The sequence below is a fragment of the Paeniglutamicibacter psychrophenolicus genome, from assembly GCF_017876575.1.
In the GTDB taxonomy this organism is placed as follows: Bacteria; Actinomycetota; Actinomycetes; order Actinomycetales; family Micrococcaceae; genus Paeniglutamicibacter; species Paeniglutamicibacter psychrophenolicus.
Genome location: NZ_JAGIOE010000001.1, coordinates 2338049 through 2395719 on the forward strand (window position 1 = coordinate 2338049; position 57671 = coordinate 2395719).

46 protein-coding genes and 3 tRNA genes (1 of these 49 cut by a window edge) are annotated in these 57671 nt (G+C 68.4%); 32 read left to right on the top strand and 17 right to left on the bottom strand.

Annotated elements, in window-relative coordinates:
- The first annotated feature begins 90 nt into the window (after positions 1-90).
- Positions 91-807 carry a M48 metallopeptidase family protein gene (locus JOF46_RS10600; protein ID WP_209907257.1) on the top strand — a complete coding sequence of 239 codons (717 nt, stop codon included), beginning with the start codon at positions 91-93 and terminating at the stop codon, positions 805-807.
- Positions 808-907: 100 nt separating this feature from the next.
- On the opposite strand, the gene JOF46_RS10605 is transcribed toward JOF46_RS10600, so the two are convergent.
- The gene (locus tag JOF46_RS10605) at positions 908-2392 is read right to left on the bottom strand and encodes a zinc-dependent metalloprotease (protein WP_209907258.1); all 1485 of its coding nucleotides are present in this window, start codon (positions 2390-2392) and stop codon (positions 908-910) included.
- 210 nt (positions 2393-2602) lie between these two features.
- Here JOF46_RS10605 and JOF46_RS22715 point away from each other — a divergent pair, with 210 nt between their 5' ends.
- The 5 genes from JOF46_RS22715 to JOF46_RS10630 all read left to right on the top strand — a co-directional run bounded on the left by JOF46_RS22715 (position 2603) and on the right by JOF46_RS10630 (position 9325).
- Positions 2603-3775, top strand: a complete 1173-nt coding sequence (locus JOF46_RS22715) for a YlbL family protein (RefSeq protein ID WP_209907259.1) — start codon at positions 2603-2605, stop codon at positions 3773-3775.
- Between the two features lie 283 nt (positions 3776-4058).
- Positions 4059-6980 carry a UPF0182 family membrane protein gene (locus JOF46_RS10615; protein WP_209907260.1) on the top strand — a complete coding sequence of 974 codons (2922 nt, stop codon included), beginning with the start codon at positions 4059-4061 and terminating at the stop codon, positions 6978-6980.
- Positions 6981-7088: 108 nt separating this feature from the next.
- Positions 7089-7162: transfer RNA gene (locus tag JOF46_RS10620), tRNA-Met, on the top strand.
- 271 nt (positions 7163-7433) lie between these two features.
- Positions 7434-7507: transfer RNA gene (locus tag JOF46_RS10625), tRNA-Met, on the top strand.
- 300 nt (positions 7508-7807) lie between these two features.
- Positions 7808-9325 (top strand): YrdB family protein, encoded by a 1518-nt coding sequence (locus tag JOF46_RS10630; RefSeq protein WP_209907261.1) that lies wholly within the window; start codon positions 7808-7810, stop codon positions 9323-9325.
- A gap of 81 nt (positions 9326-9406) precedes the next feature.
- On the opposite strand, the gene JOF46_RS10635 is transcribed toward JOF46_RS10630, so the two are convergent.
- The 6 genes from JOF46_RS10635 to aroA form a co-directional block, all read right to left on the bottom strand.
- Positions 9407-9850, bottom strand: a complete 444-nt coding sequence (locus JOF46_RS10635) for a CrcB family protein (protein WP_209907262.1) — start codon at positions 9848-9850, stop codon at positions 9407-9409.
- Complete coding sequence (locus JOF46_RS10640) at positions 9847-10407, bottom strand: fluoride efflux transporter FluC (RefSeq protein ID WP_245348087.1); 561 nt, start codon at positions 10405-10407, stop codon at positions 9847-9849. Before JOF46_RS10640 ends, JOF46_RS10635 begins: the two co-directional genes overlap by 4 nt.
- A gap of 22 nt (positions 10408-10429) precedes the next feature.
- Positions 10430-11071, bottom strand: coding sequence for a metal-dependent transcriptional regulator (locus tag JOF46_RS10645; RefSeq protein ID WP_209907263.1), 642 nt, complete (start codon positions 11069-11071; stop codon positions 10430-10432).
- Positions 11071-11871: a histidinol-phosphatase gene (hisN, locus tag JOF46_RS10650; RefSeq protein ID WP_209907264.1), complete on the bottom strand. Its 801-nt coding sequence runs from the start codon at positions 11869-11871 to the stop codon at positions 11071-11073. Before hisN ends, JOF46_RS10645 begins: the two co-directional genes overlap by 1 nt.
- Before the next feature lie 114 nt (positions 11872-11985).
- Positions 11986-13089, bottom strand: coding sequence for a ribosome small subunit-dependent GTPase A (gene rsgA, locus JOF46_RS10655; protein ID WP_209907265.1), 1104 nt, complete (start codon positions 13087-13089; stop codon positions 11986-11988).
- A 4-nt stretch (positions 13090-13093) separates the two neighbouring features.
- Positions 13094-14419, bottom strand: a complete 1326-nt coding sequence (gene aroA, locus JOF46_RS10660) for a 3-phosphoshikimate 1-carboxyvinyltransferase (protein WP_209907266.1) — start codon at positions 14417-14419, stop codon at positions 13094-13096.
- Positions 14420-14854: 435 nt separating this feature from the next.
- Between aroA and JOF46_RS10665 the strand changes: the two genes are divergently transcribed.
- Together JOF46_RS10665 and rsrA are read left to right on the top strand one after the other, a co-directional pair.
- Positions 14855-15508, top strand: coding sequence for a sigma-70 family RNA polymerase sigma factor (locus JOF46_RS10665; RefSeq protein WP_181578273.1), 654 nt, complete (start codon positions 14855-14857; stop codon positions 15506-15508).
- Entirely contained in the window at positions 15508-15774 is a 267-nt protein-coding gene (gene rsrA, locus JOF46_RS10670) for a mycothiol system anti-sigma-R factor (RefSeq protein ID WP_071213122.1), read from the top strand. The genes JOF46_RS10665 and rsrA overlap by 1 nt, the downstream gene beginning before the upstream one ends.
- 164 nt (positions 15775-15938) lie before the next feature.
- Here rsrA and JOF46_RS22865 read toward each other — a convergent pair whose 3' ends face one another.
- From JOF46_RS22865 to JOF46_RS10680, 3 genes are all read right to left on the bottom strand, one after another.
- Positions 15939-16013: a 50S ribosomal protein bL37 gene (locus JOF46_RS22865; RefSeq protein WP_370664980.1), complete on the bottom strand. Its 75-nt coding sequence runs from the start codon at positions 16011-16013 to the stop codon at positions 15939-15941.
- Between the two features lie 104 nt (positions 16014-16117).
- Positions 16118-16723: a GDSL-type esterase/lipase family protein gene (locus JOF46_RS10675; protein ID WP_071213123.1), complete on the bottom strand. Its 606-nt coding sequence runs from the start codon at positions 16721-16723 to the stop codon at positions 16118-16120.
- Positions 16724-16866: 143 nt separating this feature from the next.
- The gene (locus JOF46_RS10680; RefSeq protein WP_209907267.1) at positions 16867-20652 is read right to left on the bottom strand and encodes a multifunctional oxoglutarate decarboxylase/oxoglutarate dehydrogenase thiamine pyrophosphate-binding subunit/dihydrolipoyllysine-residue succinyltransferase subunit; all 3786 of its coding nucleotides are present in this window, start codon (positions 20650-20652) and stop codon (positions 16867-16869) included.
- 481 nt (positions 20653-21133) lie between these two features.
- On the opposite strand from JOF46_RS10680, the gene JOF46_RS10685 reads away from it, so the two are divergent.
- The 6 genes from JOF46_RS10685 to JOF46_RS10710 all read left to right on the top strand — a co-directional run bounded on the left by JOF46_RS10685 (position 21134) and on the right by JOF46_RS10710 (position 27051).
- The gene (locus tag JOF46_RS10685) at positions 21134-22486 is read left to right on the top strand and encodes a hemolysin family protein (protein WP_245348088.1); all 1353 of its coding nucleotides are present in this window, start codon (positions 21134-21136) and stop codon (positions 22484-22486) included.
- Positions 22483-23550 (top strand): hemolysin family protein, encoded by a 1068-nt coding sequence (locus JOF46_RS10690; RefSeq protein WP_209907268.1) that lies wholly within the window; start codon positions 22483-22485, stop codon positions 23548-23550. Before JOF46_RS10685 ends, JOF46_RS10690 begins: the two co-directional genes overlap by 4 nt.
- Positions 23551-23621: 71 nt before the next feature.
- Positions 23622-24590, top strand: a complete 969-nt coding sequence (locus JOF46_RS10695) for a metal ABC transporter solute-binding protein, Zn/Mn family (protein WP_209907269.1) — start codon at positions 23622-23624, stop codon at positions 24588-24590.
- On the top strand, positions 24580-25425 hold the full coding sequence (locus JOF46_RS10700; RefSeq protein ID WP_245348089.1) for a metal ABC transporter ATP-binding protein: 846 nt from the start codon (positions 24580-24582) through the stop codon (positions 25423-25425). The genes JOF46_RS10695 and JOF46_RS10700 overlap by 11 nt, the downstream gene beginning before the upstream one ends.
- A gap of 2 nt (positions 25426-25427) precedes the next feature.
- On the top strand, positions 25428-26306 hold the full coding sequence (locus tag JOF46_RS10705) for a metal ABC transporter permease (protein ID WP_209907270.1): 879 nt from the start codon (positions 25428-25430) through the stop codon (positions 26304-26306).
- 241 nt (positions 26307-26547) lie between these two features.
- Positions 26548-27051 (top strand): cupin domain-containing protein, encoded by a 504-nt coding sequence (locus JOF46_RS10710; protein WP_209907271.1) that lies wholly within the window; start codon positions 26548-26550, stop codon positions 27049-27051.
- 81 nt (positions 27052-27132) lie between these two features.
- Here JOF46_RS10710 and JOF46_RS10715 read toward each other — a convergent pair whose 3' ends face one another.
- Complete coding sequence (locus JOF46_RS10715) at positions 27133-27570, bottom strand: Fur family transcriptional regulator (protein ID WP_209907272.1); 438 nt, start codon at positions 27568-27570, stop codon at positions 27133-27135.
- 226 nt (positions 27571-27796) lie between these two features.
- Between JOF46_RS10715 and JOF46_RS10720 the strand changes: the two genes are divergently transcribed.
- Positions 27797-28477 (top strand): MBL fold metallo-hydrolase, encoded by a 681-nt coding sequence (locus tag JOF46_RS10720; protein WP_209907273.1) that lies wholly within the window; start codon positions 27797-27799, stop codon positions 28475-28477.
- A 28-nt stretch (positions 28478-28505) separates the two neighbouring features.
- Here the strand turns inward: JOF46_RS10720 and JOF46_RS10725 are convergent, their stop codons facing one another.
- The gene (locus JOF46_RS10725) at positions 28506-29528 is read right to left on the bottom strand and encodes a PLP-dependent cysteine synthase family protein (protein WP_245348466.1); all 1023 of its coding nucleotides are present in this window, start codon (positions 29526-29528) and stop codon (positions 28506-28508) included.
- Between the two features lie 238 nt (positions 29529-29766).
- On the opposite strand from JOF46_RS10725, the gene JOF46_RS10730 reads away from it, so the two are divergent.
- From JOF46_RS10730 to JOF46_RS10740, 3 genes are all read left to right on the top strand, one after another.
- On the top strand, positions 29767-30624 hold the full coding sequence (locus JOF46_RS10730; RefSeq protein ID WP_209907274.1) for a sulfurtransferase: 858 nt from the start codon (positions 29767-29769) through the stop codon (positions 30622-30624).
- A gap of 66 nt (positions 30625-30690) precedes the next feature.
- The gene (locus JOF46_RS10735) at positions 30691-31851 is read left to right on the top strand and encodes an NAD(P)-dependent alcohol dehydrogenase (RefSeq protein WP_209907275.1); all 1161 of its coding nucleotides are present in this window, start codon (positions 30691-30693) and stop codon (positions 31849-31851) included.
- Complete coding sequence (locus tag JOF46_RS10740) at positions 31848-32276, top strand: HIT family protein (RefSeq protein WP_209907276.1); 429 nt, start codon at positions 31848-31850, stop codon at positions 32274-32276. The genes JOF46_RS10735 and JOF46_RS10740 overlap by 4 nt, the downstream gene beginning before the upstream one ends.
- Before the next feature lie 144 nt (positions 32277-32420).
- On the opposite strand, the gene hrpA is transcribed toward JOF46_RS10740, so the two are convergent.
- On the bottom strand, positions 32421-36431 hold the full coding sequence (hrpA, locus tag JOF46_RS10745) for an ATP-dependent RNA helicase HrpA (RefSeq protein WP_209907277.1): 4011 nt from the start codon (positions 36429-36431) through the stop codon (positions 32421-32423).
- Positions 36432-36846: 415 nt separating this feature from the next.
- On the opposite strand from hrpA, the gene JOF46_RS10750 reads away from it, so the two are divergent.
- From JOF46_RS10750 to JOF46_RS10760, 3 genes are all read left to right on the top strand, one after another.
- Positions 36847-37854: an ABC transporter substrate-binding protein gene (locus JOF46_RS10750; RefSeq protein ID WP_209907278.1), complete on the top strand. Its 1008-nt coding sequence runs from the start codon at positions 36847-36849 to the stop codon at positions 37852-37854.
- Positions 37855-37950: 96 nt separating this feature from the next.
- A complete protein-coding gene (locus JOF46_RS10755) occupies positions 37951-38877 on the top strand; it encodes an ABC transporter permease (protein ID WP_209907279.1) in 927 nt (308 codons plus the stop codon).
- Positions 38870-39661: an ABC transporter ATP-binding protein gene (locus tag JOF46_RS10760; protein WP_209907280.1), complete on the top strand. Its 792-nt coding sequence runs from the start codon at positions 38870-38872 to the stop codon at positions 39659-39661. Before JOF46_RS10755 ends, JOF46_RS10760 begins: the two co-directional genes overlap by 8 nt.
- 203 nt (positions 39662-39864) lie before the next feature.
- Here the strand turns inward: JOF46_RS10760 and cls are convergent, their stop codons facing one another.
- Positions 39865-41373 (bottom strand): cardiolipin synthase, encoded by a 1509-nt coding sequence (gene cls / locus JOF46_RS10765; RefSeq protein ID WP_209907281.1) that lies wholly within the window; start codon positions 41371-41373, stop codon positions 39865-39867.
- A gap of 201 nt (positions 41374-41574) precedes the next feature.
- Positions 41575-43041, bottom strand: a complete 1467-nt coding sequence (locus tag JOF46_RS10770) for a carboxylesterase/lipase family protein (protein WP_209907282.1) — start codon at positions 43039-43041, stop codon at positions 41575-41577.
- 219 nt (positions 43042-43260) lie between these two features.
- On the opposite strand from JOF46_RS10770, the gene JOF46_RS10775 reads away from it, so the two are divergent.
- Positions 43261-43635 (top strand): iron chaperone, encoded by a 375-nt coding sequence (locus tag JOF46_RS10775; protein WP_209907283.1) that lies wholly within the window; start codon positions 43261-43263, stop codon positions 43633-43635.
- On the opposite strand, the gene JOF46_RS10780 is transcribed toward JOF46_RS10775, so the two are convergent.
- Positions 43632-44219 carry a D-alanyl-D-alanine carboxypeptidase family protein gene (locus JOF46_RS10780; RefSeq protein ID WP_209907284.1) on the bottom strand — a complete coding sequence of 196 codons (588 nt, stop codon included), beginning with the start codon at positions 44217-44219 and terminating at the stop codon, positions 43632-43634. The two genes, JOF46_RS10775 and JOF46_RS10780, sit on opposite strands and share 4 nt — an antisense overlap.
- 220 nt (positions 44220-44439) lie before the next feature.
- Here JOF46_RS10780 and JOF46_RS22720 point away from each other — a divergent pair, with 220 nt between their 5' ends.
- The gene (locus JOF46_RS22720; RefSeq protein WP_209907285.1) at positions 44440-45816 is read left to right on the top strand and encodes a sensor histidine kinase; all 1377 of its coding nucleotides are present in this window, start codon (positions 44440-44442) and stop codon (positions 45814-45816) included.
- Entirely contained in the window at positions 45801-46478 is a 678-nt protein-coding gene (locus JOF46_RS10790; protein ID WP_209907286.1) for a response regulator, read from the top strand. The genes JOF46_RS22720 and JOF46_RS10790 overlap by 16 nt, the downstream gene beginning before the upstream one ends.
- Positions 46479-46787: 309 nt before the next feature.
- Here JOF46_RS10790 and JOF46_RS10795 read toward each other — a convergent pair.
- A tRNA-Arg gene (locus JOF46_RS10795) sits at positions 46788-46860 on the bottom strand.
- Between the two features lie 195 nt (positions 46861-47055).
- On the opposite strand from JOF46_RS10795, the gene argS reads away from it, so the two are divergent.
- The 8 genes from argS to prmC all read left to right on the top strand — a co-directional run.
- Entirely contained in the window at positions 47056-48696 is a 1641-nt protein-coding gene (gene argS, locus JOF46_RS10800; RefSeq protein WP_209907287.1) for an arginine--tRNA ligase, read from the top strand.
- 10 nt (positions 48697-48706) lie between these two features.
- Positions 48707-50131 (top strand): diaminopimelate decarboxylase, encoded by a 1425-nt coding sequence (gene lysA / locus JOF46_RS10805; protein WP_209907288.1) that lies wholly within the window; start codon positions 48707-48709, stop codon positions 50129-50131.
- 4 nt (positions 50132-50135) lie between these two features.
- Entirely contained in the window at positions 50136-51422 is a 1287-nt protein-coding gene (locus JOF46_RS10810) for a homoserine dehydrogenase (RefSeq protein WP_209907289.1), read from the top strand.
- Positions 51423-52523 (top strand): threonine synthase, encoded by a 1101-nt coding sequence (thrC, locus tag JOF46_RS10815; RefSeq protein ID WP_209907290.1) that lies wholly within the window; start codon positions 51423-51425, stop codon positions 52521-52523. It begins immediately after the preceding gene.
- 35 nt (positions 52524-52558) lie between these two features.
- Positions 52559-53494, top strand: a complete 936-nt coding sequence (thrB, locus tag JOF46_RS10820) for a homoserine kinase (RefSeq protein ID WP_209907291.1) — start codon at positions 52559-52561, stop codon at positions 53492-53494.
- Between the two features lie 345 nt (positions 53495-53839).
- Positions 53840-56110, top strand: coding sequence for a transcription termination factor Rho (gene rho / locus JOF46_RS10825; protein ID WP_209907292.1), 2271 nt, complete (start codon positions 53840-53842; stop codon positions 56108-56110).
- A gap of 149 nt (positions 56111-56259) precedes the next feature.
- Positions 56260-57342, top strand: coding sequence for a peptide chain release factor 1 (prfA, locus tag JOF46_RS10830; protein WP_209907293.1), 1083 nt, complete (start codon positions 56260-56262; stop codon positions 57340-57342).
- 9 nt (positions 57343-57351) lie between these two features.
- A protein-coding gene (prmC, locus tag JOF46_RS10835) for a peptide chain release factor N(5)-glutamine methyltransferase (RefSeq protein ID WP_209907294.1) crosses the window boundary here: on the top strand, positions 57352-57671 show its beginning. 550 nt of this gene lie beyond the right edge of the window; the window shows 320 of its 870 coding nt (coding positions 1-320); it begins with the start codon at positions 57352-57354; its stop codon lies beyond the right edge, outside the window.

The following is a 57671-nucleotide window of genomic DNA, read 5'->3' on the forward strand; positions in this document are numbered from 1 at the left end:
CAGCGGCGCAGGCGCGGGTGCAGCGGCACCGGGCAAGGGCCGCGGGCGGCAGGAACACGGCAGCAAATGCGCGGCGGAAAGGACACCAACATGCGCACCCAACCATCCACCATCGAATACGTGGACGAGACGGGCACCCCCATTCGCGTGGTGCGTTCGGCCAGGCGCAAGAAGACGATCTCCGGGGCGTGGAAGCAGGACACCATGGTGGTGTCCGTGCCCGCGGGGCTCACCGAGCACGCCGAGCGCATGCTGGTGGCGGACATGGTCAAGAAGGTCATGCGCAAGGTCGCCCGCGGCACCGGGACGGACCCCGATGCCCTGCTGCTGGCCCGGGCGCACGCCATGGATGCGGCGCTTTTCGGACGCCTGGCCGCACCGGCCTCGGTGCGCTGGGTCTCGAACCAGAACTCGCGCTGGGGTTCGGCCAGCCTCCAGACCCGGCGGATCCGGCTCTCGGACCGGCTCAGGTCGATGCCGCAGTGGGTGCAGGACTACGTGCTGGCCCACGAACTGGCCCACCTGGTGGAGCCGCGCGACGGCCACGGCCCGCGGTTCAAGGCCGCCTTGTCGCGCTACCCGCGGGTGCACGATGCCAACATCTTCCTGTCCGGGGCCAGCCACGGCTTCCACGCGGCCAAGAATGCCGCGGCGCAGCCGGCACAGCTGTTGGACACGGACGACGATTTCGACGACTTCGGGGACCTCGACGAGCTCGGCGGCTTTGGTGGCCCCGGAGCCCCGGAGGGTATCGGCGCCGGTGTCCACGGCGGGGAAACGGAAGATCCATACCGGTTGTTCGGCTGAGCCGGCCAGGAGGCCGGTTCCACCGGGAAACGCGAAAGGGTGCCGGCGAGCAATGCGCCGGCACCCTTTGACCAAGACCGGTGGAGCGACCGCCGGTGGACTACTTGTCCGTGGAGCCGTCCGTGGGGTTGTCCGCTTCCGGACCCTTGTCGGTTTCGCCGGTTCCGTCGGTTTCGCCGGTTCCGTCGGCATCGCCGGTCTCGTCGCCCGCAGGCTCGTCGAACCCGCCGTCGAGCAGCTTGCTCAGCGCGGCGTCGATGTCATCCATGTCGGCCGCGGCCAACTCGCGGCGCGAGGTGAACCCCGTGGGGTCCAACAAGTCCTCTTCGGTCGGCAGCAGGTCGGGGTGCGCCCACACGGCGTCGCGACCCTCCTGGCCGCGCTCGGTCAAAAGGTGCGCCCAAAGGGCCGCCGCCTCGCGCAGGCGCCGCGGGCGCAGCTCGAGTCCCACCAGCGAGGCGAACGCGTTCTCCGCCGGTCCGCCGGTGGCCCGGCGGCGCCGGATGGTTTCGCGCAGCCGGGTTGCCTGGGGCAGGTTCACCGCGGCGGCCGCCACGACCTCGTCGACCCAGCCCTCGATCAGTGCAAGCACCAGCTCGAGCTTGGCCAGCGCGGTTTCCTGCGCGTCGGTGCGCTTGGGCATGAACAGCCCCTCGCCCATCAGCGACTGGAAGGACTCGGGATTGCTCGGGTCGATGTCCCGCACTGCTTCCTCGATGCGCGACATGTCGATGTGGATGCCGCGGGCGTAGGCCTCCACGGCGGAAATCACCGTGGAGCGCAGCCACGGCACGCGGTTGAACAAGCGGGCGTGGGCGCATTCGCGCAGCGCGGCGAAAAGCAGGATCTCCTGTTCGGGAACCTCCAGGCCCTCGCCGAACGCGGCGAGGTTGGTCGGCACCAGCGCGGGGGTGGAGCCGGCCAGCGGAAGCCCGATGTCGGTGGCGCCCAGCACGTCCTTGGCCAGGCCGCCGACGGCCGTGCCCAGCTGCATGCCGAACATGGTGCCGCCCAGGGACTGGAGCATGCCCTGCGCCCCGCCCATCATGGGGCGCATCTGCTCGGGGATCTGCTCGGACAGCGCGGAGGTGATGGCCTTGCCGACGGACTCGGCGACCGGCGTGGTCAGCGACTTCCACACCGGCATGGTCTTTTCGACCCACTCGGCGCGGGAGAAGGCGCGGCATTCGCTGCCGTCGGCCTCGAACACGGTGGCGGCATCGAGCCACATCTCGGCCAGCCGTGCGGCGGATGCCACCGCGGCGGCGCGGGAAGCGGAAATCGAGGGGTCGTCCTTGGCGATGGCCTGGCGCGCCGCGTCGGTGGCCATCTTCCAGTTCACCGGGCCGGAGCCGCCCTGGGACATGGCGGCCATCATGGCCTGGGCCTGCGCCATCATCTGCGCCATGGCCTCGGGGTTGTTGGACAGGCCCATGGCCTCGCCCAGGCCCTCGGGAAGGTTCTTCGGGTCGAATCCGCCGGCACCGCCAAAGAGCGAGCCGAACATCTCGGAGAACGGATCCTTCGGGTTCTCGTCGTCGTTGCCGGAGTCGTCGGGTCGGTTTGATGGGGGATTCTCAGCCATGGTTCAACGGTACCCCCGGGCCCGGGCATCGGCCCAAGATCCGGGTTGGCAGTTCGCTGTGGGCACATCGGAACCTGCTGTGAAGCCGCGCCCCGCACCCGTGCCGCTGGCGGCCGCCGCGGCACGGGCTTGTAGGCTTGAGGCTGCTCGTGGCGCGCGGCGCACGCCTCGCTCCGCGGGGCGCAGAGACCAGCAATGAAAGAGGGAATCGTGCCAGCAGCGCATGAAGGAGCCGGGGACCGGGCCGGCCGGAACACCGGGGGGACCGAAGGAACGCACCCGGGCCCGGACGGCGCCGACCACGCCCCGCTGCTGCACCGGTGGCCGGAACCGGAACCCGGGACGGCACGGATGCGGCGCAACCGCGCGGTCGCCGGCTGGATCACGATGGTGCTGATCGCGGCCGCGACGCTGCTGCCGACCCACTTCGTGGTCGAATCCGCAGGCCCGGCGCTGAACACCATCGGGTCCGTCGAGGGGACCAAGCTCCTGAGCATCACCGGCAAGAAGACCTACCCCACCTCCGGCGAGCTGGACATGACCACCATCTACAGCCCCGGGGGCGGGCAGCACCGACTGCCGTTCTTCACCGTGCTCTGGGGGTGGGCCAACCCGGACGAGGACGTTCTTCCGGAGGAGTTGGTGGTACCGCGGGGCATCACCAGCACCGAAAAAAGCGAACAGAACACCCTGTCGATGGACGACTCGCAGCAGCTCTCCACCGCCGCGGCACTCACCGAGCTGGACATCGAGTTCACCAGCCACCTGGGCGTCGTGGGCTTCGCGACCCAGCAGAATTCCGGCGTCCTGAAGATTTCCGACCGACTCGAAACCATCAACGGGCGGCAGGTCACCGACCTGGACACGCTCAAGAAGCAGCTCAACGCCGCCGGCGCGAAGCCAAGCGTCCTGGGGATCGTGCGCGACGGGAAGCAGCAGGAGGTCACGGTGTCCACCACCGAGGGGCCCGGGGGCCAACGCCAGCTGGGCATCCTGCTCTCGGGCAGCTTCGACTTCCCGCTTGAGGTGAAGTTCGGGCTGGAAAACGTCGGCGGGCCCAGCGCCGGAATGATGTTTGCCCTGGCCATCGTCGACCAGCTCACCGCCGGGGAGATGACCGGGGGCAAGCACTTCGCCGGAACCGGGACAATCACCGCCGACGGGGCCGTCGGGCCCATTGGCGGCATCGCGCAGAAGCTCGTCGGCGCCCGGGACCAGGGCGCGAGATACTTCCTGGCCCCGGCGGAGAACTGCCCCGATGTGGTGGGCAGGATCCCCGCGGGGCTCGATGTCATCAAGGTGGCCACGCTCTCCGAGGCGCGCGCTGCGGTCGAGGGGATCGGCGCGGGCAAGGACCCGGCGTCCTTCCCCGGCTGCGGCTAGCGCCGGCGGTTCCCCGGTGCGGGGAACGGGAGGCGCACACGGGGGCCGGATCACAATCGGCCCACATTTGTGCGACATCATCCTTTGGGGTGCCCCGCCGGGCGCCGATGCAAGGCAGAATAGAGAACAAAGACACACTTCCGGTGCGCTTTGTGCGCGCCAATCGTTCCAACGGTAGAGGTATAAATTGAGTTTTGGCACCGGCAGTCCCTTCGGAGGGCCCCCGCGGGGTCCCGAAGGACGTCCCGACCCGCAGCCGCACCAGCGACGCCCATCCCCGCTGATGCCCACGATCATCGTGATCGGCATCCTGGTCGCCGTTTTCGTGTTCGTCTCCAGCGTCTACGCGGACGTGCTCTGGTACAACCAGCTCGGCTTCGAACGCGTGTTCTGGACCGAGTACCTGTCCAAGGCGGCGATCTTCGTGGTCGCCTTCCTGCTCATGGGCTTCGCAACCTGGATCTCCCTGCGCCTGGCCTACCGTTCGCGGCCGGTCTACGCCCCGGACGGGCAGCGCCAGGACAACATGTCCAAGTACCAGTCGCAGCTCGAGCCGATGCGCCGCCTGCTGATGATCGGCGTGCCGGTGGTCATCGGCATCTTCGCCGCCACCGCGGTCACCTCGCAGTGGAAGGAAGTGCTGCTCTTCTTCAACCAGGTCGACTTCGGTGAGACCGACCCGCAGTTCGGCATGGACCTGGCCTTCTACATGTTCTCGCTGCCGTTCATCGGCCTGCTGACCGGGTACCTGATCTCCGTGGTGCTCATCGCCGGGATCGCCGGCCTGCTGACCCACTACCTCTACGGAGGCATCCGCATCGAGGAGCGCGGCGGCGTTGTCATCGGCAAGCCCGCCCGCATCCACATCGCCGTCTTCGCCGTGGGCTTCCTGCTGCTGCAGGCCGTGAACTTCTGGGTCGACCGCTACTCGACGCTGCTCTCGCAAAACGGCCGCGTGGCCGGCGCCCTGTACACCGACGTGCACGCGGTCATCCCGACCAAGACGATCCTGGCGATCGCCGCCGTGCTGGTCGCGGTGACCTTCATCGTCGGGGCCATCATGGGCCGCTGGCGCCTGCCGATCATCGGCACCGCAATGCTGCTGGTGACGGTCATCGTCGCCGGGGGCATCTACCCGTTCATCGTGCAGCAGTACCAGGTCGTCCCGTCCGAAAAGACGCTGGAACGCGATTTCATCCAGAAGAACATCGAGATGACGCGCAAGGCCTACGGCCTGGACGTGGTCGAGGAAACCGCCTACGACGTCCAGCTGAACCCGCAGAAGAATGCGCTGGCCAAGGACTCCGCGACCACCACCAACATCCGCCTGCTGGACCCGAACCTGGTCTCGGCCGCGTTCGACCAGCTGCAGCAGTTCCGCACGTACTACAAGTTCACCAAGACGCTGAACGTGGACCGCTACGAGATCGACGGCAAGACCGAAGACACCGTCATCGGCGTGCGCGAGCTGAACGTCGACCCGGGTGACACCTGGGTCAACCAGCACATCACCTACACCCACGGCTACGGCGTGGTCGCCGCCTACGGCAACCGCGTGGCGGCGGGCGGGCGGCCGGACTTCATGCTGTCGGGCATTCCGACCAACGGCGTGCTGGCCAACGACGACACCTATGAACCGCGGATCTACTTCGGCGAAACCTCGCCCGACTACTCGATCGTCGGCGGCCCCGCCGACTGGGAACCGCGCGAGCTTGACCGTCCGGCCTCCGGCTCGGGCAGCCAGGACACCCGCAACACCTTCGAGGGCGACGGTGGGCCCTCGGTGGGCAACTTCTTCAACCGCCTGGTGTACTCGCTGAAGTTCGCCTCCACGGACCTGCTGCTCTCGGATGCGATCAACGCCGAGTCGCAGATCCTCTACGACCGCAACCCCAAGGATCGCGTCGAGAAGGTCGCCCCGTACCTGACCGTGGACTCCAACGCCTACCCGGCGATCGTCGACGGCCGCGTGAAGTGGATCGTTGATGCCTACACGACCTCGAAGAACTACCCGTACTCCAAGCAGCAGGCACTGGACTCGGCGGTCACCGACTCGCTGACCGGCGGCACCCGCGCGGTGGCAGCAACGGGGCAGATCAACTACATCCGCAACTCGGTCAAGGCAACCGTGGACGCGTACGACGGTTCTGTCACGCTCTACGCGTGGGAGCCGGAGGAACCGCTGCTGCAGGCCTGGCAGAAGGTCTTCCCGACGAACATCAAGTCCTACAAGGACATGTCCGCCGAGCTGATGAGCCACGTGCGCTACCCCGAGGACCTGTTCAAGGTCCAGCGCGAACTGCTGGCCACCTACCACGTGACCGATCCCGGCGGATTCTATGACGCCAACGATGCCTGGTCGGTCCCCTCGGACCCGACGCAGTCCAACGCGAGCATCAAGCAGCCCCCGTACTACCTGTCGCTGAAGATGCCGAAGCAGGAGAAGGAAGCCTTCTCGCTGACCTCGACGTTCATCCCGCAGACCGCTCCCGGCGGCCAGCAGCGCAACGTGCTGTTCGGCTTCCTGGCGGCCGAGGCCGATGCCGGCAACAAGGCCGGCGTGAAGGGCGAGGGCTACGGCAAGCTCCGCCTGCTGGCCATCCCGCGTGAGCTCTCCGTGCCCGGCCCCGGCCAGGCACAGCAGAACTTCGACTCCAATGCCACGGTCTCGCAGGCGTTGAACCTGCTGCGCCAGGGCGCCTCGGAAGTGAAGAACGGCAACCTGCTCTCGCTGCCCGTGGGCGGCGGCATCCTCTATGTCCAGCCGGTCTACGTGCAATCCTCCGGCCAGACCTCGTACCCGACCCTGCGCAAGGTGCTCGTTGCCTTCGGCGACAAGGTCGGATTCGCGGACACCCTCGCCGAGGCCCTGGATCAGGTGTTCCAGGGAACCAGCGGCGCGGTCACCAGCGAAACCGGGACCGGAACCGGCAACGGCACCGAGGAACCTGGAACGCCTCCGGCCACGCAGACCGCCGAGCAGCAGCTCACCGATGCCCTGGGCGACGCGAACGCCGCAATCAAGGCCGGACAGGCCGCACTGGCCGAGGGCGACTTCGCCAAGTACGGCGCGGAGCAGGCCAAGCTGCAAGATGCACTGGAACGCGCCACCGAAGCGCAGGACGAATTGACGGGCGCCCCGGCACCCACCGAGACACCTGCACCGTCGGAAACCCCGGCACCGTCCGAGTCCCCGGCGCCGTAAGGCACCGGCCACGGAGCAATCCGGTGTCGCCCCGCTCGGCATGTGAGCAGGGCGACACCGCCAGGATTTGCTTCGGACCAGCCCCATCCGCGATGATTGATATATCGCCGCGGGGTGGAGCAGTTCGGTAGCTCGCCGGGCTCATAACCCGGAGGTCACAGGTTCAAATCCTGTCCCCGCCACGAAAGAAAGACCCCGACCGGGGAAACCGGGTCGGGGTCTTTCCTTGTCTATGCCCAGGGGCCTGCGGGCCCAGCCGCGCCGCGGGAATCCCGCCCGGGTTGGTGGGCGGCGTCACCTTGGTAAATTTCGCTGGAGCCTCCTTTCGTTGCAGCAATCCATTGAAGTTGACGTGTATCTCGGTGGCATTCGCCGGGGAACCGTGGAAAAGCCGACGAAACCACGGGCCGATTAGGTGTTGGGCAGGGGCGCTGGTACTGTTGTATTTACCGACGCGGGGTGGAGCAGTTCGGTAGCTCGCCGGGCTCATAACCCGGAGGTCACAGGTTCAAATCCTGTCCCCGCCACAAAGAAATGATCCGTGGTCCTGTCACAGGGCCGCGGATCATTTGTCTTAACCGCATGCAACCGATCCGGGCGCGGCCTGCGGGACACAACCGGGTGCACTCAGGACATGTCGCCCGGGCACTGGCGGATGAGGGCGTGCTCGGTCATCCGTCGCCCTCCGCCGGTCCTTTGAAAAGCGGGGAAATGCCCGCCGACCTGATGTTTTGCCGTACACGCGGGCTGGCGTCATAGACTTGATCGGTAAGTTGTCGGCTTGGCATATGTCGAGCATTGTCGAGTCCATACGAGGTAAAGCCACCATGCCGAAGCAGCCAGCATCGAAAAACGGTGTTCCGGCGAAGACCGCCGTTCCATCCGACGTCGTGCGCCCAACGCCTGCCAAGGCCGCCGCTGCGGCAGACGGCCCCGTGGCCGGGAAGCCCTCGCCGCCTGCTGGAACCACCAAGCCCGCTTCCCCCGTGAACACCGCACCCACGTCCGCGACCTCGACGAACGCAACGGCCCAGGTAGCTGCGGTGGAGACGAAAACGAAGCCAAGCCCGGCAACCATCGGCAAACCTGCCGGCTTTGTGGCGAAGCCCCCGATGCCGGGGACCCCCGTTGCGGCCAAGCCCAAGCCGGAAAAGGAAACCCCGGCGACGAAGCCGAACAACCAGAACCCTGCCCCCGCACAGCAGGCCGCAAGGACGCCCTCTCCGAAGACCGGCTCCGCGCCCAAGCCCGGACCGATTTCTCCCGCCCAGACGGCGAAGGGCGGCAAGACTCCGGCAAACGCGCCGGCGGCAAACGTACCCGCGACAAAGAACACCCCGGGCCCCAAGCCCGCTGCCCCGAAGCAGGGTGCCAAGGCCCCCGCCGCACCCGGTTCGGCTACTTCCCCCGCGCAGGGCAAGCCCGGCGCCCCGGCAACCAAGCAGGCTCCGGCCCCGGCAGCCCGGCCCGCCGCAGGCAAGAAGCAGGATGAAAGGGCACAGCCAGGGACCACCGACAGACCGGCGAAGAGTCCGGGAGCTCGCGAGGAACCCGCAAAGAGCCAGCCCCAGGCCACCGCATCGTCCCCGACGGAAGCGGCATCGCGCCCGGCTGCGGCCACGCTGCCGGCCAAGGCCTCAAATGCCAAGCCGGCCCCCGTTAAATCCGAGGCCGCCGCGCCGGAACCGGAAGCCACTGCCGGCTCGGACAAGGCCGCAACGCCGGCACCCGGCACGGCCCAGGCACCGGATGCACCCGCGGGGGAACCCGAGGTCGCTGCCACAACCATGACAGCACCCGATGCCACGTCCCTTTCCCGGAACCGGGAAACCACGGCAACGGACAGGGAAAACCCGCAAACTGAATCCACGGTTGCCGAGGAACCCACGGGGGAGCAGCCCACGGCTGTTGCCCGGGACGCCGCAGTGCCCTCCCCGGCTGCCGAAGCGCCCCAGGGCGGCGCCTCCCGTGGCATCGTGGTTGCACTGATGGTCGTGTCGTTCGTCCTTGAGGTTGCGCTGCTCGGTGCGCTGGGAATTTGGGGCCTGGTGATGCTGCCCCTGAGCCCCGCGATGTCGCTGATCGTCACCGTCGTTCCGTTGCTGGTCTTCTGGGGCGTTTTCATGTCGCCCAAGGCGAGCCTGCGATTGCCCCAGCCCTACCACGCGGTCTTGGCGCACTTGCTGTTTGCCACCGGTGCCGGGTTGCTGGCCATCGCCGGACAACCGGTCCTGGCGGTGTGCATGGGCGTGCTGACCGCCATCAGCCTGGCACTTACCGTAGCCGTCCGTGGCCGGAACGTGGCCGGCGGCAAGAAAGCCACCGGGCGCCGCGCCGCACGCTAGGACTCCGCGCGACGACTCCGCCCGGTGGTGCCCCCGTTCGACGGGAACCATTGGCGGGGAACACAACGGCACCCCGCGCGGTCACCAGGGCAGCAGGGACGCCAGCAGGCCGCCGAGAAGCCCGGCCGCCAGTCCGGCGCCAATGGTCAGCCCGGTGTAGGACACCGCCATCGCCCGGGCCCCGGAGCGCCACAGGGACACGGCCGCCACGATGAAGGTGCTCATGGTGCTCAGCCCCCCGCCCACGCCCAGGACAAGGGCCAGGACCAGCAGTCCCGGCCAGGAATCCAGGTCGCCCGGGTGCCAGGCGATTCCGTGGCGCGCGGCCCACGCTGCGCCCGCGCCGACCAACAGGCAGGCCAGGGAGTTTGCCAGAAGGATGCCCAGCGGAAAGATCCGCGTGCCCGGGGTGGCGCGTCGGTGTTGCGCGGCGGAGAGCAGGACATCGAGCAGGTAGCGCAGCAACGCCCCGAATGCCCCGGCCAGGGCAATGAGCAGGAAGCCGGCGGGGCCAAGTGCGTTCATCCGGTCCCGCCCGCGTCCGGGGTGCCGGGGTGCTGCGTGCCGGCCACTGGTGCCGGCTCCACCGCTGCCCCGCGGTCCAACACCCGCTCCACCACGGCCATGGCCGCCCAGGCCGCCGCCACGCACAGCACCAGCGAGATCGCCAGATCCAGCACGGCGGCACCCGGGGCCGCGCCCAGGGCGAAGAGGACCAGGGCGGAGAACGTCGTGAAGGCGCCCAGGAAGCCGGTGCCGATGCCGGCGCGCAGCCATCCCGGTCCGCGATGGGTCACCTGCCAGTAGCTGGTCAGTGCGCCCAGGGCGGCGGTGCCTGCGACGTTGATGGCCAAGGTGGCGGCGGGGAAACCGGGGCCGTCGGGGAACCACAGGCCCAGGCCGACGCGCAGGCCGGCACCGCACAGGCCGCCCACGGCGACCGCGGCAAGATTCCTGCCGGTGATCCGCGGTGCCTGCCTTGGTGGGGAGATGGTGGGTGGCGTGGCGTTGGAGAGCATCCCGCGGGTCGGCCTTGCGCTGCCCGGGGCCGCCCGCCCGCCCGGTTTCTTCGGCTGGTCCATTCCCTGCACCAGGTTCCGGCGGCTAGGAGTTGGTGGGCACGGGAAGCACCCACAGCATCGTCGCGTCGATGTCGGTGATCCTCGGATGCGGCAGTTCGATGGTGGCCCCGGGGGCAATGCCAAGCTCCGTGCACAGGCGCAGGAACGCGGGGTCCTCGTCGCTGATCCGGGACACCACGGCGGCGGTGGCCGCGCCGTCCAGCTGGAAGCGGTCGAGGCGGATTGCCGGGGGCATCGCCAGGGCGCCGTCGGGCCCGGGGATCGGGTCCCCGTGCGGGTCGGCGGCCGGGTGGCCCAGGCGTGCGGCCAGCGCCTCGATGAAGCGGGTGGAGACGGTGTGCTCGAGCTGCTCGGCCTCCTCGTGCACCTCGTCCCAGGCGTAGCCGAGCTCCTTGAGCAGGAAGGTCTCGATGAGCCGGTGGCGGCGCACCACGGACAGCGCGGCCAGCCGTCCGGCCTCGGTGAACGTGATGGCACCGTAGGGCGGGTGGACCAACAGGTCCTTGCCGGCCAGCTTGGAGACCATCGAGGTCGCGGAGGCCGGGGCCACGCCCAGCTGCGAGGCGATGTTCCCGGTGGTCACCGGGTCGTTCTCCCACTCGGTCAGTGCGTAGAGCGCCTTGAGGTAGTTTTCCTCGCTGGAGGTCAGCGGTGCCGGATGCATTAGCGGCCGGCGTTCAGGATTTCCAGTGCGGCGTCGTGCACCAGGGAATTGCTGGCCACGGCGTTGCCGCCGTTGCAGCCATCGACGCCCTCCACCGAGGTGAAGCGGCCCCCGGCCTCGCGCACGATCGGCACCAGGGCGGCCATGTCGTAGAGGTTCAGCTCCGGCTCGGCGGCCAGGTCCACGGCACCCTCGGCGACCATGCAGTAGGACCAGAAGTCCCCGTAGGCGCGGGTGCGCCACAGCGAGTCGGTCAGCTCGATGAAGTTCTCGCGCTGCCCGCGTTCCTTCCAACCGGTCAGCGAGGAGTAGGACATCGAGGCGTCCTCGAGCTTGGCCACCGAGGAGACCTTCAGCTTGTGGGCGCTGGCCATGGAGCGGCCGGTGTAGGCGCCCATGTCCTTCGCGGCCCACCAGCGGCGGTTCAGCGCCGGGGCGGAGACCAGCCCGACGACCGGCTCCCCGTCGTCGATCAGCGCAATCAGCGTGGCCCAGACAGGCACTCCGCGCACGAAGTTCTTGGTCCCGTCGATCGGGTCGATCACCCAGTGCCGGCTGGACTTGCCGGTGGTGCCGAATTCCTCGCCGGTGATCGCATCGCGGGGCCGGGCACGGGAGATGTGTGAGCGGATGGCTTCCTCGGCCGCCTTGTCCGCGTCCGAGACCGGGGTCAAATCCGGCTTGGTCTCCACGACCAGGTCGACGGCGTTGAAGCGCGAGAGGGTCAGGGCATCGACAGAGTCGGCGATGACGTGGGCCAGGCGCAGGTCATCGTTATAGGTCATCACATCGGTGTTCATGGGCTTAAACCTATCCCACCGCGCCCCGCCGGCCTTGCAGGATGCCACCGGGGGCCCGGCAAATGCGGCGAATCGCCGGTGCCCGGGCCCGGAGGCACACCCGGGGCCCCGTGGCTAGGCGGTGCCCAGTTCCTTGGCCTCGGCGGTTTCGTCCTGCCCCAGCAGCCGGCGGTAGGACTCCAGCCGGGCAATGCCCACCGGACCGGCCTCGCCGGAGGCCACCCACGCATCCAGCGCGCACTTGGGCTCGGTGGCCTTGTGCGTGCAGCCGCGGGCGCACTGGTTGGCGACCGGAACCAGGTCGTCGAAGGCGTTGAGGATGTTCTCCGGGTCCACCAGCGCCAGCCCGAAGGAGCGGATGCCGGGGGTGTCGATGATCCACGAGCCGGCCGGGGCGTCGTCGATGCGCAGCGCCAGGGCCGAGGAGGAGGTGTGGCGCCCGCGCCCGGTGACGGCGTTGACGTTGCCGGTGGCCCGCTGGGCGCCGGTGAGCGCGTTGACCAGCGTGGACTTGCCCACGCCGGAGTGCCCGATGACCACCGAGACCTTGGAGGCGAGCATCTCGCGCAGCTCCTCCACCGGGGTGCCGGCCAGCCGGGCCGAGAGCCCGTCTGCGGAGCGCGCGTCGATGCCGGTGGCCGACTCGTCGGTGGTGCGCGAGACCACGATGTCGATGTCCAGGTGCCGGTAGTTCTCCAGGAACGGTTCCGGGTCGCGCACATCGGCCTTGGTGATGCACAGCAGCGGGTGGATGCCCGCGTCGAAGGCCGCGACGATGGCCCGGTCGATGAAGCCGGTGCGCGGCTCCGGGTTGGCCGCGGCCACGACGATCACCAGCTGGTCGACGTTGGCCACCACGACGCGTTCGACCGGGTCGGTGTCGTCGGCGCTGCGGCGCAGGAGGGTGGATCGGTCCTGGATGCGCACCAGGCGGGCCAGGGTGTCCGGTTCCCCGGAGGTGTCGCCCACCAGGGCCACGAAGTCCCCGGGCACCACCGGGTTGCGGCGCAGCTCGCGGGCGCGGGCGGCGATCACGATCCGCTCCTGCTCGGTGTCCTCGTCGAGGATTGCGCGGTAACGGCCGCGGTCCACCGTGATGATGCGCCCGATCAGCGCGTCCTCGTAGGCGGGGCGGTCCTTGGTGCGGGGTCGTGAGCCTTTTTTGTTGGGGCGGATGCGGACATCCGATTCGTCCCAGTCCCGTGTGCTGCGTGTCATGTGCTTAGTGTGCGGCCTTTCCGCTGGCGGCCAGCGTGGTCCAAAGTTCGGGGAAGTCGGGCATGGTCTTGGCGGTGGTTCCGATGTCCAGGACCTTCACCCCGGGCACGGCCAGGCCGATGATGGCCCCGGCGGTTGCCATGCGGTGGTCGGCGTAGGTCGCGAACTCCCCGCCGTGCAGCGGGGCCGGTTCGATCAGCAGCCCGTCCGCCAGTTCGGTGGCACTGCCGCCGAGGTTGTTGATCTCGGTCACCAGCGCGGCGAGCCGGTCGGTCTCGTGCCCGCGCAGGTGCGCGATGCCGGTGAGCCGGGAGGGGCCGGTGGCCAGGGCGCAGATGGCAGCGAGCGTGGGGGCGAGCTCGGAGGCGTCCGCGTAGTCGATGCCGGAGATCTCCGCCGGGCCGGTGAGCTCCAGGGTGCCGTCCGCGTGGTGCGTGATGCTCGCGCCCATGCGGGTGAGGATGGTGCGCCACTGGTCGCCGACCTGGGTGGTGGAGGTGGGCCAGTGCGGGACGCGGACCGTTCCTCCGGTGACCATGGCTGCGGCCAGGAAGGGACCGGCGTTGGACAAATCCGGTTCCATGGTGCGCTCGAAGGCGCTGATGTTTCCGGGTTCGACCTTCCAGCTGCGCTCGTCGGGGCGGGTGATCACCACGCCGAGCTCGCGCAGCGTCGCAACGGTCATCTCGATGTGGTCGGGGCTGGCGATGCGGCCGGCGGCGGCGGTGATTTCCAGCCCGTGCTCGGTGCGCGCGGCAACCAGCAGCAGGGCGGAAATGAACTGCGAGGAACCCGAAGCGTCGACCGTGATCCGGCCCCCGGCCAGGGACCCGGTGCCGGTGACGGTGGCAGGCAGCAGGCCCGGTTCGCCGTGCTCGGCCAGCGGGACGCCGAGGTCGGACAGCGCGTTGAGCACCGGGGCCATGGGGCGCAGCCGGGCGTGCGGGTCGCCGTCGAAGGTGAAGGAGCCTCGGGCCAGGGCGGCCAGCGGGGGAACGAAGCGCATGACGGTCCCGGCCAGCCCGCAGTCGATGTCGACCCGGCCCATGTCGGCGCCCAGGTCCATGGGGGTGATGAGCAGCTCCAGGGTTCCGTCCGCCACCTGGCGGGTTTCGATGCCGGTGCCCAGGGCGCGCAGGGCGCCGATCATCAGGTCGGAGTCGCGCGAGGCCAGCGCGTTGGAGATGCGCGAGGGGCCCTCGGCCAGGGCGGCGAGCAGAAGATACCGGTTGGTCAACGACTTGGACGCCGGAACGATGACGGTTCCGTCAACGGGGAGTTCGGGGTGCGGGGCGTCCCACGCGGTGTCCAGGGTCTCTTGGGTGCTCAACGGCTGCCTCCGGGTCTCGGGTGTGCCGCGGGAATTGGCCCGCGGCGGGGGAATGGGGGTCGGGAATGGGGGTCATGGGCGGTGGCGGCGCCGTTGCCGCCGGCGGTGGATTCGCGCCGGATGCGCAAAACCACCTGCGAAGGGGGAACACCTGGAGCCGGTGCCGCTGGGGGCCGGGCCCGTGGGCCGGCGATCGGTGTCCCCTCGTGGCCCCAATTCTAGCCGCAGGCGGGGCCCGGGCGTGGAATAGAGTCGCGGGCTTGCGTGTTACCCCCTGTATGGCGTGAACCGCGCAACGCGCAACAACCGCTGGCGCGGGAAGCCGCGCCAGCGTCAAACAACGATTCCAAGGCAAGAGGCGGAGGACATATGGGAGTATTGCAGCTCGAAGCCCCGGCCCCGAGTGCGTCGCGGCTACGCGTAGACTGGGCCGTGATGACCGAGAATATACAGGGCACCGACACTGTACCGGTAGCCGATGAGACCGAAGCACAACGCCGCGAGCGCTTCGAGCGCGACGCACTGCAATATGTCGACCAGCTCTATTCCGCGGCCATGCGCATGGCGCGCAACCCCGCGGATGCCGAGGACCTGGTCCAGGAGGCCTACACCAAGGCGTATTCGGCCTTCCACCAGTACAAGCCCGGGACCAACCTGAAGGCCTGGCTGTACCGGATCCTGACCAACACCTACATCAACCTCTACCGCAAGCGCCAGCGCGAGCCGCTGCGCACCGGGACGGACACCGTCGAGGATTGGCAGATGGCCAAGGCCGCGGAGCACACGCCCGCCGGGCTGCGCTCGGCCGAGGTCGAGGCCCTGGACCACCTGCCGGACTCGGACGTGAAGAACGCGCTGCAGTCCATTGCCGAGGAGTTCCGGTTGGCGGTGTACTTCGTGGACGTCGAGGGTTTCCCCTACAAGGATGCCGCGGAGATCCTCGGTGTGCCGATCGGCACGGTGATGTCGCGGTTGCACCGGGGACGAAAACAATTGCGAGAACTGCTCGCCGACTATGCGCATGAGCGCGGGATCGGTGTGGCACAAAGGACCCAAGGGGCACCCACGCCCGGAGCGGAGAAGAAATAATGGGGGACTGCCAGTCATTGGGAGACTGCGACGACAAACGCATCGTGCGTCTGTACGAGTACCTTGACGGAGCGTTGTCGCTGCAGGACCTCTCGGAGGTCAAGGCCCACCTGGAGCACTGTGCCGAGTGCACCGAGGAATACGACCTGGAGTGCATCATCCGCTCCGTCGTGCGACGCAGCTGCCAGGAGATCGCGCCGGACACGCTGAAGTCGAAGATCATCACCCGGATTTCCGAGATCCGGGTCGAATCGGGCCACGCCTAGAAACGTCGGCGAGACCAATCCACGCCCGCCACCAGGCGCCGGGCACGCAAGAGGGCCGGAGTTCGTTTCATCGTCAGCTGACGATCAACGGGCTCCGGCCCTCTGGTCTTCCGGGTGCGGTGTTCCTGCGGTCTGTGCCCGCGGGGAACACCGCCGCGTCCGGCTTAGGTGTTGGGGCGCTTGCCGTGGTTGGCTCCGCCGCGCTTGCGATCCTTACGCTTACGTGCACGTTTGCTCATGTGAGGACTCCTTTGCAATTCCTGGTCCCAAGTTGGACTTTCCCCAGTCTGTCATATACACGCGGCCGGACCCAAGAATATAAGTACGCCGCGAGAAAAATGTGTCAGCCGGCCCCGGGCTCGGGCAACCCCAGCCAGGAGTACCAGCCGCGGTGCAGCACGAGCCAGGCCATCAGCCCGTATCCGGCCTGCCCGGGCAGCCCGCCGTTGACCGACAGGTCGTTGCGCCACTGGGCGTGGTTCTGCAGCGGGGTGAAGGTGTCCACGTAGTGGTGCTTGCGGCGCGTGGCCACATCCGCGTAGACGTGGGAGAGCTCGGCCAGGCGCGCGTTGCGTTCCGGGTCAAGTCCGGGGGCGGGGCCCACGACCAGGGCCTTGATGCTCATCTGCGAGGCGGAGTCCAGGATGTTGGCCAGGTTCAGCCGGGAGCGGGCGGTGGACAGGCCCAGGTCCAGGTCGCGGTCCGAAAGCGCGATGACCAGGCGGTTGTCGACGTTCTCGCCGAAACGGCGGGAGGCCTCGTCGAACCAGCGGGTGCTCAGGGCCTCGGTGCCTTCCCCGGGTGCGGCCAGCGTGTAGCTCTCGATGCGGACCTCGGTGTTGGAGGTGCGTGCCAACACCCGTCCGTACCAGCCCAGTGCCCGCGGATCCCCGTGACCGGCCAGGAGCTCGTCGCCGATGGCGGTAAGTCGAATAGTGCGGTATTCCACGAAAGACCTTTCTCAGGGCGCGTACGCACCAACATTAGCAGTCGGTTAAGCGACCTCGGGGCGGGACACCGTCGATGTCCCGCCCCGAGGGCAATTTCCGCGGTCACATCACCCTTTGGGTGCGGACCGCCCGGCGTCGAACCCTAGCGGGTGAACGCCTCGGTGATCAGGCGCGCCTGCTGGACCTCGTGGCGCTTGTGCGTGCCGGTGGAGGTCGCCGCCGATGCCTTGCGCGAGACCAGGCGCACGACCTTGCCCAGCTCGGCCGGCAGGTTCAGGCCGACGAACGGCCACGGACCCTGGTTTGCGGGCTCGTCCTGTGCCCAGACAACCTCGGCGTTCGGGTACTTGGCAGCCTCGGCCGCGATCGCCTCGGCGGGCAGCGGGTAGAGCTGCTCGACGCGCACGATTGCGGTCTTGGTGTCGTTGGCCTTGGTGCGGGCCGCTTCCAGGTCGTAGTACAGGCGACCGGAAACCAGCAGCACGCGATCGACGTCGGCCGGGTTCAGGTTGGCCGTGTCGGGGATGACCTCCTGGAAGGTGCCGGTGGTGAAGTCCTCCACCGACGAGGCCGCTGCCTTCAGGCGCAGCAGCTGCTTCGGGGTGAAGATCACCAGCGGCTTGCGCGGACGGGCGTAGGCCTGGCGGCGCAACAGGTGGAAGTGGTTGGCGCCGGTTGACGGCTGGGCCACGACCATGTTGTTCTCCGCGCACATCTGCAGGAAGCGTTCGATGCGGGCCGAGGAGTGGTCCGGGCCCTGTCCCTCGTAGCCGTGCGGAAGCATCATGACCAGCGAGGAGCGCTGGCCCCACTTCTGCTCGGCGGAGGAGATGAACTCGTCGATGACGGTCTGGGCGCCGTTGACGAAGTCGCCGAACTGCGCCTCCCAGAGCACCAGGGCGTCCGGGCGCTCGACCGAGTAGCCGTACTCGAAGCCCAGGGCCGCGTATTCGCTCAGCAGCGAGTCGTAGATCCACAGCTTGGCCTGGTCTTCGGCCAGGTTCAGCAGCGGGTACCACTCGTCTCCGTTGAGGCGGTCGTGGAAGACCGCGTGGCGCTGCACGAAGGTGCCGCGTCGCGAGTCCTGGCCCGCCAGTCGGACCGGCACGCCTTCCATGGACAGGGTGCCGAAGGCTGCGATTTCCGCCATGCCCCAGTCGATCCCGCCCTCGCGGCTCATCTTTTCGCGGCGCTCCAGGAGCACCTTGAGCTTCGGGTGGACGGTGAAGTCCTCCGGGATGGCCAGGTGTGCGGCACCGATGTGCGCCAGGGTCTCGGCGGTGATGGCCGTGTCCTTGGCGTCGATCGAGGCTGCCTCGTCCTCGCGCTGGGCCGTGGGCAGCTCCAGGTCGTGGATGGCCGAGGTGCCCGGGGTGATCACCGGGATCGGGGAGGTCTGCGCCGCGTGGGTCTCGGCGAAGACGCGCTCCAGTCGCTGCTGGTAGTCGCGCAACGCCTGGTCGGCCTCGTCCTGCGTGATGTCGCCGCGGCCGACGAGGGCCTCGGTGTACAGCTTGCGGGTCGAGCGCTTGGCCTCGATGAGGTTGTACATCATCGGCTGCGTCATCGACGGGTCGTCGCCCTCGTTGTGGCCACGGCGGCGGTAGCACACCATGTCGATGACGACGTCCTTGTTGAAGCGCTGGCGGTAGGCGAAGGCCATCTGCGCCACGTGGACCACTGACTCCGGCTCGTCGCCGTTGACGTGGAACACCGGTGCCTGGACCTGCTTGGCCACGTCGGTGGCGTACACGGAAGAGCGCGAGTTGGTCGGGGCGGTGGTGAAGCCGACCTGGTTGTTCACGATCACGTGGATCGTGCCGCCGGTCTTGTAGCCCTCGAGCTGGGAGAGCGTGAGGGTCTCGCCGACCACGCCCTGGCCCGCGAATGCGGCGTCGCCGTGCACCAGGAGCGGCAGGACGTTGAAGTCCTTGGATCCGGCGCGGTCCTGCTTGGCGCGCACGATGCCCTCGAGCACCGGGTCAACGGCCTCCAGGTGCGAGGGGTTGGCGGCCAGGTAGACCTTGGTCTGGTTGCCCTGGTCCGAGGTGTAGGAACCCTCGGTGCCCAGGTGGTACTTCACGTCGCCCGAGCCCTGGACCGAGCCCGGGGTCGCGGTGCCCTCGAACTCGCGGAAGACCTGTGCGTAGGTCTTGCCGGCGATGTTGGTCAGCACGTTCAGGCGGCCGCGGTGCGCCATGCCGATGGCGACCTCTTCCATGCCGGCGTCGGCTGCGTCGGACAGGATGCCGTCAAGCAGCGGAATCAGGGATTCGCCACCCTCCAGGGAGAAGCGCTTCTGGCCGACGAACTTGGTCTGCAGGAAGGTCTCGAAGGCCTCCGCGGAGTTCAGCTTGGCCAGGATGCGCAGCTGCTCTTCGCGGGTCGGCTTGGTGTACGGGTGCTCCAGCTCGTCCTGGAACCACTTGCGTTCCACCGGATCCTGGATGTGCATGTACTCGATGCCTATGGTGCGGCAGTAGGCGTCGCGCAGCACCCCGAGGATGTCGCGCAGCAGCAGGCGGTCCTTGCCGCCGAAGCCGCCGGTGACCCATTCGCGGTCCAGGTCCCACAGCGTCAGGCCGTAGGTCTGGATGTCCAGGTCCGGGTGGCGGCGCTGGACGTACTCGAGCGGGTTGGTGTCGGCCATCAGGTGGCCGCGCACGCGGTAGGAGTGGATCAGCTGCTGGATGCGGGCGATCTTGTTGACCTGGAGCTCGACGTCGACCTGGTTGTCGACGGCCCAGCGGACCGGCTCGTAGGGGATGCGCAGCGCTTCGAAGATCTCGTCGTAGAAGCCCTGCTCGCCCAGCAGCAGCGACTCGACGAGCTTGAGGAACTCGCCGGAGCCGGCACCCTGGATGACACGGTGGTCGTAGGTCGAGGTCAGCGTGATGACCTTGCCCACGCCCTGCAGGGCAACGGTCGACTCGGCGGCGCCGCGGAAGGCAGCCGGGTACTCGAGGGCGCCGACGCCCACGATGGTGGCCTGGCCCTTGGACAGGCGCGGCACCGAGTGCACGGTGCCGATGCCGCCGGGGTTGGTCAGCGAGACAGTGGTGCCGGCGTAGTCGTCGGCGGTGAGCTTGTTGGCGCGGGCGCGCTTGATCAGGCCCTCGTAGGTCTCCCAGAATTCGGAGAAGGACAGGGTTTCTGCTGCCTTGATGTTGGGAACCGCAAGCATGCGCGAGCCATCGGGCTTGGGCATGTCGATGGCGATGCCGAAGTTCACGTGGGCCGGCTGGATCGCCATCGGCTTGCCGTCGATCTCGGCGTAGGTGACGTTCTGCGAGGGGAAGAGCTTCAGTGCACGGATCACGGCGAAGCCGATGATGTGCGTGAAGGAGATCTTTCCGCCACGGGCGCGCTTGAGGTGGTTGTTGATGACCACGCGGTTGTCGATCAGGGCCTTGGCCGGGACCGCACGCACCGTGGTGGCCGTCGGAACGGTCAGCGACTGCTCCATGTTGGTGGCGATGGCCTTGGCCGGGCCGCGCAGCTGGGTACGCTTTTCCTCGCCCGATGCCGAGCTGCCGGTGCCCTTGGGCAGCTGCGCCGGGATCGGCTGGGACTTGGTGGCCGGGGCCGGGTCGGCCGGGACGCGCGGTGCGGCTGCAGCGGCGGAACCTGCGGTGGAGGATTCCGCGGAGGCGCTGGGGGTGGTGCCGGTGACGTCAACGACGCGGGCCTGCGTTGCGGCGCGCGGTGCGGCAGGAGGGGCAGCCGGTGCCGGGGCCGGGGTTGCCGCGACCGGAACCTCCGCTGCCGGGGGTGCGGCAGCCTGGTCCGAATTGAGGGACGCGAAGATGTCCCACCATTTCTTGTCTACCGAGTTCTTGTCCTTGAGGAACTGTTGGTACAGCTCATCGACTAGCCATTCGTTCCCGCCGAACTCTTCGGTGAGTCGGTGGTGCGATTGATCTGGCACGGTATTACGCCTCTTCTCCCTGTATTTCCGTTTGTCTAAGCGCCTTCGAGCGGAAACCCGTCACGAGGGCATAGTTCTAGACCTGCTAAGTAGTCTAGTGACTAATCTCCGCCGGATGGGAACCAATGAGCCGGGTATCACATGCGTGGCGCGTCGAACGGCGATTCAAGCGACCGGCCTCACACCCTGCGCCCCCGGTGCACCATTCGGGGCGCCGGGGGACCTCTTGCGTCGGTGCCCGGCCCGGGGAGCGGCGCATGTGCTCAAGTCGCGGTTCAGATACACTGACATTGTTATGGACAGCCACTCTCTGTGCCGGCCAGTCGTGAAATCACGCGGTGCCGGCCACACATGTCATTGCTCACCCAGTTCGATCTCCCCATCGGAGCCTTCTTGTTGCCGGCGCACACACCCTAGATTTCCGGGTCTCGGCGTTTCCGCCCCCCGAATCCGCTCCGCCGCCGGGGCGGTGAGACACTAGATGGAATGGTTGCTGCTGGCCGTTGGCCTGCTGTTGATCCTGGGCACCGGCTTCTTCGTCGCCGTCGAATTTTCCCTCGTCGCTCTCGACCAGGCCAATGTGCAGGAAGCCGTCGACGCGGGGGACACCAAGGCCATTGCCCTGCTGCACTGCCTCAAGTCCCTCTCCACCCAACTCTCCTCCTGCCAGCTGGGCATCACCCTGACGACGCTGCTGACCGGCTACGTCATCGAACCCTCGGTGGGCAAGCTGCTCCAGGGCCCGCTGCTGGCTCTCGGGCTCGGGGACTCCGCGGTTCCGGTGTCCCTGGTCGTGGCGATGCTGCTGGCCACGCTGCTGTCGATGGTCATCGGCGAACTGGTCCCGAAGAACCTGGCCATCGCCAAGGCCTTCGACATCGGCCGCGCGCTCGCCCGGCCGCAATTGATCTTCACCGCCATCTTCAAGCCGGCCATCGTCTTGCTCAACGGCTTCTCCAACAAGGTCCTGCACCTGTTCGGCCTGGAGGTCAAGGAGGAGATCTCCGGGGCGCGCTCCCCGGCCGAGCTGGTCTCGCTGGTGCGCCGCAGTGCGGCAATGGGCACCCTGGACAAGGAGGCGGCGCTCTTCGTTGACCGCACCGTGCGCTTCTCCGAGCGCTCGGCCGCCGACGTGATGACCCCGCGCACCAGGATGCAGACCATCGAGCACGACGCCCACGTCCAGGAGGTCATCGAGCTGGCGAAGAAGACCGGGTACTCCCGCTTCCCCGTCACCGACGGGTCCACCGACGAGATCAAGGGCGTCTGCCACGTCAAGACCATCATTGCCATCCCGCGCGACAAGCGCGCCGGCAAGGAGGTCGGGGAGAACAAGACCCCGGTGATCTTCGTCCCGGAAACCGTGCACCTGGACACGCTGCTGGTGCAGCTTCGCGGCGCAAACCTGCAAATGGCGATCGTGCTTGACGAATATGGCGGAACCGCCGGAATGGTCACCTTGGAAGACCTGATTGAGGAAATCGTCGGCGAAGTCGCCGACGAGCACGACTCCGCGGGGCCCGAGGTGCGCCAACTGCCCGACGGCTCCTGGATGATCCCGGGCATGTTCCGCCCGGACCAGCTCAACGAGCTCATCGGCGAGGTCGAGATCCCCGACGATGCCGCCTACGAAACCGTGGGCGGGTTCGTGATGGCCGAACTGGGCCGGATCCCGTTCCTCGGCGACGAGGTCGACACCGAGGGTGGTGCGTTCACCGTCACCGCGCTGGACAAGCGCCGCGTCGCGGAGCTGCACTTCGTGCCGCGCCCGCCGACAACTTCGAGCGCGTCCTCGGCATCAAGCCCGGACGAAGCCACGGAGGGACGGGCATGAACGACTTTTCCGGCCTGCTCTGGCTGATTGTCTTGTTGCTGGGCAACGCGTTCTTCGTCGCGGCGGAATTCGCCGTGATGTCCGCCCGCCGCTCCCAGATCGAACCGCTGGCCGACGCGGGGGACAAGCGTGCGATCCGCGCGCTGAAGGCCATGGAATCGGTCTCCATCATGCTCGCGGTGTGCCAGCTGGGCATCACCGTGTGCTCGCTGCTGATCCTGAACGTCGCCGAACCGGCGATCCACCACCTCTTCGTGGTGCCGCTGCAGTTCCTGGGCCTGACCGAGGCGCTGGCCGGATCCGTCGCGTTCCTGCTGGCGCTGCTGATCGTCACCTTCCTGCACGTGACCTTCGGCGAGATGGTGCCGAAGAACATCTCGGTGTCGATGGCCGACAAGGCGGTGCTGCTGCTGGCCGGGCCGCTGTTGTGGCTCTCGGTGGGCGTGCACCCGATCGTGGTTTCGCTGAACTGGATCGCCAACCGCTTCCTGCACCTGATGGGGATCGAGCCCAAGAACGAGGTGAACTCCGCGTTCACCGCCGCCGAGGTGCAGTCGATCATTGCTTCCTCGGCGCGCTATGGCACGCTGGAGGCCGACGATGCGATCATGCTGCGCAAGGCGCTGGAGTTCTCCGACCTCACCGCCTCCGCCACCATGGTAGACCGCGACCAGGTTGTCACCCTGGAGCAGGGCACCACGGTGCAGGAATTCGAGCGCACCGTGGGCCGGACCGGCTTCTCGCGCATCGTCATCGCCCGGGACGGGGAATTCGTGGGCTACTGGCACATGAAGGACGTCATGGCGCTGCCCGACGACAGGTACCGCGAACCGGTCACCGACATCGAGCTGCGCCCCATGGGCGTGGTGGCCGGTGATGCGGAGATCGAAGATGCGATGGAGCAGATGCGTGCCGACGGCAAGCACCTGGCCCGCGTGGTCGACGGGACCGGCGCCACCCTGGGGATCCTGTTCCTGGAGGACGTGCTGGAGCAGCTGGTCGGGGAAATCGACGACCAGAACCAGAAACGCGGCATCCGCCGGGAAAACCGCAGCGCCCAATAATGCGAATGACTCGCAATTGAGATAGTCTGGGGTCTGTTGGTTTTCCCCCCGAAAGGTCCCGTACGCACCGCATGAACAAACCACTTCGCGCCCTCGCCGCCGCTGCCTGCCTCCTGTTGCTCTCCGCCTGCGCCACCGCGCCGGCGGGCCAAGGCGCACAACCCGGCGCTGCCGGGCCGGTGCTCGAGGTGGTGGCATCGACCTCGGTGTACGCCGACGTGGCCCGGGCGGTTGGCGGGTCGGCGGTGAGCGTGCGCGCCATCGTGGACAAGACCTCCCAGGACCCGCACTCCTACGAGGCCACCGCGCGCGACAAGCTCGCGGTCTCCAAGGCCGATGTCGTCATCGCCAACGGCGGGGGATACGACCCGTTCATGGACGCGCTGGCCCAGGGCCTCTCGCTTCCCGACGGCGCGATGATCCACGCGGTGGACTTCCAGGCCGGGCACGGCGACCCCTCCGGTGCGAGCGAACCCGAGGGCACCGTGCAGGACCATGCCGGGCACGACCACGCGGAGGGCAACGAACACGTCTGGTACGACGTGCACACCGTCGGCGCGCTGGCCCGCGGCCTGGCCGCCGAGTACTCCAAGCTCATGCCCGCCAAGTCCGCGGAGTTCACGGCCGCGGCCGACGCCTTCGACAAGCGCATCGATGCGCTGGCCGGGCGCATCGACTCGTTGCGGGCCACCGCGGAAGGCAAGAAGTTCGCGATGACCGAACCGCTGGCCTACTACCTGCTCAGCGATGCCGGGATGGTCGATGGAACCCCCGCCGGCGTCAGCGCCGCGATGGAAGCCGGCGAGGACGTGCCCCCGCTGCTGCTCAAGAAGCTTGCCGAAGGGCTCGAATCGCACGAGTTCGCGGTGCTGGCGCTGAACACCCAGACCTCCGGGCCGCAGACCGAGAAGGTCGGCGCGCTGTCGAAGTCCGCCGGGGTCCCGGTGCTGGATTTGACCGAAACCCTGCCCGAGGGGCTCAACTACATCTCCTGGATGGAATCGAACGTGCAGCAACTTGAGGTGGCCCTTGGCCGCTAGCCCCAGCACCGTGCCGGGCGCCCCGGCCAAGCCCGCACCCGAACCGGTGGTGCGCCTGCGCGGCGCCTCGCTGCGCTTCGGCGACCGACTGCTCTGGGATGGGCTGGATTTGGACATCGCCCCGGGCGAATTCCTGGCCGTGCTGGGCCCCAACGGGTCGGGCAAGACCACCATGCTGCGCACCCTGATGGGCCTGCAGGAACTGTCCTCCGGCACCGTCGAGGTTGCCGGGCGGCCCGCGACCCGCGGCTCCCGCCAGGTCGGCACCATCCCGCAGCAGCGCTCCTTCGACGACAACACCCCGCTGCGCGCCCGCGACCTGGTGGCCCTGGGCATCGACGGTCACAAGTGGGGGATCCGACTGGGCCGGGCGAAGATGCGGGCGCGCGTGGACGAGCTGCTGGAACTGGTCGGGGCCACCGCCTACGCCGACCGCCCCGTCGGGGTGCTCTCCGGCGGCGAGCAGCAGCGGCTGCGCGCGGCCCAGGCGCTGGCGGACGACCCGCGGCTGCTGCTGTGCGACGAGCCGCTGCTCTCCCTGGATTTGCACCACCAGCAGGCCGTCTCCTCGCTGATCCACCGCCAGGCCTGCGACCACGGGGCGGCGGTGGTCTTCGTGACCCACGAGATCAACCCGATCCTGCAATACGTCGACCGGGTGCTGTACCTGGCCGGCGGGCGATTCCACGTCGGGACCCCCGAGGAGGTCATGCGCTCCGAGGTGCTCTCCGAGCTCTACGGCAGCCCCATCGAGGTCTTCGAGTCCAACGGCCGCATCGTGGTGGTCGGGATGCCCGAGACCGTGAACCACGCCCACCCGCACCAAGGAGCCTGAGCATGGACCTGACAGAGATCTGGAGCACCGTCTTCAGCTTCCAGGACTACGCGGAGATCCTGCCGCTGGTGTCCAATTCGCTGATAGCCGGGGCCCTGCTGGGGCTGGTCGGCGGGATGATCGGCATCTTCGTGATGCTCCGCGACATGGCCTTCGCCGTGCACGGCATCGCCGAGCTCTCCTTTGCCGGGGCCGCGTTCGCGCTGCTCATCGGCGCCAACGTGGTCGTCGGCTCCCTGGTCGGATCGGTGCTGGCCTCGCTGGTGCTGGGCCTGATGGGCGCCGCGGCCAAGGACCGCAACTCCATCATCGGGGTGCTGATGCCCTTCGGGCTGGGCCTGGGGATCTTGTTCCTGGCGCTCTACCAGGGCCGCAGCGCCAACAAGTTCGGCCTGCTCACCGGGCAGATCGTCGCGGTGGACACGGTCCAGCTGGGACTGCTGGCGGTGTGCTCCCTCATCGTGATGGTCGCGCTGTTGGCCATGTGGCGCCCGCTGACCTTCATTTCCGTGGACCCGGCCGTTGCGGCTGCCCGCGGCGTGCCCGCCGGCCGGCTCTCGGTGGCGTTCATGGTGGTGCTCGGGCTGGCCGTGGCGCTGTCCATCCAGGTGGTTGGCGCGCTGCTGGTCCTGGCCCTGCTGATCACCCCGGCCGCGGCGGCCATCCGGGTGACCTCCAACCCCGTGCTCACCGTCAGCCTCTCGGTGGCCTTCGCCATGACGTCGGTGGTGGGCGGCATCCTGCTGGCGCTGGCCGGGTCGCTGCCGATCAGTCCCTATGTCACCACGATCTCGTTCCTCATCTATGTGGTGTGCCGGCTCATCGCCTGGCGCCGGGACCGGGTGCGGCACTCCGAGAAGATGGCGGCCGTGGCCGCCTGAGGTTCACGCCGGTCCGCCGGGCCGCCGGGCCGCCGACCCGTCGAACCCCCAAGCGAAGGCGTGTGCCCGGTTCCCCGTTGCGGGGGCCAGGGCACACGCCTTCGCCGCATCCGGTGCCAGGGGCAACATGACCGCGGCCCGGGGGCGGGAAAGGTGTTGACTCCGCGGCCGCGGCACCCCAGTCTTGTCGTGGGATTCGGGCCCCGAATCCGGTGCCACATCAGTGAACGAGGCGAGTCCCGTGGACACGAACAAGGAACTTCAAGCCATCATCCGTCAGCCCGGGGAGGGGGAGCGGCGTTGGTTCTTCGGCGGCGGGGTGCACATCTGGAAGGCCACCGAGGCACAGACCGCCGGTGCCTTCCTGCTCTTTGAGGACCGGCTGGAGAAGGGCAAGGACACGCCCCTGCACACGCATCCGGAGTCGGACGAAACGATGATCGTGCTCAGCGGCGAGATCGTGATGCACCTGGCCGGCCGGGAATCGAGGATCGGTGCCGGCGGCCTGGTGATGGCGCCGCGGGGGATGCCCCATGCGTTCAAGGTGACAGAGGATGCAACGCGCGTGCTGTGCCTGCACACCCCTGGGGTCTGCCAGGCGTTCTACCTGGAGGCCAGCGTTCCGCTTCAGGACGGCGATCCGGGCACCGGAGAGGTCGATTTCGGCCGGGTGATGGAATCGGCACGGCGCAACGGGGGCATCGAGATCCTCGGTCCCTCGCCGTTTGCCGCCCCGGGGACCTGAGCGGGATCCGGGGTTCCGGGCTTGCGGGAACCTGCGCCAAGTCGGGAAGTCCCGGTGGCGCCGGGACAGCTGATTGCCGGGCTAGCTGGTCCCGGCGCCCTGGCTTGCCGAGCAGGCCGGGCAGAGCCCGTAGATCTCCACGGTGTGGGTGGGTTCGGTGAAGCCGTTTTCCTCGGCCACCCGGGCCGCCCACTTCTCCACCGCGGGTGCCTCGACCTCGACTGCCTTGCCGCAGGTCCGGCACACCAGGTGGTGGTGGTGGTGCTCGATGACGCATTGGCGGTACATCGCCTCGCCCTCGTTGTTGCGCAGCACATCCACCAACCCGTCCTCGGCCATGGAGAGCAGCAGCCGGTAGACAGTGGCCAGAGAGACCTTGTCGCCCTCGTCGAGCAGCCAGCGGTGCAGTTCCTGTGCCGTCACGAAGTCATCGACCTGGCCCAGGGCGGCATTCACTGCCAGACGCTGCTTGGTCACCCGCTGTTCGGTTCCTCGCCGCGTGGTCGCAGGATTCGTCATGTGTTTGAGCACTCCTTGAAAGTTCGGCACTGCGTCCGCACGGTGCGCACCTGGGGGCCGGCTGAAACACGGCGCCCGGGGAACGCCTCGATCGGACACCTTGAGTTTACCAGCGGACCCCCGCACAGGGCGGTTCCGCGCCCGGCACCGCGAGGCGGACGGGCGGGGGCCGGGCACGGGCCCGACCCCCTATGCAGCACCCGCGCCACCTGCCTAGGCTGGGGCCATGGAGATCACCAAGTTCAACCATTCATGCATCCGCGTGGGCTCCGGGGGCCGGTCGCTGGTCATCGACCCGGGAACGTTCTCGCCGGTGGAGCGGGCGCTCGAGGGGGCCGAGGCCATCCTGGCCACCCACGTGCACGCCGACCACCTGGACCTGGACGCCGTGGTGGCGGCCCTGGGGCGCGAGAAGAAGCTTGTCTTCCACGGACCGACGGCCCTTGCCGCGTCAGTGCTGGCCGCCGCCACCGAGGCTGGGGTCGCCGATGCCGCGGCGCGGATCCACGGCGTCGGTCCGGGCGAGGTCTTCGAGGCCGCGGGAATGGAAATCTCCACGCACGGCGGGATGCACGCGGTGATCCACCATTCGCTGCCGGTCGTGGCCAACATCGGCTACTTCGTGGACCGGACGCTGTACCACCCGGGCGACAGCTACCAGGTGCCCGAGGGGATCGAGGTGGCCACGCTGCTGGTTCCGGCCCATGCCCCGTGGGCGAAGATCGGGGAGACCATCGAGTTCCTGTCCATGGTGAACGCGGCGGAGAACTTCCCGATCCACGACGGGCTGCTCAACGCGCGTGGACTGTCCCTGGTGGACGGGCACCTGGGCCGGGTCGCCGCGGAGCACGGGTTGGGCTACAGCAGGATTCCCAACGAGACCCCGGTGGTGCTGGGGGAGCGCTGACCTGCGAAACCCCGGTGGTGCCGGGCGGCTACTCCCAGCGCCCGGTTTCCAGCAGGCGTTCGATCCGGCCCGCGTAGGGTTCCGGGTCCAGCCCGGCGGCCGCCAGCCAGCCGGCGTCGTAGTAGGAGGTCGCGTAGCGCTCCCCGTTGTCGCACAACAGCGAGACGACCGAGCCCTTCTCGCCCGCGGCGAGCATGTTCGCCACGACCTGCCAGGCCAGCCAGAGGTTGGTCCCGGTCGAGGGCCCGGCACACAGGTGCGCGAAGTCCTGCAGGTGGCGCATCGCCGCCACCGAGGCGGCATCGGGAACCGTGGCCATGAAGTCGATGACCCCCGGCACGAAGCTCGGTTCCGGGCGTGCCCGGCCGATGCCCTCGATGCGGCTGGCGGTGCCGGTGGCGGCCCCCGCGTCGCCCCCGGAAACCGCTGCCTGCCAGGCCGGCAGGAACGCCGAGCCCTCGGGATCCGCGACGGCCAGGCGGGTGGAATGGCGGTGGTAGCGGGCGTAGCGGCCGATGGTCGCCGAGGTGCCGCCGGTTCCGGCGCCCACCACGATCCAGGACGGCACCGGGTGCTCCTCCATGGCCAGCTGCTGGAAAATCGACTCGGCGATGTTGTTGTTCCCGCGCCAGTCCGTGGCCCGCTCGGCGTAGGTGAACTGGTCCATGTAGTGCCCATTCGTGGCAGCGGCAAGCCGCTCGGATTCCGCATACACGCTCGAGGGGTCATCGACCAGGTGGCAGGTGCCCCCGGTGGCCTCGATCAGCGCGATCTTCTCCGGGGAGGTCCCCGCGGCCATCACCGCGATGAACGGCAGGCCCAGGAGCTTGGCGTAGTACGCCTCGGATACCGCGGTGGAACCGGAGGAGGCCTCCACGATCGTGGTGCCCTCGGTGATCCACCCGTTGACCAGGCCGTAGAGGAACAGGGAACGCGCCAGCCGGTGCTTGAGGCTGCCGGTGCGGTGCGTCGACTCGTCCTTCAGGTACAGGTCGATGCCCCACGCGCGGGGCAGCTCGAGCTTGTGCAGGTGGGTGTCGGCCGAGCGCATCGACTCGGCATCGATGGTGCGCACCGCCGCATCGACCCACGCACGGGAGGAAGAGGGACGGGGCAGCGAAACCAGGGGTGTTGTATCCACCCGAGCAAGCCTACCGAACCGCAGTGCGGCGCGGCGCCCGACGCGCGGCCTGCGGCGGGAGGTGGACGGTGGGCGCGGGCGGGGAACTAGGCTGGATCACACAAGAGGCCCGCGGGCTGAGGTCGCAAGCGAAGGGACGCCGCCGCACATGGGCGAGGAACGAAAGACATTGATCGACGCGCGCGGGCTGGCCGCACTGCTGGAGTCCAGGCCGGACACCGTGCTGCTGGATGTGCGTTGGGCGCTGGGGGACGCGCACGGCCGGGACCACTACGAGGCCGGGCACATCCCCGGGGCGATCTTCGTCGACATGGAAACCGAGCTCTCGGCATCTGGGACCCCGCAGGCAGGCCGGCACCCGCTTCCCGAGGCGCACGACCTTGCCGCCTCCGCCCGCCGTTGGGGCATCAACGAGGACTCGACCGTGGTGCTCTACGACGGAACCGGCGGGTTGGCCGCGGCCCGCGGCTGGTGGCTGCTGCGCCACGCGGGGGCCGCCGACGTCCGGGTGCTGGACGGGGGAGTGCAGGGGTGGGAGGCCGCCGGGCACGTGCTGGAAACCGGGACCAACACCGCGGCCCCGGGCAACGTCCGCCTGGGCTGGGGGCACATGCCGGTGATCGACATCGATGCCGCCGCCGCGTTCCCGGGACACGGGATCCTGCTCGATTCCCGCGCCGCGGAGCGCTACCGGGGCGAGGTCGAGCCGATCGACCCGCGTGCCGGGCACATCCCCGGGGCGCGCAACCGCCCCACCACCGAGAACTTGGGCGCCGACGGGCACCTGCTGGCACCGGGCCCGCTGGCCGCTGCCCTGGCGGGGCTTGGCGTGCAGCCCGGTGCCGGGGCGCAGGAGGTCGCGGCATATTGCGGCTCGGGCGTCACCGCCGCACACCAGGTCCTCGCGCTGGAAACCATCGGGGTGCATGCCGCGCTGTACCCCGGGTCCTGGTCGCAATACAGTTCCGATGCCGCCCGACCCGCCGCCACCGGACCCACCCCGTGAGCAGCCGGATCCGGGCGTGAAGCGCGGCCGCTGGCCCCGGGCCCGGGGCAGAGGTAGGTTCGAAGCATGATTGGTCGACCGAAACCCCCGCCCCTTGACACCGCCGCAAGGTTGCACGAGCGCGAACGCACCCGGGGCCCGGCCGCGGCCATGGCCCCGGCGGCGGTGCCGGCGCTGGGCATCGCACGGGCCGGCGGGCCGGTGGTGCCACTGGTGATCCACCGCCGCGAACCCGGCCCGCGCGACGTGGTCATCGAGATCGAATTCTGCGGGCTGTGCCATTCCGACGTGCACACCGGGCGCGGGGAATGGGGCGCCAAGCGGCTGCCGCTGGTCCTCGGTCACGAAATGGTCGGCATCGTCTCGCAGGCCGGCGACGCGGTCACCGACCTGGTCATCGGCACCCGGGTGGGGGTCGGCTGCCTGGTGGATTCCTGCCGCGAATGCGGGGAATGCCGCGCGGGCCTGGAGCAGTTCTGCACCAAATCGGTGGCTACCTACGGCGGGCACGACGCCCGGACCGGCGAATACACCCAGGGCGGCTACTCCACGCGCATCGTGGTGGATGCCCGCTACGTGCTGCGGATCCCCGCCGCGCTGGATCCGGCCGCTGCCGCCCCGCTGCTGTGCGCCGGGATCACCACCTACTCGCCGCTGCGCCACCACGACGTGGGGCCCGGCAGCCGCGTGGGGGTCCTGGGCCTGGGCGGGCTGGGCCACATGGCCGTCAAGCTGGCCGTCGCGATGGGCGCCGAGGTCACCGTGCTGACCCGCGGGAACGCCAAGCACGACTCGGCCCTGGCCCTGGGCGCGCACACGGTCATCGACACGCTTGATGCGGCCGCGCTGCGGGGGAGCCGCGACACCCTGGACCTTCTCATCGACACGGTCTCGGCCCCGCACGACGTGGGCCCCTACCTCAAGGCCCTGCGCCGCGACGGCGCGTTGGTCCAGCTCTCGCTGCCCGACGGCCCGATGCCGGGGTTCGACACCCGGGAGCTGGTCCACAGGCGGCTGAGCTACACCGGGTCGTTGATAGGCTCGATCGCGCAGACCCAGGAAATGCTCGACTTCTGCGCCGAACACCAGGTGGCGTGCGAGATCGAGCTGACCGGGGCGAAGCACATCAACGAGGCGTGGGACCGGATGGTCGCCGCCGACGTGAAATACAGGTTTGTCCTGGATGCCGCCACCTTGCGCGGCGACGACCACATGGAGGGTGCATGAGCACGCTGTTTACCAAGATCATCGACGGCCAGATCCCCGGGCGCTTCATCTGGAAGGACGAGCACTGCGTCGCGTTCCTGACCATCGGCCCGATCACGCACGGGCACACCCTGGTGGTGCCGCGCGAAGAACTCGACAAGTGGACCGAGGCCCCGGCCGAATTGATGACACACCTGGTCGATGTTGCAGGCAAGATCGGCCGCGCCCAGGTCCGCGCGTTCGCCTCCGAGCGTGCAGGGCTGATGATTGCCGGGTTCGAGGTCCCGCACCTGCATGTGCACGTGTGGCCGACCAATTCGCTGGCCGACTTCGACCTGGCGCGGGCCGACACCAACCCGGATCCGGCCACGATGGACGCCAACGCCGCCAAGCTGCGGGCGGCCCTGCGCGAAGACGGCCACGGCGACCTGGTTCCCGAAGCCTGAGGCCCGAGGCCGAGGCCGAGGCCCGGGGCCCGATACCCGGTGCTGATTCCTGCGGCCGGTACCTGCAACGCAGGCGAGGCTGCCCGGTTCGACCACGTGGTCGAACCGGGCAGCCTTTGTCGTCCTCGGTTTGCCATCCAAGGGCTACCTGGCAGCGGCCAGCCCCTCGCGCATGGCCGCGCGGATCCGCTTGGCGGACACCGAGTAGGCGGTGCCCAGTTCCTGGGCGAAGAGCGAGACCCGGTATTCCTCGAGCATCCACTTCACCGCGGCCAGTTGCGCCGGGGTGCGGGCGCCGGGGACCAGCTGGCCCAGGGCCGCATCGTATTCGTCCTCCAGCGCCTGGATGTCCAGGGTCGCGGCGTTGTCGCGCGTCAGGTGCCCGGTGCCGAGCTTTTCCAACCGCTTCTCGATGGCGGAGATGTAGCGCGGCAGCTGGGCCAGCTGCGCGTAGCCGGTCTTGGCGACGAACCCCGGGTAGACCAGCTGCTCGAGCTGGGACTTCACGTCGTTCAAGGCGTTGACCAGCGCCAGCGAGGAGGCGGACTTGATGTCCTTGTTGATCCGCCGGGTCCCGGAAAGCACCTTCTCCACGATCGCGGTCACGGTGAAGACCGTGTCGATCAACTCCGCGCGCACCTTCTCGTACAGGGCGTCGAACGCCGCCTTGGTGAAGGGCAGCCCGGCCGGGACCAGCTTGTCCACCGCTGCCATGGTGCAGTCGCGGATCAAGGCCTCGACGCTGCCGTGCGGGTTCTGCGTGAAGACCAGCTTCTCGGTGTTGTTCAGGTGGTCAAGGACGTACCGGGAGGGCGAGGGGACCTTGAGCAGCAGCAGCCGGATGACTCCGGTGCGGTGGGCTGCCATTTGCTCGGCCGGGTTGCGGAAGACCGTCAGGCGCACGTCGCTGCCCGTGTCCAGCAGTGCCGGGTAGGCGGTGACCTGCTGCCCGGCGACCTCGGTGACGACCTTTTCGGTGATGGACCCGGCCAGGCCGAGCCCGGTGTCCCAGTCGGTCAGCCCGCTGCGTTCCCACACCGTGGTGGCCACGGCCGTTGCGCCGCCGGGCCGTGAGGCGGACTTCTGCCCGCGGCCCTTCAGGTTGTCTGCCGTGCCACGTGCCTGGGCCGATGCAGCGCCCGGGGCCCGGCCCGGTCCGTTGCCGGAGTCGGCAGCGGCGGGCAGCGCCGCGCCGGGCTTGATGCCCAGCGAGCGTGCCAGGGCCGAGCGGTTGGCCGCGGCCAGGGTCTGCTGCAGCACGGCCAGCTCCTGGGACTCGTCCAGGATCTTAGCCTCGGCGTCGATGACGGTGAAGGTGAAGCGCAGGTGCGGCGGAAGCGCGTCCCAGTTCCAGGACCCGGGCGGGATGACCACGCCCTTGAGCCGGCGCAGCGCCAGCTCCAGGGATGCGGCCAGGTCGTCGGTCTCCGGGTTGAAGTCGGCTTCCAGCGCGGCCACTGCGGTGCGGGCCACGTCGGGGGCGGGGACGAAGTTCTTCCGGATCGCCTTGGGCAGCGACTTGATCAGCGCGGTGACCAGCTCGACCCGCAGCCCCGGGATCAGCCAGCGGAAACGCACCGGGTCCAGCTGGTTCAAGAAGAGCACCGGGACGCGCACCGAGACGCCGTCGGACTCCCCGGCGCGGGCGGCCGGGTTGTACTCGTAGACCAAATCCAAATCCAGGGTGCCGTGACGCCAGGTGCGCGGATAGGCGTCGGTGTCCAGCTCGGTGGCATCGGCGGCCAGCATGTCCTCCGGGTTGAAGTCCAGCAGCGTCGGATCCTCGTGCCGGGCGGCCTTCCACCACCTGTCGAAGTGCCGCTCCGAGAGCACCTCGGGTCCCAGGCGCGCATCGTAGAAATCGAAGAGGTCCTCGTCGCTCACGCGCAAATCGCGGCGCCGCATCCGGGTCTCGAGCTCCTCGATGTCCTCGAGCACCCGGCGGTTGCGGGCGAAGAACTTGTGGTGGGTCTTCCAGTCGCCCTCCACCAGCGCATGGCGGATGAACAGCTCGCGGCAGAGCTCCGGATCAACGCGCGAGTACTGGATGCGGCGGCGCGGCACGATGGTCAGGCCGAAGAGCGTGAGCTTCTCGTAGCCCATGACCGCGCCGGAGTTCCGGGACCAGTGCGGCTCGGAGTAGCTGCGCTTGAGCAGTTCCCCGGCGACCTCCTCGACCCACTTGGGATCCAGGCGCGCCACGGTGCGGGCCCAGAGCCGGGAGGTCTCCACCAGCTCGGCGGCCATGACCCACTCGGTGTTCTTGCGCGAGAGGGCCGATCCGGGGAACACCGAGAAGCGGGTGCCGCGGGCGCCGACGTATTCGCGCTTGCGTTCGTCCCAGAAGCCCACATGGCCCAGCAGCCCGGACAGCAGTGAGATGTGGATGGCGTCCTCGTTGGCGGCGGCGTCCACCGGCTCCGGGGAGATGGTGATGCCCAGCGGCTTGGCGAGCTGGCGCAGCTGGGTGAACAGGTCCTGCCATTCGCGCACGCGCAGGTAGTTGATGTATTCGTTCTTGCACAGCCGGCGGAAGGCCGAGGAGGAGAGCTCCCTCTGCTTTTCCTGCAGGTAGCGCCAGAGGTTCAGCAGCGAGGAGAAATCCGACTTCGCGTCGGTGAAGCGCTTGTGCATCTCCGCGGCGCGTTCGCGCTTGCCGGTTTCCTCGCTGGGGCGCTCGCGCGGGTCCTGGATGGACAGGGCGGCGGCGAGCACCATGACCTCCTTGGCGCATCCCCGGTTTCCGGCCTCCACGATCATCCGGCCCAGGCGCACGTCGACCGGCAGCTGCGCCAGCGACTTGCCGATGGTGGTGATGGTGGCCTCGGTGCCGGTGTCCAGGGCGCCGAGCTCGCGCAGCAGCGCCACGCCGTCGTTGATCGACTTGGCATCGGGGGGCTGGACGAAGGGGAAGTCCGCGACGTCGCGCGCGGTGCGCACCACGCCCATCGAGCTCATCTGCAGGATCACCGCGGCTAGGTTGGTGCGCAGGATCTCCGGGTCGGTGAACTCGGGCCGGGTCTCGAAGTCCTCCTGCGAGTAGAGGCGGATGGCGATGCCGTCGGACACGCGCCCGCAACGGCCCGAGCGCTGGTTGGCGCTGGCCTGCGAGACCCGTTCGATGGGCAGGCGCTGGACCTTGGTGCGGTGGGAGTAGCGCGAGATGCGGGCGGTGCCGGTGTCGATGACGTACTTGATGCCCGGCACCGTCAGCGAGGTCTCCGCGACGTTGGTGGCCAGCACGATGCGCCGGTTGCGCCCCGGCTTGAACACCTGGTGCTGTTCGGCCAGCGAGAGCCGGGCGAACAGGGGCAGGATCTCGGTGCCGGCCAGGCGCTTGTTGGTCTGCACTCGGGCCCGCAGCACCTCGGCGGCGTCGCGGATCTCGCGCTCGCCGGGGAAGAAGATCAGGATGTCCCCGGGTGCCTCCTTGGCCAGTTCGTCCACGGCCTCGGCGATCGCGTCAAGCGGGTCGCGGTCCTCGACCTGGGCGTCGGGGTCCAACTCGTCCTCGTCCATCCCGTCGGCCGGGTTCAGCGGACGGTAGCGGGTTTCGACGGGGAAGGTGCGCCCGGAGACCTCGATGATGGGTGCCGGAACGGGCTCTTCGCCCTGGAGGTCGGGCGCGGCGAAGTGCTCGGCGAAGCGCTGCGGATCGATGGTGGCCGAGGTGATGACGATCTTCAGGTCGGGCCGCTTGGGCAGGATCCGGCGCAGGTAGCCCAGCAGGAAGTCGATGTTGAGGCTGCGTTCGTGGGCCTCGTCGATGATGATCGCGTTGTACTTCTTGAGCAGCTTGTCGCGCTGGATCTCGGCCAGCAGGATGCCGTCGGTCATCACCTTGACCTTGGTGGAGCGGGAAACCTCGCCGGTGAAGCGGACATGGAAGCCGACCTCGGCGCCGATGGTGGTGCCCAGTTCCTCGGCGATGCGTTCGGCCACGGTGCGGGCGGCCAGTCGGCGGGGCTGGGTGTGCCCGATCATGCCGCGTTCGCCCAGACCCAGCTCCAGGAGCATCTTGGGTAACTGCGTGGTTTTGCCGGAGCCGGTTTCGCCGGCGACGATGACCACCTGGTTGTCCTTGATGGCTTTCATGATGTCGTCGCGTCGGGCGGAAACGGGCAGGGCTTCGGGATAGGAAATCGTCAGGGCCATGATGACCCAAGTCTATGCCAGTGCCACCGGCGAATCCTCCTGCCGCAGCCCCGGTGTCTGCGGAGTGCGCGGGGTGCCGCAATTCCCGGGTCCGCGGGTCCGCTGCGGGGGCAGAAAGTGTCAAAACACGGCTTTGTCCACGGTACCGTCTGATTCTCAAGACGCAGGGATACCAATAGTCTTATTTTCGGCAATTTTCCATGAAAGATGCACGATGGCAAGATGAATGTCCGATGGTTTGTCTTGTATTTCATACCAGATGGAAGAAATGTGAGTAGGTTCACATGTAGTATCAAAGGAATTCATGAGGAGAACTTCCTGCCGATTGGCCGAGGTTGGGCTAATCCTGAAAACGCCCTTGTGCGGCCCTGACGGCGCACCGGGAATGACACTCGCACGTCGTGAAAGGAACACAATGAAATTCATCAAGTCCGTACAGATCGCAGCCGGGGTCGCTGCCACCGCATTGGTGCTCACCGCATGCGGCGGATCCACCACCCCCGAGGCCACCGGCTCTTCCGAAGCTGCCGGCCCGGTGACGATCGGCATTGCCCAGTATGTGTCCCACCCGTCGCTTGACGCCGTGGTCACAGGATTCAAGAAGGGCATGGCGGACGCCGGCTACACGGGCGACGACAAGGTCAAGTACGACTTCGCCAACGCCCAGGCCGACCAGGCCACCAACACCTCGATCGTGGGCAAATTCGCTTCCGACAAGGACATGGACCTGGTTCTGGCCATCGCCACCCCGACGGCCCAGGCCGCCGCCCAGTCGATCACCAAGATCCCCGTGCTCTTCTCCGCGGTCACCGACCCGATGGAAGCCAAGCTGGTCTCCAGCCTCGAGGCACCCGGCGCCAACGTCACCGGCACCTCGGACAAGAACCCGGTCAAGGAACAGCTCGAACTGCTCAAGAAGATCAAGCCCGACGCCAAGACCGTGGGAATCGTCTACTCCTCGGGCGAGGTCAACTCCGGCGTCCAGGTCCAGTGGGCCAAGGATGCCGCAGCCGAATTGGGCCTGACCATCGAGGAGAAGGCCATCTCGGCTTCCTCCGAGGTCCAGCAGGCAGCCTCGGGCCTGGACGTCGACGCGTTCTACGTCCCGACCGACAACGCCGTGGTTTCGGCGCTCGAAGGCCTGCTGCAGACCGCACAGGACAAGAAGATCCCGGTGATCTCCGCCGACGGCGAGTCCGTCAAGCGCGGCGCCACCGCCACCTACGGCCTGAACTACGAGAAGCTCGGAGAGCAGACCGCAGCCATGGCAGTGAAGCTGCTCAAGGGCGAGGCCAAGCCGGAAACCATGCCGGTTGAGACCATCACCAAGGTCGAGCTCTACCTGAACACCACCGCGGCGGAGAAGATCGGCCTGACCTTCCCGGCAGACATGCTCTCCGAAGCAGCGGAAACCTACAAGTAAACACGACCGCAACTCGGTCCAAACCCCGGTGGCCGGTCGGTCTACTCCGACCGGCCACCGCCATTAACCCAACACTCGAAACGCAAGGATCCACCCATGATCACCGCGGTTGAACTAGGCCTGATCTACGCGATCATGGCACTCGGGGTCTACCTGACCTTCCGCATACTTGACTTCCCCGACCTGACCGTCGACGGAAGCTTCACCACCGGCGCGGCAGTCGCGTCCATATCCATCGTCAATGGCATCAACCCGTTCATTGCCACGATCTTCGCCTTCTTCATCGGCGGCCTCGCCGGTGTCATCACCGGTCTGCTGCACACCAAGGGCAAGATCGATGGGCTGTTGGCCGGCATCCTGACCATGATCGCCCTGTATTCGATCAACCTGCGCATCATGGGCAAGGCCAACACCCCGCTGTTGGGCGAGACGACGGTCCTGTCGTTCATGCGCGAAAACCAGCTGCTGGGCACCTGGACCTCCGTGGGCCTGATGTTCGCCGGCTGCCTGGTCGCCGTGGCGATTATCGTCTGGTTCCTGCGCACCGACGTCGGGCTGGCCATGCGCGCCACCGGCGACAACGAGGAAATGATCAGGTCCTTCGGGGTGAGCACCGACAACCAGAAGATCCTGGGCCTGGCGCTTTCCAACGGCCTGGTCGGCTTCTCCGGAGCCATCATCGCCCAGTTCCAGGGCTTCGCCGACATCGGCATGGGCATCGGCGTGATCCTCATCGGGTTGGCCTCGGTCATCGTGGGCCAGGCCATCTTCGGGCAGAAGTTCATCTGGATCGCGGCCCTGGCCGTCGTCTTCGGCTCGGTCGTCTACCGCCTGGTCATCCAGCTGGCACTGAACGCCGGCCTGGAGGTCAACGACATGAAGCTGATCTCCGCGGTGCTGGTGGTCGTCGCGCTGATCCTTCCGCAATGGAAGGGATTCGGAAAGTTCGCCAACCGCATCCGCATCCGCGGCAAGGCCGTCCAGCCCAACGGCGTGAAGGAAGAGGTGGAAACCAATGCTTGAGATCAGCAACCTGAACAAGACCTTCTTCCCGGGCACCGTCAATGAACGCAAGGCGTTGCGCGACATCAACCTGGAGCTCACCTCGGGCGAGTTCGTCACGGTGATCGGTTCCAACGGCGCGGGCAAGTCGACGGTGCTGAACATGGTCGGCGGCAAGCTGCAGCCGGACTCCGGGACCGTGCGCATCGGCGGCAAGGAAGTCACCCGGCTTCCGGACCACGCGCGCGCCAAGTACATCGGGCGGGTCTTCCAGGATCCGATGGCCGGCACCGCGCCGAACATGTCCATAGAGGAGAACATGTCCCTGGCCCTGGGCCGGGGCAAGTTCCGCGGGCTGAACCCCGGGGTGAACAAGCGCAAGCGCGAGCAGTTCGTCGAGGAGCTCCGTTCCCTGGAACTCGGGCTGGAAAACCGGCTCAAGGCCAAGGTCGGACTGCTTTCCGGCGGCCAGCGCCAGGCGCTGAGCCTGCTGATGGCCACGTTCTCCGGACCCGAGATCCTGCTGCTCGACGAGCACACCGCCGCCCTCGACCCGCAGCGCGCCGCCCTGGTGGCCCGGCTGACCGAGGAAATCGTCGAACGCCACAAGCTGACCACGCTGATGGTCACGCACAACATGGAACAGGCCCTGCGCCTGGGGTCCCGGCTGATCATGATGCATGACGGGCAGATCATCCTGGACCTGGACTCGGCGCAGAAGGCGAAGATGACCGTTCCGGACCTGCTGCACGAGTTCGAGAAGATCAAGGGCGCCCAGCTCGACGACCGGACAATGCTGCAGTAGCAGGCCGCCGCACCGGTTTGGCGGGAAACAAGCGAGGAAGGAGCCGCACGCCCCGAGGGGGGAGTGCGGCTCCTTCCGTGTCCCGCGCGCCCGGGTGGCCGGCAGCGGTGGCATGTTGCGCATCGTGCCGAGGTGCCGGCTCCCCGGTTTCCCGGTTTCCCGGCGGTGCGCCGGCAGTGGAGGCAGGCGGCAGGGTGCCGGGGCTACTGCAGGGCGGAGGTGAGCCGGGCCAGGTTGTCCAGAACCGTGGAGCGCAGCGGCTGGCGCATCCATTCCTCAAGCGTCAGCAACCGGCTGACCTCGCGGTATTCGTCTTCGACCGCGCGCATCCGCGCCACAAATTCGGCATCGCGCACCAGCATCGAGACCTCCATGTTCAGGCTGAAGGACCGCATGTCCATGTTGCTGGAGCCGATCATCGCCACCTCGTCGTCGATGGTGAAGTGCTTGGCGTGCAGGATGTACGGGGCGGGATAGAGGAAGATGCTCACCCCGGCGCGCAGCAGCTGCTCGTAGTAGGACCGTTGTGCGTGGTGGACCAGCGCCTGGTCGCCGATCTCGGAGACGAACAAGTCCACCGGGATTCCGCGCGCCACCGCGGAGCTGATCGCATACAGCAGCGACTCGTCGGGCACGAAGTACGGGGAGGTGATCACGATGCGCCGCTGGGCCGCGTGGATCAGCCCCAGGAAGAGCCGCAGGTTGTTCTCGCGCTCGAACCCCGGGCCCGAGGGCACCACCTGGATGAGCATGGTCCCGGCATCGGCACGGTGGTCGATCAGCGCGCTGCTCAGCCGCGAGAGGTTTTCGCCACCGGACACCAGCTCGGCCCGGCGCACGCCCTGGATGATGACCTCGCCGGTCTCGGAGTACCAGTCGGAGATGAACACCGCGTCCAGCGTCGAGACGCCCGGGCCGCGCAGCTCCACGACCAGTTCCTTCCACTTCAGCCCGCGCTTGATGTTCTTCTTCACGTTGTAGTCCCGGGAGATCATGTTCAGCGAGCCCATGTAGCCCACGGTGCCGTCGATGACCAGGATCTTGCGGTGGTTGCGCAGGTCGGGGCGCTGGAACTTGCCCTTGAGCGGCTGCAGCGGGAGCATCAACGTCCAGTTCGCGCCCATCGCATCCAGCCGGGCCTTGGTGGCCGCATAGTCCTTCTTGCCGCGAGAGGCCCAGTGGTCGAGCATCACGTTCACCGTCACCCCGCGCGCGATGGCCCGCTCCAGCGCGTCGAAGAAGCCGGCGGTGGTCGCATCGACGCTCAGGATGTAGAACTGCACGTGCACGTACGCGGTGGCGCCGTCGACGGCTTCGGCCATGGCCCGGATGGTCTGCTCGTAGTCGCTCAGCAGCGTCCCGGAATTGCCCGCCAGCAGCGGCAGCCCGCCGTAGGTGGCGTTCATCCGGACCAGCGAGTTGAACCACGCGGGGTTGTTTCCATGGGTGTCCTCGAGGCGCTCCTCCGCGCTGACGGCGCGCATGAACGTGTTGATCTCGTCTTGCACCTCGCGGCGCTTGCGCGGCAGCTTGGGGGAGCCGATCAGCAGGAAGGCGATGACCCCGAAGTAGGGGATCAGGAAGATCGCCAGCAGCCACGCCATCCCGGCGGTCGGGCGCCGGTTGCGGGGAACGAAGATGATCGCCAGGACGCGGATGGCCAAATCGATGACGACCAGCGCTGTCGCCCACCACCAGGCACCAGTAAACATGTCTGCAACTTTCCCGCATCCGAACCGGGCGTCCGAACCGTGCGTTCCACTAGGTACGCTAGCCGATCCGCGGTTCCATCGGCTTCCTCCCGGCCCGGAACCGGCCGCGCGTGGCGCTCGGAGGGCGGGGGAGAAGCCCCGACGGGGCATGGTGCCCCCGGTGCCTCGGGCGGCGGGGCACCGGCGGCCGGGTCCGGGGCCTCAGCCCAGGGATTCGGCCTCGTCCTCCCGCGGGGAGAGGACCACCTCGTTGCCCAGCCCGTTGAAGGTCTTCACCGGGCGGCGCATGTCCCAGGTCGGCCACTCGGCGATCCCCATGGTGGCAAAGCACACCCATGCCTCGTGCATGGCGCTGGCCAGCGACTGCGGCGCCGCATTCCCCACCAGCCCGATGGCGTCGGCCGTGGCCAGGTTGTCAAAGACGAAGGGCAGCTCGGTGCCGTGCGCCGCACCCAGTTCCTCCACGGGGCTGTGCCACGCAAACTCGTACACCTGGGTCTGCGCCCCGGCGTAGTGCCGGGCATCGGCCAGCTTGTACATCGGCACCCGCAGGAGCTTGTCGGTGGCCAGTGCGCCGAGCAGCTCGCCAGGGCCCGCACCGGGGCGGTTGTGCGCGAAGAGCTTTTGAGCCGCGTGCGGGATCCCGGCCTTGCGCCGGGCCAGGGCCAGATGGAACTTGGTGATCTTTTCCGCGCGGCCCGAGGGCACCAGCCACAGCCGGGCCTCCTCGCTGGTGGTGCCGATCAGCAGCGGGATCTGTTTCCCGGCACCGGCGAGCATCGCCGCCAGCGGGTCCTCGGGGACAAGCTGCCCATCGATCGCCAGCGCATGGGAGGACCCGCCCTCCAGCGGGCCGGCCCCGGTGGACACCCGCTGGAGGGAGGCCAGCAGCTCGGCGGGGGTGCGGGCACCGAATTCCTCGCGGGTTGCCCCGATGCCCAGGTCCGTGGCGATCTTCTGCGTCATCCGCCTGGCCCGGTTCACCGGCTGGGCCGACAACGGGGCACTTTGGATGATGGCCCGGGAGACCAGCGACGCCGCGCGGGGGTGGGCCAGCAGCGCGGCCACCAGGGAGCCGCCGGCCGAATGCCCCATGACCGTGACCTGTCCGGGGTCCCCGCCGAAGGATGCGATGTTGGCCTTGACCCACTCCAGGGCGGCAATGACATCGGCCAGCCCCAGGTTCAGCGGGGCATCCTCCAGCACCGAGAACCCCTCGGCACCCAGCCGGTAGTTGGCCGCGACGAAGACCACCGCATCGCGCGCAAAGGCCGTGCCGTCGTAGCCCTCCAGGGAATTGGCGCCGTGCTGCAGCGACCCGCCGTGGATCCACACCAGCACCGGGCGCGGCACCGGGGAATGCTTGTCCGGGGCGTACACATTCACGTTCAGGCACCCGTCCCCGGGAATGCCCTTCGTGGGCAGCAACCGGCCCAGGGCCCCGGCATACGGGAGTTGCCAGGCGGTGGGCCCGTGGGCCGTCGCGGGCAGGGGATCGGTCCACGGCTCCGGCAGCGTGGGAAGGGCGAAGCGGTTGACCCCGACGGGCGCCGCGGCATAGGGGATGCCCAGGAACCGCTGCACGCCGCCGACCTGCATTCCCTCCACCGGGCCGCTGGGCGTGCCGCGGATCAGGGAGAGACCGTGCGGATCATTGCCAACACCCATGGATTCCATCTCCTTCTCGCGCCACCACCGCCATGAATCCAGATTAGCGGCGCGAGGGCCCCAATGGCAGGGGGACGCCGGTTCCCCGGCGGCCGCCCCGGACCGTGGGGAACAATGGGTGCCAGGGACCGGCGGACGTTGCCCGGGTGGTGCCCGGTCGAGGAACCCCGAGGCCCGTCCACACCAGGCAATGCCGCAACCAACGACGCAAGGACCACCATGGCCAAGATCAGGGGCGCCACGCCCGAGGAGTACTTCGCGAACGTGCCGGCCGAACTCCTCCCCAGGGTCAAGCAGCTGCACCGGGCCCTGGCCCAGGCACTGCCGCGGGCGCAGGTGCAGGTCAAGTGGGGGCAGCCGGCCTTCGTGGACGGCACCATCCTTGTCTCCTACGCCGTGTTCGCCAAGCACATCAACCTCTACACCACGCCGAGTTCCCGCGAGGCGCTCGCCGGGGAACTCATCGGCCACAAGACGGGCAAGGGCTCGATCCAGCTGCCGCACGATGCGCCGCTACCGATCGAGCTGGTCAAACGCGTCGCCGCCGCGCGGGCCGCCGAGTACCTTGAGCACCGGGTGTTGTGGATGTCCTAGCGCGCCCCCACATAGGCCCAGTGCCAGGGTTCGCCGGCCACGGTGTTGCCGAATCCGTGGTGTGCGGCATGAGATTCCATCCAGCGCAGTGCCTCCCCGGAAAGAGTCATGTCCACGCTGATGCCCAGCCCGTGCTCGCTGGTTCCCACCGCGGCCGCCGTGCCGCCCTCGGAGAGCAACCCGTAGCGCTTGATCAGTCCCTCCTGTTCGGCCTGGCTCCGGTAGGCCGAATTCACCTTCACCGCGTACCCTGCCTGGCGCAGCCCCGCGGCGAGCTCGGTGAACGCGGCCGCGGCCTCCGGTGCCAGGTAGCGGCCCGGTCCGATGCGCACCAGCTCAGCGAGCGGGATCTTGCCGTTGCCGTACATGGCCCCGAGGCTTGTGCCTTCCGCGGACGCTGGACCGTGCCGCAGCGCGGACTCGGCAGCGAACCCCGCCTCCGCTGCCGGCTCCGCGGAGGGCTTCAGGGCGTAGGCGATCCCGAGGACCGAGGCGGTGAGCATGGCGAGCGCGGTGAGAACGGCGGCCAGGCGCATGGCCCGGGCCATCGGCGAAGGCGGAAGCTGGGAGGGAAAACTCATCATGACACCAGTCTTCGCGGATCCGGCGCCGTGCGCATCGGGCCGCGGGCCGAACCCCGTCCCGGTGATGCGGTACCTGCGTCTGAGCCGTGCGGTACCTGCGGGTGACCCGCCGCCGCACGGGGACGTCTAACGTAGTGGGCATGCACAATTGCGTTTCCCGCCGCTTGGCGGCAGCTGCCTCGGCGCGAGCCCGCGCCACGATCGGGCCGGAGGGCACCCGGTGAGCGCGCCGGTGGACGCACCCGAACCGGGATACGAACCGATCCGCTGGCGCGGGCGGTGGGGATGGCGCTCCGATGTCACGGCGGCGTTCATGTTCCTGGCGCTGGTGGTGCTCTGCCACGAATTCCTCTTCATGGCGCGGATATCCGGCAGCTACCTGGCGGACATCGCGCTCTTCGTGCTGGCCGCGGCCGTGGCCATCGGCTGCGCGCGGGTGCTGCCCGGGGTGGCGCTGTCCCTTATCTGGGTGGGAACGCTGCTGCAGATGCTCGGCGGATTCGACGTCGACCTGGCCCAGCTGGCCGCGCTGTACGTGGTGGGGATGGTGGCCCGCTTCGGCACCCGGCTCTGGGTGTTCCTGGCCGGAGCCTCGATCGCGGTTGGCTCGGTGCTGGGCACCTTGTACATCGCGCGCGTCGGGTCCTGGGTCTCCGGTCCGCTCTTCGCCGCCATGGACTCCAATGCCTGGCCCGCCCGCAACCAGGTCGTCGCGATCTTCGTGGTGGTCGCCTCGGTGATGACCCTGCCGTGGCTGCTGGGGTTGCTGGTGCGGCTGTTCGCCGGCAAGCAAACCGCCGAACGCGGCTCCGCCCGGGCCCGCGAGGAAGCCGACAGCGCCCTGGAGCTGGCCCGGCTGCGGGCCGAGAACGCTGCGCTGGCCCGCGACGTGCACGACGTGGTGGGCCACTCCCTGGCCGTGATCATCGCGCAGGCGGACTCGATCCGTTTCATCCCGGATCACGATGTCGCCCGCATCCGCGAGACCACCGGCACCATTGCCGACGCGGCCCGCCGCTCACTGGGCGAGGTGCGCCAGGTGCTCTCGCAAACCGCCGAAACCAGGCCAGCGGACACCCGGCCGACGCAGACACCGTCGGCCGACACCAGGACGGCGGCCGCGCGACCCGGGCACCCGGCGACGCGCAGCCTGGCGCTGGCGACCGCGCAAATGGGGTTGCTGGCCCCGCGGACCTCGGAGATCTCCGCCATCCTGGAAAACGTGCGCGGCACCGGGTACGAGGTCAGCGAGGAAACCCTGGGGGAACCGGTGCCGCTGCCGGCGGACATCGTTCCGGCCACCCGGCGGATCATCCAGGAGATGCTCGCCAACGCGCTGCACCACGGCTGCTCCACCACCCCGATCTACGTGCGGCACTACTGGGGTGCCACCAGCTACACACTGAGCGTGACAAACTACTTTGAGTCCTCCGCCGCCTCGACGCGCACCGGGACCGGGATCGCGGGCATGCGCCAGCGCCTGGCCAGCCTCTCCGGAACCCTGAGCATCGACACCGAGGACGGGGTGGCCGGCGCCCCCGACCTGTTCACGATCGCCGCGACCTTCCCGATCAACACCGAATGGATGAGACGTTGACCCACCCCAAGATCCGCGTGGCCCTGGTCGACGACCAGCAGCTCTTCCGCTCCGGCCTGGCCGTGATCATCGGCGCCCAGCCCGACATGGCCGTGGTGGCGCAGGCAGCCGACGGCACCGAGGCGCTGGGGGAGATCGCCGCCCACGGCCCGGACGTGGTGCTGATGGACGTGCAGATGTCGCCGATGGACGGGGTCGAAGCCACCCGCAAGATCTTCGAGGACACCACCGGGCGCTTCGGCAGGCTCCCGAAGGTCATCATGCTCACCACCTTCGACTGGGACGAGCACGCCGCCACCGCGGTCCGCCACGGCGCCAGCGGGTTCCTCCTGAAGGACAGCACCCCGGAGTTCGTCTGCGAAGCGATCCGTGCGGTGCACGGCGGAAACGCCGTGATCGCCCCGCAGTCCCTGGCCGCGCTGCTGCGCGACGAGCCCCTCCCGGTGCCCGAGGTTCCCGTGCCCTACCTGGAGCTGACCGAGCGGGAACGGGAGGTCTTCAACGCCGTGGCGCTGGGGCTGACCAACCAGGAGATCTCCGGGCGCCTGTTCCTGAGCGAATCGACGGTCAAGACCCACATCGGGGCGATCCTGCGCAAGTTGGCACTGCGCGACAGGGTGCAGATCGTGGTGTACTCCTACGAGAACGGCATCGGCCGCTAGCTCCGTGCGCGTTCCCGACGCGCGTCAAACCCGCTGTCTGCCTGCGTCGGTTGCGGCCTGTGGGGGAAGACACGTGCTGCCAATTGGTGGCCGCGGCACCATTGGCTGTAGTCTCATGCGTAGCCAATGCACCTTTTCTCAAAGGAGCGGCGGTTAGGCCCCCGTGGAGATTCGCCGTCACCACGGGGGCCGCTTAATTTAACTTCCGGCCCGCATTTTCCGGCCCCGTAGAGGCCCCGGGCCGGGGCCCGGGCATGAAAAAAGCTCCCGTCCACCAGGATGACCTGGCAAACGGGAGCTTTTCATCGGTGCCCTCGAAAGGATTCGAACCTTCGACCTTCCGCTCCGGAGGCGGACGCTCTATCCCCTGAGCTACGAGGGCAATGCCGGAGTGCGAAACGTGCTCGCAAAACGAATTCCGGCTGGGAACGTAGACGAGCTTAGCAGGTGCCAGGCGGGGAATGACAAATCGGGCTTCGCGCCCCTCCTCGGCGGTGCCCAAAAGAGCACCTGATGTGTGCGACGTCGCTCCGTCACATCGGCGGCAGCGGCCCGCGCGCCCGGTTATCCTTGAGTGGTGACTCCTGAAGAACTCTCCACAGCCATTTCCGCTTGCCTCCGCGACGCCGTCGCCGCCGGCCAGATTTCCGTCGACGTACCCGAGAGCGTGCGAGTGGAGCGACCCAAGAGCCGCGACCACGGGGACTGGGCCACCAACATCGCCCTGCAGCTGGGCAAGAAGGCGTCCATGAACCCGCGCGACTTCGCCAAGGTCCTGGCCACCCGCCTGGCCGATGCCGACGGAGTCGCCAAGGTCGAGATCGCCGGACCGGGATTCTTGAACATCACCCTCGAGGCCGGCGCCGCCGGCGAACTGGCCAAGACCATCGTCGAGGCCGGTGCCGCCTACGGCACCAACGAGGCGCTGGTGGGCCACGAGATCAACATGGAGTTCGTCTCCGCGAACCCCACCGGCCCGCTGCACATCGGCCACACCCGCTGGGCGGCCCTGGGCGACTCGATCGCCCGCGTGCTCAAGGCCAGCGGCGCGACCGTCACCTCCGAGTACTACATCAACGACGCCGGCAACCAGATGAACATCTTTGCCCTGTCGGTCTACAACCGCCTGCACGGGCTGCCCGTGCCCGAGGGCGGCTACCCGGGCGGGTACATCAAGGAACTTGCCGATGCGGTGGCCGACGCGCACCCGGACATCCGCAACCTGACCCAGCAAGCGGCGTTGCCGATCGTCCGCCACGCCGCCTACGTGGCGCAGATGGCCGACATCAAGGAAACCCTCAACGACTTCGGCGTCGAGTTCGACGTGTTCTTCTCCGAGCAGGAACTGCACGCCGGCGGAGCGGTCGAGGACGCCGTGGCGCGCCTGCGCGAGCAGGGCCACATCGACGACACCGACGGCGCGGTCTGGCTGCGCACCACCGACTTCGGCGACGACAAGGACCGCGTGCTGATCCGCGCCAACGGGGAGCCGACCTACTTCGCCGCCGACGCCGCCTACTACCTGTCCAAGAAGGACCGCGGCTTCACCGAGAAGATCTACCTGCTCGGCGCCGACCACCACGGCTACGTCAACCGCCTCAAGGCCATCGCCGCGGCGGCCGGCGACGACCCGAAGGTCAACATCGAGGTGCTGATCGGCCAGCTGATCTCCGTGAACGGCGCCCGCCTGTCCAAGCGCGCCGGCAACATCATCGAACTGCGCGACTTGATCAACTGGCTTGGCGCCGACGCGCTGCGCTACTCGCTGGGCCGCTACCCGGCCGATTCGCCGATGACCATCGACCCGGAGCAGCTCAAGAAGAACACCAACGACAACCCGGTGTTCTACGTCCAGTACGCCCACGCACGCTCCCGCGCCGCCAGCCGCAACGCCGTGGAGAAGGGCGTTGAGCGCACCGACTTCGACGCCACGCTGCTGGTCCACGAAACCGAGAACGACCTGCTCGCGGCCCTGGGGCAGTTCCCCTCGGTCGTCGCCCAGGCAGCCACGCACCGCGAACCGCACCGCGTGGCCCGCCACATCGAGCTGCTCGCCGGCGCCTACCACTCCTGGTACGCCGCCTGCCGCGTGACCCCCGTGGGCGACGGCACCGTCGAGCCCATCCACCGCACCCGCCTCTGGCTCAACGACGCCACCACCCAGGTCCTGGCCAACGGGCTTGACCTGTTGGGCGTGTCCGCACCGGAAAAGATGTAAGGACCCCACCATGGCCATTTCACCACTTGCACCTTCCTGGCTGTCCTTCCCGCAGGACGCCAACGCGTTGCGTCCCATCGAATGGGCCGCCGGCGTCGCCCGGTCCGCGGACGGCGAACTGGCCGTCCAGGGCATCGGCGTCAAGGAGCTCGCCCGCGAGTTCGGCACCCCGCTGTTCGTGCTCGACGAGGACGACTTCCGCGCCCGTGCCCGCGGCTTCAAGCAGGCCTTCGACGAGGCGTTCAAGGACCTGTGCGGCGGGGTGGATGTCTACTACGCCGGCAAGGCGTTTTTGAGCATCGAGGTCGCCCGCTGGGTCACCGCCGAGGGCCTGCGCCTGGACACCTGCTCCGGCGGGGAAATGGCAGTGGCCCGGGTTGCGGGCGTGCCCGCCGTGAACCTCTCGCTGCACGGGAACAACAAATCCGTCACCGAGATCCGCACCGCCCTGGAGGCGGATTTGGGCCGAATCGTCGTGGACTCGCTCGACGAGCTCGAGCGCGTCGCGGACCTGGCCAGGGAAACCGGCAAGCGCGCCAACGTGATGCTGCGCCTGACCCCGGGCGTGCACGCCAGCACCCACGAATTCATCGCCACCGCCCACGAGGACCAGAAGTTCGGGCTCTCGATGATCCCGGTGGGCGAGGACGTTTCCCCGGCCGCCGCAGCCGTGCGCTTCGCGCTGGAGCACCAGGAGCTGAACCTGCTGGGCCTGCACGCGCACATCGGCTCGCAGATCTTCGAGTCCGAGGGCTTCGCCCTGGCCGCGCAGAAGATGCTCGGCTTCCTGGCACAGGTCAAGAAGGACCATGGCGTCGAGCTGCCCGAGCTGGATTTGGGCGGCGGCTACGGCATCGCCTACACCGAGGTCGACACCCCCAGCACACCGGCCGTGCTGGCCGCCGCGATGGCCAAGGTCGTGGGCGACACCGCCGCCGAGCTGGGCCTGGCGGTCCCGCGGATCTCCATCGAACCGGGCCGCGCCATCGCCGGAACCTCCACTTTCACCCTCTACGAGGCCGGCGTGCGCAAGTCCGTCCAGGTGGAAACCGCCGACGGCTCCCTGGTGCCGCGCCGCTACGTCTCGGTGGACGGCGGGATGAGCGACAACGCCCGCCCGGTGCTCTACGACGCGGACTACACCGCGGTGCTCGCTTCCCGTGTGACGGAAAGTGACCCGATTGTTTCCCGCGTGGTTGGCAAACACTGCGAATCCGGTGACATAGTCGTACGGGATGTTTACCTGCCCGAGGATGTTGCCGCAGGCGACCTGCTCGCGGTGCCCGGCACCGGGGCATACTGCTGGGCATTGGCCAGCAACTACAACTACCTGGGACGCCCCGCCGTGGTGGCGGTGCGCAACGGCGCGGCCCGCGCCATCATCCGCAGGGAAACCGAAGCCGACCTGTTGGCCCGCGACTTGGGAGCAAAGTAAAAACGTGAAGACATTGAAGGTGGCCCTGCTGGGCTGCGGCAACGTGGGATCCCAGGTTGCCCGCATCCTGACACAGGATGCGGCGGTGCTGGCCGACCGTGCCGGCGCGAACCTTGAACTGGCGGGCATTGCCGTGCGCAACACCGCCGCCAAGCGCGACGTGGATCTGCCCGCGGACCTGTTCACCACCGACGCCGAGGCGCTGGTCGACGGCGCCGACATCGTCATCGAGCTGCTCGGCGGCCTCGAGCCGGCCGGTTCCCTGATTCGCCGGGCACTGTCCCGCGGCGCCTCGGTGGTCACCGGCAACAAGGCGCTGCTCGCGGCCCGGGGCGCGGAATTGAACGCGCTGGCCTTCGAATCCGGCGCCCAGCTGCGCTACGAGGCAGCCGTCGCCGGCGCCATCCCGATCCTGCGCCCGATCTCCGATTCCCTCTCCGGGGACCGGATCACCAAGGTCATGGGCATCGTCAACGGCACCACCAACTTCATCCTCGACGCCATGGACACCACCGGTGCCGCGTTCGAGGACGTGCTGGGCCAGGCCCAGGACCTGGGCTACGCCGAGGCCGACCCGACAGCCGATGTCGAGGGGCACGACGCCGCCGCCAAGGCCGCGATCCTCGCGTCGCTGGCCTTCCACACCGACTTTTCGCTCGAAGACGTGCACTGCGAGGGCATCACCAAGATCACCGCGGCCGACGTCGCGGCGGCCAAGGACGCGGGCATGGTCATCAAGCTGCTGGCCATCGCCGAACGCGGCGCCAAGGGCATCGGGGTGCGCGTGCACCCGACCCTGCTGCGCCGCAACCACCCGCTGGCCGCCGTCCACGGCGCGTTCAACGCGGTCTTCGTCGAGGCCGAAAACGCCGGGGAACTGATGTTCTACGGCGCCGGCGCCGGGGGAGCCCCGACCGCCTCGGCCGTGCTGGGCGACACCGTCGCGGTGGCCCGCCGCGTGGTCTCCGGAGGCCCGCTTCCGGCCATCGCCGCGCAGCAAAAGGTGCAGGTCATGGACTTCGCCGACATCGCCACCAGCTACTGGATCGGGCTGCGCGTCACCGACGAGCCCGGCGTGCTGGCCGCCATCGCCGCGATCTTTGCCCAGCACGGGGTTTCCATCGAGACGCTGCGCCAGACAGTGAGGCCGGAAACCAACGGCGGGGTCGCGGACCTGCGCATCGTCACCCACCGCTCCACCGAATCGGCGCTTGCCGCCACCGTGGCCGCAGTCTCCGCGCTGGCCGCCGTCCAAGAAGTAACCTCTGTCCTGCGAGTTGAAGGAAACTAAGTGGCCCACCAGTGGCGCGGAGTCATCCGCGAATATGCCGAACGCCTGCCCGTTGACGAAAACACCCGGGTCATCACCCTGGGCGAGGGCGGCACGCCCTTGGTGTTCGCCCCCGCACTGAGCGCGCTCACCGGCTCCGAGGTCTACCTCAAGGTCGAGGGCATGAACCCGACCGGCTCCTTCAAGGACCGCGGAATGACCATGGCGATGACCGCCGCTGTCGCCGCCGGCGCGAAGGCAGTGGTGTGCGCCTCGACGGGCAACACCTCGGCCTCCGCCGCCGCCTACGCCACCCAGGCCGGGCTCAAGTGCGCCGTGCTGGTGCCGGACGGAAAGATCTCCATGGGCAAGATGTCCCAGGCGATCGCGCACGGTGCCGACATCATCCAGATCGACGGGAACTTCGACAACTGCCTCGAGGTCGCCCGCAAGCTCAGCGAAAACTACCCGGTGTTCCTGGTGAACTCGGTGAACCCCGCCCGCATCGAGGGCCAGAAGACCGGCGCCTTCGAGGTCGTCGACTCCCTGGGCGACGCCCCGGACTACCACGTGCTGCCGGTTGGCAACGCGGGCAACATCACCGCCTACTGGAAGGGCTACAAGGAGTACGCTTCCGAGTACACCAACTTCGCCGGCGAGGTCCTCGCACCGGTGTCCACCAAGACCCCCATCATGTGGGGCTTCCAGGCCGCCGGCGCGGCCCCCATCGTGCTGGGCCACCCGGTGACCGAGCCCGACACCATCGCCACCGCCATCCGCATCGGCAACCCCGCCTCCTGGCAGCAGGCCGAAGAGGCCCGCGACGAATCCGGCGGAATCATCGACTCGGTGACCGATACGGAGATCCTCGCCGCGCACCGCTGGCTCTCCTCCCGCGAGGGCGTCTTCGTGGAGCCGGGCTCCGCCGCGGGAGTCGCCGGGATCATCAAGCACCACGCAGCGGGCAACGTCCCGGCGGGCAAGAAGATCGTCATCACGGTGACCGGCCACGGACTGAAGGACCCGGACTGGGCCCTGAAGACCGCCGACGGATCGCCCGTCACCCCGACCAAGGTCGCCTTCGACGTCGTCTCGGTGGCCTCGGCCCTCGGCCTGGCCTAGGCCAAGCACTCCAGAGTAGGGAAAACAAGCACAAGATGGCGCAGATCCAAGCCGGACAAACCATTGCCGTCCACGTGCCGGCCACGAGCGCGAACCTGGGGCCCGGCTTCGACGTGCTGGGCCTGGCGCTGGGGGTGTACGACACCCTGGTGGTGCACACCCTCGCCGAGCCCGGCGTCAGCGTGGAAGTCACCGGGGAGGGCGCCGACACGCTGCCCACCGACGAGACCCACCTGATCGCCCGGACGATCCTGGAGCGCTGGGCGGAACTGGGCTTCGAGCCGGCCGGGCTGCGCATCGAGGCGAGCAACAACATCCCGCACGGCCGCGGCATGGGATCGAGCGCCGCGGCCATGGTCAGTGCGCTGGCCGCCGCGAACGCGCTGCTCCCCGCCGCGTCGCAGGTCCCGCTGGAGGAAATCTTCCAGGCCGCCTCGCGCTGGGAGGGTCACCCGGACAACGTCGCCCCGGCCGTCTACGGCGGGTTGACGCTGTCCTGGAGCACCGAGGCCGGATTCGGCACGGTGCAAGGGAAGCTGCACGAAGACATCGTCCCGGTCATCGCGATTCCCGACGTCGAGCTGTCCACCGCCATGGCGCGCGGGCTGCTGCCTGCGACCGTGCCGCATGCGGTGGCCGCGGCCAACGGGGGACGGGTGGGCCTGCTCATCCACGCCCTGGCCCATGACCCGTCGGTGCTGCTGGTCGGCACCGAGGACTTCCTGCACCAGGGCTTCCGGGCGCCGGCCATGGAGCCCAGCGCCGCGCTGATTGCCCGGCTGCGGGCGGCGGGGCATGCGGCAGTGGTCTCCGGGGCCGGACCCACGGTGCTGGTGCTGTGCGCCGGGCAGGCCCAGGCCAAGGAGGCCGCAGCGGCCGTTTTCGCGTTCGCGGAAAGCCACGGCGAAACAACCTGGCGTGTCCGGATTGAGTCCGTACCGCCAACGGGTGTTAGAGTAGAAGTGCTTTAGCACCCGCCTGAAAAGAAACATCCGGATTCCAGTGGATGATTCATTGCGTTTCGTGCAGCCATCAATTCCTTCCCCCGCCGCGGCGGGCGGATCTTGGGGAATTTGATCATCACAAACCATTTTCGCCGAGGCGAGCAGGCACACCCACACCATCCGATTGAAACCGTCAACCATGTTGGTGATTCGATCCCTTGGTGTGTCTTACGATCGACCGACGCACATGCCCCGTTTTTGCGAGGCGGTGCACGGCCGAACCTTTTCCCGCATCTGACGCGGGAACAAGGGGTAGTCAATAGCTGCGGATCTCTCTGATGAAATCCGCCCGACGAGGGGGAAGGAACCTTCGTGACCGAAACCACCAGCCTTATTGCAGGCGTGGAAGAAAACAACGCATCCAAGGGCGGCGGACTTGCCGGCCTGAAACTTGCACAATTGCAGGTGCTTGCGTCCCAGCTGGGTATCACCGGCGGTTCGCGGATGCGCAAGAACGATCTTGTCACCGCGATCTCGAACCACCAACGTGGCGGTTCCGTGGCCGACCGCGACGCCAAGGCCAAGGCAGAGCCCAAGGCCGAGGCCAAGACCGAGGCCCCCGCCAAGGCAGAGTCGAAGGCCCCCGCCAAGACCGCCGCGAAGACCCCGGCCAAGAGCGCTGCCAAGACGGCAAGCAAGCCCGCCGAAACCGAGACCGCTGCAGCCCCGGCCGCCGAGGCCAAGGCCGAAGCGCCGGCCCGCCGCACCCGCAGCCGCCGCGCCGATTCCTCCGGAACCGCTGCCCCTGCCGCGGAAACCGCACCGGTCGCCGCCGAGCCGAAGACCACCGAGGCTCCGGCTCCCGAGGCCAAGGCCACCGAGGCACCGGCCAGCGAAGAGCGCGCACCGCGCCGCAACACCCGCAACCGCCGTGCCGAGTCGACCGGAACCGCAGCCGCCGAGGCCCCGGCCGAGGCATCCGCCGCGCCCGAGCAGGCATCGGCCGAGTCCACCGACTCCTCCGAGTCGAACCAGGACAGCAACGAGCCACGCAACGAGCGCGGCGACCGCCACGAGCGCAACCGCAACCGCCGCGACCGCAACCGCAACCGCCGCGAGAGCAACAACAACGATTCCTCCGAGCACGGCGACAACGCCGAGGCACCCGAGGAGAAGCCGGCCGAGGTTCGCTCGAACGACCGCTCCAACGACCGCTCCAACGACCGCTCGAACGACACGAAGTCGGCCGACCGCTCCGAGGACCGGGTCCGCGAAGGTTCCGAAGACCGTGCCGCCAACCGCCGCGAACGCAACCGCGAGCGCAACGAACGCAACCGCGACCGCAACCGCGACCGGAACGACCGCCCGGATCGCGGCAACGACCGGAACGACCGGAACGATCGCAACGATCGCAACGACCGTACGGACCGCAACAACCGCCGCGGCCGCAACCGCAACCAGCCCGATGTCGATGACACCGAGTTCAGCGACACGGACGTGCTGCTTCCGGTCGCCGGCATCCTGGACGTGCTGGACAACTACGCGTTCATCCGCACCTCCGGCTACCTCGCCGGCCCGTCGGACGTCTACGTCACGCTGAACCAGGTCAAGAAGTACAACCTGCGCAAGGGCGATGCAGTGGTTGGCGCCATCCGCGCCCCCCGCGAAAACGAGAACGCCAACTCGCGCGCCAAGTTCAACGCCCTGGTCAAGCTCACCGCGATCAACGGCAAGGCCCCGGAGGAGAACACCAACCGCGTCGACTTCTCCAAGCTGACCCCGCTGTACCCGACCGAGCGCCTGCGCCTGGAAACCGACCCGAAGCTCGTCGGCCCGCGCGTCATCGATCTGGTCGCCCCGATCGGCAAGGGCCAGCGCGGCCTGATCGTCTCGCCGCCGAAGGCCGGCAAGACGCTGATCCTGCAGTCCATCGCGAACGCCATCACCATCAACAACCCAGAGGTCCACCTCATGATGGTGTTGGTTGACGAGCGTCCCGAAGAAGTCACCGACATGCAGCGCACCGTCAAGGGCGAGGTCATCGCCTCGACCTTCGACCGCCCGGCGGACGACCACACCACCGTTGCCGAGCTGGCCATCGAGCGCGCCAAGCGCCTGGTGGAAATGGGCATGGACGTCGTGGTCCTGCTGGACTCGATGACCCGCCTGGGCCGTGCCTACAACCTGGCCGCCCCGGCCTCCGGGCGCATCCTCTCCGGCGGTGTCGATTCCTCGGCACTGTACCCGCCCAAGCGCTTCTTCGGTGCCGCACGCAACATCGAAAACGGCGGCTCGCTGACCATCCTGGCCACCGCGCTGGTGGAGACCGGGTCCAAGATGGACGAGGTCATCTTCGAGGAGTTCAAGGGCACCGGCAACATGGAGCTGCGCCTGAGCCGCAAGCTCGCGGACAAGCGCATCTTCCCGGCAGTCGACGTCAACGAGTCGGGCACCCGCCGCGAGGAGAAGCTGCTCTCGCCGGACGAGGTTCGCATCATGTGGCGCCTGCGCCGCGTGCTCTCGGGCCTGGACACCCAGCAGGCGCTGGAGACCCTCACGGGCAAGATCCGCGAGACCTCCTCGAACGCCGAGTTCCTGATGCTCATCAACAAGACCACGTTGGGCTCCAAGAACGACGCCTAGCTGCCCTACACGCCCAGTTTCACCGTGCCCGGATTCCCGGCGCCGGTGAGGCTGGGCGTTGGTCGTTAACACCGGCACCGCATCCGCACCCCCAAGATCCTCCTTCGTTCCCTACACTGGGAACCAGTCGTAGTGAAAGAAGTTGAAACATGTTTGAGTCCGTACAGGGCCTTCTCGATGAGCACGCAGCCCTCCAGGCGCAGCTCTCGGACCCCGCCGTCTACCAGGACCAGGCGATGGCCCGCAAGCTCGGGCGCCGCTCGGCCGAACTCAACGGGATCGTCGAGGCGCACAAGCGCTGGAAGCAGGCCACCGAGGACCTCGAGGCTGCCCGCGAGATGGCCGACGAGGACCCGGACTTCGCCGCAGAGGTCGCCGAGCTCGAGGTGAAGCTGCCCGTGCTCGAGGAGAAGCTGCGCCGGCTGCTGATCCCGCGCGACCCCAACGACGCACGCGACGTGATCCTCGAGGTCAAGGGCGGGGAAGGCGGCGACGAGGCGGCGCTGTTCGCCGCGGACCTGTTGCGCATGTACACCCGCTACGCGGAGAACATGGGCTGGAAGACCGAGCTGATCTCCTTCAACGAGTCGGACCTCGGCGGCTACAAGGACGCCCAGATGGCCATCAAGGGCAAGTCCAACGACCCGGCCCAGGGCGTCTACGCGCACCTGAAGTTCGAGGGCGGGGTGCACCGCGTCCAGCGCGTGCCGCAGACCGAATCCCAGGGCCGCATCCACACCTCGGCCGCCGGCGTGCTGATCCTGCCCGAGGTCGACGAGCCCGAAGAGGTCGACATCCACCCGAACGACCTGAAGGTCGATGTCTACCGCTCCTCGGGCCCCGGCGGCCAGTCGGTGAACACCACCGACTCCGCGGTGCGCCTGACCCACATCCCCACCGGCATCGTGGTGGCCATGCAGAACGAGAAGTCGCAGATCCAGAACCGCGAGGCCGCGATGCGCGTGCTGCGTTCGCGCCTGCTGGCCCACCAGCAGGCCATCATCGACGCGGAGAACTCCGACATCCGCAAGTCCCAGGTGCGCACCATGGACCGCTCCGAGCGCATCCGCACCTACAACTACCCGGAAAACCGGATCGCGGACCACCGCACCGGCTACAAGGCGTACAACCTCGACCACGTGATGAACGGCGAGCTCGAACCGCTGATCAACTCCTGCATCGAGATGGACGAGCAGCAGCGCCTTGACGCCATCGGCGGGGACAAGGGCTAGGCACAACAAGTGAGCGAACCGGGTTTCGGCAGGCCGCTGGCGCAGGTGCTCAGCGGTGCCGCCGCCGTCCTCGAGGCGGCGAAAGTCCCCTCCCCGCGGGTGGACGCCGAGCTGCTGGCCGCCCACGTGCTGGGCATTTCCCGCGGCCGGCTCGCCTCCATGGTGATGATGGGGGAGTGCTTCACCGCCGGGGATGCCGAGGCGTACGCGCTGTTGGTTTCCAAGCGCGCGACCCGCATCCCGCTGCAGCACCTCACCGGGCTCGCCCACTTCCGCTACCTGGACCTGGCGGTGGGCCCGGGGGTGTTCGTCCCGCGCCCCGAGACCGA

Bases quoted from the DNA above. Each gene is read 5' to 3' on its own strand.
- JOF46_RS10600 (WP_209907257.1), top strand. From the start codon at position 91: ATGCGCACCCAACCATCCACCATCGAATACGTGGACGAGACGGGCACC.
- JOF46_RS10605 (WP_209907258.1), bottom strand. From the start codon at position 2,392: ATGGCTGAGAATCCCCCATCAAACCGACCCGACGACTCCGGCAACGAC.
- JOF46_RS10615 (WP_209907260.1), top strand. From the start codon at position 4,059: ATGCCCACGATCATCGTGATCGGCATCCTGGTCGCCGTTTTCGTGTTC.
- JOF46_RS10630 (WP_209907261.1), top strand. From the start codon at position 7,808: ATGCCGAAGCAGCCAGCATCGAAAAACGGTGTTCCGGCGAAGACCGCC.
- JOF46_RS10635 (WP_209907262.1), bottom strand. From the start codon at position 9,850: ATGAACGCACTTGGCCCCGCCGGCTTCCTGCTCATTGCCCTGGCCGGG.
- JOF46_RS10640 (WP_245348087.1), bottom strand. From the start codon at position 10,407: ATGGACCAGCCGAAGAAACCGGGCGGGCGGGCGGCCCCGGGCAGCGCA.
- JOF46_RS10645 (WP_209907263.1), bottom strand. From the start codon at position 11,071: ATGCATCCGGCACCGCTGACCTCCAGCGAGGAAAACTACCTCAAGGCG.
- hisN (WP_209907264.1), bottom strand. From the start codon at position 11,871: ATGAACACCGATGTGATGACCTATAACGATGACCTGCGCCTGGCCCAC.
- rsgA (WP_209907265.1), bottom strand. From the start codon at position 13,089: ATGACACGCAGCACACGGGACTGGGACGAATCGGATGTCCGCATCCGC.
- JOF46_RS10665 (WP_181578273.1), top strand. From the start codon at position 14,855: ATGACCGAGAATATACAGGGCACCGACACTGTACCGGTAGCCGATGAG.
- rsrA (WP_071213122.1), top strand. From the start codon at position 15,508: ATGGGGGACTGCCAGTCATTGGGAGACTGCGACGACAAACGCATCGTG.
- JOF46_RS10685 (WP_245348088.1), top strand. From the start codon at position 21,134: ATGGAATGGTTGCTGCTGGCCGTTGGCCTGCTGTTGATCCTGGGCACC.
- JOF46_RS10690 (WP_209907268.1), top strand. From the start codon at position 22,483: ATGAACGACTTTTCCGGCCTGCTCTGGCTGATTGTCTTGTTGCTGGGC.
- JOF46_RS10695 (WP_209907269.1), top strand. From the start codon at position 23,622: ATGAACAAACCACTTCGCGCCCTCGCCGCCGCTGCCTGCCTCCTGTTG.
- JOF46_RS10705 (WP_209907270.1), top strand. From the start codon at position 25,428: ATGGACCTGACAGAGATCTGGAGCACCGTCTTCAGCTTCCAGGACTAC.
- JOF46_RS10715 (WP_209907272.1), bottom strand. From the start codon at position 27,570: ATGACGAATCCTGCGACCACGCGGCGAGGAACCGAACAGCGGGTGACC.
- JOF46_RS10720 (WP_209907273.1), top strand. From the start codon at position 27,797: ATGGAGATCACCAAGTTCAACCATTCATGCATCCGCGTGGGCTCCGGG.
- JOF46_RS10725 (WP_245348466.1), bottom strand. From the start codon at position 29,528: ATGCGCTCGGCCGACACCCACCTGCACAAGCTCGAGCTGCCCCGCGCG.
- JOF46_RS10730 (WP_209907274.1), top strand. From the start codon at position 29,767: ATGGGCGAGGAACGAAAGACATTGATCGACGCGCGCGGGCTGGCCGCA.
- JOF46_RS10735 (WP_209907275.1), top strand. From the start codon at position 30,691: ATGATTGGTCGACCGAAACCCCCGCCCCTTGACACCGCCGCAAGGTTG.
- JOF46_RS10740 (WP_209907276.1), top strand. From the start codon at position 31,848: ATGAGCACGCTGTTTACCAAGATCATCGACGGCCAGATCCCCGGGCGC.
- hrpA (WP_209907277.1), bottom strand. From the start codon at position 36,431: ATGGCCCTGACGATTTCCTATCCCGAAGCCCTGCCCGTTTCCGCCCGA.
- JOF46_RS10750 (WP_209907278.1), top strand. From the start codon at position 36,847: ATGAAATTCATCAAGTCCGTACAGATCGCAGCCGGGGTCGCTGCCACC.
- JOF46_RS10755 (WP_209907279.1), top strand. From the start codon at position 37,951: ATGATCACCGCGGTTGAACTAGGCCTGATCTACGCGATCATGGCACTC.
- JOF46_RS10760 (WP_209907280.1), top strand. From the start codon at position 38,870: ATGCTTGAGATCAGCAACCTGAACAAGACCTTCTTCCCGGGCACCGTC.
- cls (WP_209907281.1), bottom strand. From the start codon at position 41,373: ATGTTTACTGGTGCCTGGTGGTGGGCGACAGCGCTGGTCGTCATCGAT.
- JOF46_RS10770 (WP_209907282.1), bottom strand. From the start codon at position 43,041: ATGGGTGTTGGCAATGATCCGCACGGTCTCTCCCTGATCCGCGGCACG.
- JOF46_RS10775 (WP_209907283.1), top strand. From the start codon at position 43,261: ATGGCCAAGATCAGGGGCGCCACGCCCGAGGAGTACTTCGCGAACGTG.
- JOF46_RS10780 (WP_209907284.1), bottom strand. From the start codon at position 44,219: ATGATGAGTTTTCCCTCCCAGCTTCCGCCTTCGCCGATGGCCCGGGCC.
- JOF46_RS10790 (WP_209907286.1), top strand. From the start codon at position 45,801: ATGGATGAGACGTTGACCCACCCCAAGATCCGCGTGGCCCTGGTCGAC.
- lysA (WP_209907288.1), top strand. From the start codon at position 48,707: ATGGCCATTTCACCACTTGCACCTTCCTGGCTGTCCTTCCCGCAGGAC.
- thrB (WP_209907291.1), top strand. From the start codon at position 52,559: ATGGCGCAGATCCAAGCCGGACAAACCATTGCCGTCCACGTGCCGGCC.
- prfA (WP_209907293.1), top strand. From the start codon at position 56,260: ATGTTTGAGTCCGTACAGGGCCTTCTCGATGAGCACGCAGCCCTCCAG.